This window comes from Thermoanaerobaculia bacterium (assembly GCA_018057705.1).
Taxonomy (GTDB): domain Bacteria; phylum Acidobacteriota; class Thermoanaerobaculia; order Multivoradales; family JAGPDF01; genus JAGPDF01.
The window spans coordinates 1-50,194 of sequence record JAGPDF010000005.1 but is presented as its reverse complement, the minus strand read 5'-3'; the positions used below and the strand labels follow the sequence as shown (position 1 = coordinate 50,194).

Below are 50,194 nucleotides of genomic sequence, written 5' to 3'. Positions count from 1 at the left end.
CGCTCCCGCGAAGCCGGCGCGCGGCGGCCTGCGCCGCTGGTGCAGCGCGGCGGCGATCTTGAGGTGGACCTAGAGCGGCACCGCCGCGAACCTCCCCGGCCGCTCCTCGACGATCCGCCCCAGCGGCCGGTCCGCGTCGTGCTCGAAGACGCACAGCCAGTTCTCCGCCGCCAGCCGCGGCAGCCAGAGGCGCTTCGATTCGAGCGTCTGCAGCGGATAGAGGTCGTAGCTCATGGTCCAGGGAATCGGCGCATGGGCCGAGGTCGGGACGAGGTCGGCGAGGAAGATGGCGCGCTGGTCGTCGTCCTGGACCGTGACGACGCACATGTCGGCGTTGTGCCCCGGCGCCTTTTCGGCGCGGATCCCCGGCACGACCTCACAGACGTCGTCGAAGAGCTCGACCACGCCGGCTTCGAGGAGCGGCTCCCAGTTCCACGGGAAGTAGCTCGCCCCGTCGCGCTCGTTCGGGCGGCGCGCATGCTCGACCTCGCCGCGATTCATGTAATAGCGCGCGTTGGGGAAGGTCGCGACCGGGTTGCCGGCGCCGTCGAGCCGGGTGTTCCAGCCGCAGTGATCGAAGTGCAGGTGGGTGAGGACGACATGGGTGACCTGTTCGAGCGTGAAGCCGGCGGCCCGGATCGACTCCGGCAGCCGCTGCGCTCCCGTCTCGTAGGCGAAAATACCCTGATACTTCTCGTCCTGCTTGTCTCCCAGTCCGGTATCGATCAGCACGAGGTCACTCCCGGCCTCGACCAGGAGGCAGTTCGTCCCCATGTCGATCCGGTTCTCGGCATCTGCCGACTTTTCCTTCTGCCACATCTTCCTGGGGATGACGCCGAACATCGCCCCACCGTCCAGCTTGAACCTGCCGTCCGAAACGACGTGCAGCCGGAAGCGCCCGAGATCGATCGCACTCATTTGCCGGAGCTTATCCAAACCGGGCCTTTGCTAAGGTCGGGCCGTGAGCCGGGACCTGGCACTCGTACTGACCGGCGGTGGCGCCCGTGCCGCCTATCAGGTCGGCGTGTTGCGGTTTCTGGCCGAACGCCGCCCCGACCTGCGCGTGCCGATTCTCACCGGCGTTTCGGCCGGCTCGATCAACGCCGCCTTCCTCGCCTCGCACCAGGGGAGCTTCGCCTCCGCCGCGCGGCGGCTCTCCGAGGTCTGGCTCGACATGGAGCTCGACCGGCTGTTGCGCACCGGCGCACTTGCGCTGGCCAGAAAGGTCGCACGCTGGGGCCTCCGCCTCTCTTCCGGCGGGGCGCGCTTCGCGCCCAGGGAGGAGGGCCTCGTCGATACGGAGCCCTTGCGCCGCTTCCTCGAGCAGCATCTCGGCCGGGTCGATGGCGCTCTCGAAGGTCTGGAAGCCAACCTGCATTCCGGGCGCCTCACTTCGTTCGCGCTCACCGCCATCGACTGGAGCACCGGCGAGACCGTCGATTGGGTGGCCGGGCGCCACGCAACCGCCCTCAAGGCGCCCTTCCGGCGTACCGAGCGCGGCGCGATCACCGTCGAGCACGTCATGGCCTCGGCCTCCCTGCCGATCCTCTTCCCGGCGGTCCGCCTGCAAGGCTCCTGGTACGGCGACGGTGGCGTCCGCGAGTCCGACCCGCTCTGGCCGGCGCTGGCCCTGGGCGCGGGCAGGATCCTCGCGGTCTCGACGCGTCCGGCGCCCTCGGCCGCCGCGGCGCCCATCTTCGGCCGCAAGCGCTATCCGCCCCTGGCCCAGATCCTCGGCGTGCTGTCGAACGCCATCTTTCTCGATGTTCTCGACGACGACTTCGCCCGCCTCGAGCAGCGCCGACGCCTGCTCGACAAGATCGCCCCGGCGGAGCGCGAGGGGCTGCACCCGGTGCGCGGCATGCTCCTGCGCCCCTCGGCCGATCTGGGCGCGCTCGCCGCGCGCTATCAGCGCGAGCTGCCGCGCGCCTTCCGCTTCCTGGTCGGCGGGCTCGGCACCCGCGAGGGCGAAGGCGGCGATTTCCTGTCGCTGGTGATGTTCGTGCCGGAGTTTCTGGAGCGTCTGATCGAGCAGGGGGAAAAGGACGCCGCCGCGCGCGGCGACGAGTTGCTGGACTTCGTCGACGGCTGATCGTCGACGACTGCAACCGGTCCGCAGCGCGCCAGAGCGCTAGGGCGCGCCTGCGGCGAGCGAAACGATCGGAGAGGTGGTCCCGCAGGTGTGGAAAGCCTGCGAGTCGAGCACCGGAGGGAACGCTTCGCCGAGCGAAGTCTCCCGTTCCCAGGTTTCTCCGGTCCAGGTATCGACCACGGTGAGGGTCACCGCGACGTCGGTCAGCCCGGAAGCATAGACCCAGAAGTCCTGAAAATCCGGATGTGAGCAGGCGTCGATGACCTTGAGGATCAGTTCGACGTTGGCGGCGGTGAAGAACCAGAACGTCCCGCTTTCCGGCGTCAATGCCACCGCCTGGCCGACCCCGTCGCGCCCGAGATGATCGTGGTAGGTCGTCGTGACGCGAAATCGATTTCCGGCGAGGCAGAGCACTTCCATCGTCGGCGTGCACCCGGCCGGGAACGCTCCGAATCGGGCGCGAAGCCCGGGAGAAGCGCCGAACTCTCCGCTCTCCCCCCACACCACGATCCATCGGCCAGAGGGAGAGATCGCGGAAAGCGGCACCACCATCAGCGTCGTCGGCAGATCGTTCAAGGCGACGACTTCGGAGAGCGGTGTGCCGTTGGCGCCGAACGCCTGGATGCGACCTACGAGCGGTCCAAGGAGGACAGCGGCCTCTCCCCATGCGACCATCGCCCGTCCCTGGGCATCGACCGCGACACTGCCTCTGATGTCTCCGGTATCGACTTCTCGAATTGGAAATGGCGGCACGGCCAGCTGATCGCCCTCCGTGGTTAGCCCCTGCAGCTGGGTGACGAAGCCGGGAAAGTAAATTCCTCCCCCTCCCAAGGTGCCCACGGAGACCAGATGAAAGTACCGATCCCCAGCGAAGCCAGCAGGTTCATCGTCATAGAAGACCAAGCCATCCTGCCGATTCAGCGCGTAGACCTCGCGCGCCGGAGCCGCCGGAGAACCGTCGGGGAGCAGCCGCTGCGCGAACAACCGGCTCTGTTGCGGATCGAGTCTCTGGAATACCTGGATCGCGCTGTTCGGCGCAGAGGCCAGCGCTGCCGCGTGCGGGGGGTCAACCCATTCGAAAGGCTCGCCCACCGGGCCGGAGGCGGTGAGGATCCGCTGCGAGAACTCCCTCTGGACCTCCGAGCCGGGCAGACGAGCGCTCCAGTGAACGATCCAACCTCCGGCGGGCGAGGCGGTCATGTCCACGCCGAGGAACAACGCGGCGCCCGGCTGCACCGCATTCCCCAGGTCGATCGTCGGCCAGAGACGAGACCCACTGCTGGAGAAGGCCGTGACGTACATCGCGGAAGTGACACCTGCGTACTCGTTGCCGAACCTCGTCCACAGAGCGAGAGCCTCGTTGTTGGCGTCGCATCCGAGTCGAGTCTCCGTGCCCGGTGTGGTGATGTCGCCGAACGGCACGGCGGGCGAGAGTGCAACGCCCTCGGCATCGAAGTGCTGGAATCTGGGCTCGTGGAAACCGAGTTCGTAGTTGACCCAGCTCACGAGGAACGAGCCGTCCGGGCACAGTGCGAGGTCGACGCTGCCCTCGAGTGCCGTGCCGCTGACCAGATGCACATCGGTGGCCGCGAGCGGCGCCGAAACCACCGCGATCGCCAGAACGAAAAGCGCGCAGGAACGCCTTGAACCTGGGCGCCGGTTCGTCGGAGAGAATGAGCCGTCGGGCATGGAGATCCCTTCTCTACCGGGGGCCTGACCGCGAACCGAAAGGCCCGGTTCCTTCCGGCGTCGCGAGACGCGAATTCACTATCTCATACGGATCCGCGGACTCGGGCGCGGACGTCGGGTGCGCCGCGGGCGGCAGGAGAGCTTTTGCACCCGGCGGCGAAGAGGTCGGGCTGGGAGTCGTTTCAGGCGACGGCTTCGCCCGCGGCCCGGCGCACGATGAAGACAGAGGCCGGCGGCAGGTTGATCCAGGTCATGCTCTCGCGGCGGGATTCGAGGCCCATCTCCGCCAGCAGGCCGCGCGCCGCCGGAAAGAACAATGAGTAAGTGAACTGCACGATGTGGCCCCCAGGCCTGAGCAGCGCGAGCATCGCCTCGAGCAAGAGCTGCTGCTCCTCGCGCGGCCGGGTGAGCATGCCCAGGCCCGAGACCACGACGTCGGCGGTGCCAGGTGGAACGCGAGAGCCGGCGAGGAGAGCGGCCGCGTGCGTGGCGTCGCCCTCGATCACCTCGACGCCGGAAAAACGCCGGCGCAAGAGCTCGCAGAAGGCCGGTACCGCTTCGACCACCACCAGCCTGGGAATACCCCGCGCGACGAGAGCGTGCGTGAGCGCGCCCGTCCCGCCGCCGAGCTCCACGACCGACTGCCCGTCTCCGACTGCCGTCGCCACGGCCTCCGCCAGCCGCTTGCTGCTCGGGCTGACCGCGGCGACCGACATGGGCTTCCGCAGCCACTCGCGGTAGAAGTGCGCCGTCGCCTCCCGCTCCTCCTGATCCCGCTGTTTCTGCGGATGCGGACGCGGCGCGATGGGAGAAGCCATAGGTGGATTGTACGAGATATGTCCGCCCATTGATTTTTCGAGCGATGAGAGTACGCTTCGCCCCACATCGAGTCACCCTTTGGAGGTTGAGATGCGCACCCGCTCGTGGCTGTCCGTCCTTGCAGGATTGCAGTTGCTTCTCGTATCCCAGGCGGCCACTGCCGTGGACGGGCGAATCGAGATCAACCAGGCGAAGGCTCTGGCGGGAGGCGTCACTGCCGGCGACCTGGCCGGTTTCCCGGTGTCGATCAACACGCCCGGCAGCTTCGTCCTGACCAGCGATCTCGATGTCACGTTCCTGGGACTGCCGCAGTCCGCGAACACGACGGCCATCGAAATCACCCTCGGAGTCTCGGGCACGAGCATCGATCTCAACGGCTTTGCGATTCGCGGACCTGACAGTGCGGGCACCGGAGCCGGTGTCTCCGGCGAAGCCGACGTGCGCAACGGCTCCGTCCTCGGCATGGGATCCGACGGCATCCAGGGCAGCGGCTCGGTCGACTCCGTTCGTGCCACCGGCAACAAAGGATGGGGAATCAAAGTCAGCTTCGGGCACGTCACTCGCTGCGTGGCCGCAGTCAACACCGTGGGAGGGATCTCGGTAAGCAATGGCGCGATAGCGGACTCGCTGGCCATCCAGAACCTCGGCCCTGGAATTCAGCTCAACGGCGGCACCGCCGAGAACGTCACGACGCAGAACAACGTCGGTGTCGAGGTCAACCTGCTCGGAGCGCGTCTCGGCCACTCGACCATCGCCGTGAATGCAGCCGCGGATTTCACATGTTCCGTTTGCGCCCTCGAGGGCAACAAGTTCAACGGCTGCGCGGGAGCAGGCTGCTTCGGGGCGGGCACGATTCTCCAGGTGCCGCCTGCGTCCAACATGTGCGGCAACGTCGTCTGCCCGTGAGGAGCGCGCTCATGCGAGTTCGGATCCGCGAAAACCGCAGCCCCCGCGCCTCGGGAATACTGCTCCTCGTCCTGGCCCAGTCGAGCCACGCCCAGGTTCTCTCCGTCGATGCCTCGAACGACATCACCTGGACGGCGGGAGCGGCGACGATCGACGACGAGGCGGCGCGGCGCGTCACACTTCCGTCCACGGTTTCGACGCTCGACCTCGGCGTCCTGCCGGCGAACGCCGACGTCACCGCCTACCAGTTGCTCGACGACGGCAAGAGGCTCTTTGCACTCGATACTTTCGTCGATCTCGGCGGCGGAGTGACGGCCGGGCCCGAAGATCTCCTCGCCTGGAACGGCGCGGCCTACACACTCTTCCTCGACGGCTCGGCCGCCGGAATTCCGGCCGGCACAGCGATCGACGCCTTCGGTCGCGTCCGCAGCGCCGGAGTGACCCAGACCCTGCTCTCCTTTGACGTGCCGACCGCGCTGCCGGGCGGGCTCACGGTGGACGACGAGGACCTCGCCGGCTGGAACGGTTCGGCCTGGTCGCTCTTTCTCGACGGTTCGGCGCTCGGCATCCCGGAGGGCCTCGACGTCGACGGCTTCGACCGCGATCCGGTGAACGGCACGCGCTACTTCTCCTTCGACACCAGCGGCAGGATCGCGACCGTCGACTTCGACGACGAGGATGTGGTCGCCTTCGACGGCTCGACCTGGAGCCTCGCCTACGACGCCTCGGCGAGCCTCTCCGCCGCCTTCGCCGCCGGCGACCTCGACGCCCTGGGCGTCCGCACGATCAACATCTTCCGGGACGGTTTCGAGGTCGCTTCCACCATCGAATGGTCGGCAGCGGTCCCCTGAACCCGCTTCGGCCGGCTCAGCCGCAGGTCGGGCAGGGCGAGCAGCCGGCGTCGAAGAGGATCTTCCATGAGCCGTCGGCCTGGCGCTGCCAGACGGAGTTGTAGAGGCCTTTGACCTCGACCTCCTTGCCGTCCTTGTCCCTGGTGCGGATCACCCACGGCCCTCGGGAGAGTCCGAGGTTGCCGTCGGCCGAGAGCTCGACGACTTCCGGGTGCCACTCGAAGTAGGGGCGCGCCGGGCCGAAGAAATCCTTCCAGCCGGCGACCACCGCCGCCTTGCCGCGAGTGACGTTCTTGCCGCTGACGAAGACCGTCCCCTCGTCGAGGAGCGCGGCGAACGCCTCCGGCTTGTCGTCCATGACGGTCTTGGCGAAGGCGATCTCCACCGCGCGCACCTGCTCGATGCGCGCCGCGCGCTCGGCGGCAGCTTCCACCGCCACTCCTGCCGAACTACCCGCCACCGTCGCCAGCAGCCCCAATACCGAAGCCAGATTCCGTCGTCGCATCCTTCCTCCCCTCAACTGCCAGTTACGACGCCGCTTTCGCGTCTTTACCCGTATACAAACGAGCCCTGCCAGGAGTTTGTTCATGACTATGACTCGTAACCATAGTGATACCCTGATGACTATGAAGACCATCGCCGCGGGCCTGTTCAAGGCCAAGTGCCTGCAGATCATGGATGAGGTTCAGTCGAGAAAGGAACCTGTCTTGATTACCAAGCGCGGTCGCCCGGTGGCCAAGCTCGTGCCCGTGGACTCCCAGGCCACGAGCTTGGTCGGCTACATGCAGGGCAAGATGGAGATCGTCGGAGACCTTTCCGAGTCGCCGTGGGATGGGGTCGGAGGAGCAGACTCTGTACTCGAGAAGTGGGATCGAGTGAAGAAGTGATCCTGCTGGACACCCAGGCTTGGCTGTACCTCGGCCGAGCGCCCGAGCTACTTTCGCGACGCGCGACTTCGGCAATCCGCCGCCACGAGAAAAGCGGCGGCCTGAGAATCGCAGCCATCTCCGTCTGGGAAGCCGTCTGGCTCTATCGCAAAGGAAAAGTCCGATCAGCCGGACCGATTCGCGCCTGGTTGGCGGACTTGGTGGAGCCGCCGGCGCTCCAGGTCGAGCCGCTCTCGCCCGAGATCTGTCTCACCGCCGCCGAGCTGCCGTTGACTTTTCCTTCCGATCCCGCCGACCGCCTGATCGCCGCAACGGCGATCGTGCTGCGCTGTCCACTGGTGACCGCCGACGAGCGCATCCGCGCCGCCAACGTCGTCGAGACGATCTGGTAGCGGGCGCCGCCGCACTCAGGCGACGGTGACTTCCGGGCAGAGGTAGACGTCCTGGATGGCGTGCAGGAGGGCGACGCCCTCGGCGCGCGGGCGCTGGAAGGCCTTGCGGCCGGAGATCAGACCCATGCCACCGCCGCGCTTGTTGACGACCGCCGTGCGCACCGCTTCGGCGAGATCGCTCTCCCCCGCCGAGGCGCCGCCCGAGTTGATCAGGCCGATCTTTCCCATGTAGCAGTTCGCCACCTGCCAGCGCACGTAGTCGACCGGATGATCGCTCACCAGCTCGCCGTAGACCTTCTTGTGCGTCTTGCCGAACTTGGGCAGGAAGTTGTAGCCGCCGTTCAGGGTCGGCAGTTTCTGTTTGATGATGTCGGCCCCGAGGGTCACTCCCAGGTGATTCGCCTGCGCCGTGAGGTCGGCGGAGGTGTGGTGGTCGATGCCGTCCTTGGCGAAGGCGGAGTTTCGCAGGTAGCACCAGAGGATCGTCGCCATGCCCATTTCATGCGCCGCGGCGAACGCCTCGCCGACCTCCTCGATCTCTCGGTCGGCGTCGTCGGAGCCGAAGTAGATCGTCGCCCCCACCGCCGCACAGCCCATGTCCCAGGCCTGCTCCACGCGGGCGAACATCGTCTGCCGAGCGCCGTTCGGGTAGGTCAGCAGCTGGTTGTGGTTGATTTTCAGAATGAAAGGGATCTTGTGCGCGTACTTCCGCGCCACCAGGCCGAGCCCGCCGAGCGTGCAGGCGACCGCGTTGCAGCCCCCTTCGATCGCCAGCTCGACGATCTTCTGCGGGTCGAAGTAGTCCGGATTCGGCGCGAACGAGGCCGCGCCGGAGTGCTCGATCCCCTGATCCACCGGCAAGATCGAGAGGTAGCCCGTCTTCGCCAGCCGGCCGGTCGCGTGAATGCGCTCGAGGTTCACCATCACCTGGGCGTTGCGATCCGAATCGCCGAAGCTCGCCGCCACATGGTCGGAAGCGGGAATCCGGATGCGCTCCTTCGGAACGCCCTTGCAGACGAAAGACAGAAGACTCCCGGCGTCGGCGCCGAGCTGCGACTGGATGCGATCGATCGTGCTCATCTCGTTTCCCTCTTCGTATCTGGAGCCTGCGAAGTATTCCACATCTGCGGCGCGCGTCGGTCCGCGTCGGTCCTCGGTCCAATACTAGCGGCGCCGCTTCTCGCGCCGCCGCGCGGCGATCGCGGCGCGAGCGGCCTTATCGACCGCGGCGAGGTCGGTGCGCAGATGCGCGAGAGCTTCGTCCGCTAGCCTCTCGCCGGCGAAGCTCTCGCGGAGGTAGCTCGCGACCAGGCGGCCGGTCGCCGGCGCCGCCTCCGGCAGGCGGCGCCGCGCGAAGTCGGCGAGGGCGAGCGGGCCCAGCCAGGGCGCAAGCCCCAGGCCGGAGCCGGCGAGCGTGGCACGCAGGGCGAGGTAGGCCCGCGTGGCGTTCCACTCCTCCCGCCGCCGAAGGAGGAAGATGGCCCCGGCGATCGCAACCAACAGGGCTCCGGCGACCCATCCGACGCGCGGATCGCGCCAGAACGGCGGCGCCACGCGCGCGCCGGCCGAGGGCCCGGCAGCCGGGCTTTCGGGCGGAGCGGGAGCGGCTGCGGTCGCGCGCGGCCCGCGCGTCGACCGGAAGAGCTCCCTCGTGAACTGATCCCAGAGTGAGCGCAGCCGGAAGAAGATCCCGACCTGGTCGTAGAAGTCGAAGGAGATGACGTAGCGGTCCCATCGAAAGACCACGAACTCCCAGGCCTCGCGCATCGATCCGAGCAGGCTCGCGTCCTCGTTCATCGGTCGCCCGGCCGGTGGCGTCGGATCGAACATCTGCCAGCCGGTCTCCGGGATGTAGCCTTCGACCCAGGCGTGGGCGTTGGACTGGCGGACCACCCAGGCGCGCTCCCAGGGCGCGAACTCCGCACCGAGGAATCCGGTGACCAGGCGTGCCGGAATCCCCTGCGAGCGCAGCAGCAGCACCATCGCGGAGGCGAAGTACTCGCAGTGCCCACGCCGCGCCTCGAGCAGGAAGTACTCGATCGGCCGCTCGCCGCCCCTGCCGATGAACTCCAGCGTGTAGGCGTAGTCGAAAAGCAGGTGACGCTCGATCCGACGGGCGCGCTCCATCGGCGTGCCGGACCCCGCCCACTCGGCGGCGAGTGCGGCGATCGGCGGCGTCACTCCGGACAGGTCGAGCGCCGGATCAGCTGGTCCCGGGGGACCCGAGGCACCGGTCTCGGCGGCAGAGCCGACAACAGCGGCATCGGCGGGTTCGGCGGCAGGGGCGAGCGCGGCCACTCGGTCCTTCACCAGCGCCGCCAGCGAGCGCTCCGACACCCCCAGATCGACCTTGTAATCGAACACCTCTCCCGGCATCCCTTTGAGGAAGATCGCGCCGCCGCGGTCGACGTCGAGCACCGCCAGATCGAGGTCGACCGCCAGCGCCCCCAGCGGAAGGATCAGGCTGGTCGAGCGCAGTGGCTCGAGAGCGATCTGCACCGACGCGGTGCGGTTGCCTTCGGCGAGCCGGAAGATCCCCTCGCGGGGGTTGCGCCGGAGCGTGCGGTCGCGGGCGCTGCGGCGCCAGGTGCGGCCCTCCCAGACGTCGTAGGTGGCCGCCTTGAAGCGCATCGCTCCCGGCGGCGCCGGCTGACCGGAAAACGTCAGCCGCATGGCAATCTGCCGGTTGTCGCGGATCCTGCCGATGAGGTCGAGGCTCATGGCATCGGAGAACCCCGCCCGCGACTCCAGCTGTCCGCCCCCCCCGCCCGGAGCCATGATGTACGGCGACCGCACCCGCGGCAGGAGAGCGAAGAGCGGCACGGCAAGCAGCAGCGTCGCGGCTACGGCGCCCACCAGGAAGGACCGCACCGGAAACTGCGGCGGCGCGAGATCGCGATGACCGAAGCTCGTGAGCACGTGCAGATAGACGAAACGCACCATCAGCACGACCGTGAGGCCCAGGAAGACCATGAGGTAGAGGACGACCGTCGGATGGACGCTGGTCGCCATGGAGGCGAGGAAGAGGAAGAAGATCCCCATCCAGGTCTGCCATTTCTGCTTCTCCTCGCGCAGCGACCAGAGCTTGGCGAGCACCGCGAACATCGCGAGGTGCAGCACCGGGCGGAGGATCTGGATGCGGCCGGTGGTGCCGATGTCGAGCACCAGGACCGGCAGGTAGGCGAGTCCCAGGAGGTTCAGCGCCCGGTTCGAGAGCCATCTCCCCGGCAGGTCAGGGCCTTCGATCCCGCGCGCCGCGCGCACCAGGAAGGCGACGACGAGAACTTCGAACAGCACGAGCGCCGACCACTCGAGCATCTGGCTGAACGGCAGCGGCAGCGGCGCGAGGAGCGCGGCGATGCCCAGCAGCAGTCGCTTCTCGCGCGCGTAGGTCATGCCTGCGGTGCTCCCGCGCCGCGCATCACGCGCGGTGTCCGGCATCGCGCGCACTCGTCACACGCGCTCCGCGGCGCCGAAGGTGAGGCGCAGCGAGCGCGCGGCGGGATCGGAGGACTGCAGCTCGGCGCGTTGGCGCGGCCGCGGCTCGACGAGCGCCAGGCTCTCGAGAATCGCCTGGCGCTGACGCGTCCCGGTGCCGAACGGCAGCATGCCTTCTCGCGACACGAGCTCGACCTCGTAGCCACGCGCCAGATGATCGACCGCCGCGGTCGCGGCTTCGCTCACCAGGTGCTCGAAGCGACTTGCGGCCGCTGCGTCCGCGAGCCGCCCGGTGGCGTTGTCGAAGACGATCGAGAGCCGCCGGGTCTCCTCGCTCTCGCGCTCCATGAAGACCAGCGCGCCGGTCTGCGCCGACTTCTTCCAGTGGATGCCGCGCGGGTCGTCCCCGGCGCGGTATCCGCGCAGCGCGTGCAATTCGTGCCCCCAGCCCTGGCGCGGAGCCGACTCGTCGCCGGCGGCTCCGGACGGTTGCACCTCGAGCCCACCGGCGGCGAAGAGCTCGGGAAAGACGAGCAGGTCGAGTCCGAGAGGAACCCGCATCCCCTTGCGGAAGAGGCCGAGGGGAAACAGTGACGAGAAGTGCGCGAACTCGAGACGGTGCCGGCCACGCCGCGGCTGAAGCAGCTCGAGGGTGCCGCGGGCGCTCTTGCCGGCGGGCAAGTGCGGGACCAGCCGCGAAGGCCCCTTCACCGCCACCGAGAAGACCAGCAGCCAGCGCGGCCAGCGCCGCCCCTGATTGCTGATCGTGAAGGGCAGCTGAAAGGGCCGGCGGGCGAACAGATCGCCGGGCGGCTCGACCGTCACCGCGAGCCGTTGCAGGTTCATCCGCGACACGACTCCGGAGACCACGAGCATGGCCAGCATGCAGGCCAGCACGAGGTAGAGGGCGTTGTTGCCGGTGTTGGTGGCTGCCGCCGCGACGACGACGGTCAGCAGCACGAACCAGAGACCGACCTTGGTGATGCGAATTCCTTCGGGAATGCCGCGCCGGGCGCGGGCCGCCCGCAGCCGCTTCCACCCGCTCCGCAGCGCTCCGCTCGCGGAACGCCCGGAAGCCGTGCTCCCCCCCGATCCCGAAGCCGCGCGGGCGCCGGCGGCAGCAGCGGCGGCTTTGGCGGCCAGGGTCACGCAGGTGCTCAGATCGGCAGCGGCGTGCCGTGAACCAGGACTTCGACGGCGCGGCGGGCGGCTTCGAGTCCGGTGGAGCCCCGCCGTAGAACGACCCGATGCGCCAGGATCGCCGGCGCCAGCCGCTGGACGTCGTCCGGCACCGCGAAGTCGCGGCCCTCGAAGAGCGCCAGCGCCTGCGCTGCGCGGTACAGGCCGAGCGCGCCGCGCGTCGAGACGCCGAGCTGGAACTCCTCGTTCCGGCGCGTCGCCTCCGCGAGGCCGAGGATGTAGTCGGCGAGCTTGTCGGCGACCTTGACCCGCTGCACCCGCTGCTGGAGGTCGCGCACCTCGTCGGCGGAAACCACGGCTTCGAGCTCTTCGAGCTCACGCTCGACGCCGCCGGAGAGGAGCAGCTCGCGCTCCGCGGCGCGCGCCGGATAGCCCAGGCGCAGCGACATCTCGAACCGGTCGAGCTGAGACTCCGGGAGAGGAAAGGTCCCCAGGTACTCGTGCGGATTCTGGGTCGCGAGGACCAGGAACGGATCGGGCAACGGCAAACGCTGGCGCTCGATCGAGACCTTGCGCTCGCTCATCGCCTCGAGAAGTGCCGATTGGGTCTTGGGCGTCGCCCGATTGATCTCGTCGGCGAGAACGATGTTGGCAAAGAGCGGCCCGGGCACGAACTCGAAGCGCTCCTGGCGCTGCTGGAACACGGACACACCGAGGATGTCCGAGGGCAGCAGGTCGCTGGTGAACTGAATGCGCTGGAACTCGAGTCCGAGAGAGCGCGCGAGGGCCTGGGCAAGAGTGGTCTTGCCGACCCCGGGCACGTCCTCGATCAGCATGTGGCCGCGCGCCAGGAGGCAGACGATCGCCAGCCGCACCGCTTCGGTGTTGCCCTTGTAGACCCGGCCGATATTCGCTTCGAGACGCGCCAACGGACCCAGACCGGCGCCGGGTCCGCCGGCCGCGTCCTGGCCGGCGTGAATGCGCGAGTCGGAGCCCAGGAGCGTCACGGCAGAAGATTGTATCGGACGATCGCCCACAGCGCCGCGAAGCCGTCCTTCCAGCCGATCTTCTTGCCCTCGGCGTAGGTGCGTCCGTGGTAGGAGATCGGCACCTCATAGATCCGCACCGGCATGCGCGCGAAGCGCGCCGTCAGCTCGGGCTCGATGCCGAAGCGGTTCGACTTCAGTTCGACACCGTCCAGGAGGTTCCGCCGAAAGAGTTTGTAGCAGGTCTCCATGTCGGAGAGATTGAGGTCCGAGAACATGTTCGAGACCGTGGTGAGCAGACGATTGCCGAGCGAGTGCCAGTAGAAGAGGACGCGGTGGGGACCGCCCGAAAAACGGGACCCGAAAACCACGTCGGCCCCGTCGTCGAGCACCGGCTGCAGGAGCTTCGCGTAGTCCCGCGGGTCGTATTCGAGATCGGCGTCCTGCACCACGATCCACTCACCACGCGCCTCGGCAAACCCGCGCCGCAGAGCCGCCCCTTTCCCCTGATTCCTCGGCTGCTCGAAGAATCGCAGTGGCGGTTCCTCAGATTCCCGTTGTGCCACGAGCTCGCACAGCAGGTCGCGGGTGCCGTCGGTCGAACCGTCGTCGACCACCACGATCTCGAGACCGACCCCCGCCGGAAGCGGCGCCGCCGCCACCCGCCGCAGGAGCTCCGCGATCGTCCGGCGCTCGTTGAAGGCCGGGATCACCACCGAAAGAACGCGCGTCATGGGGCGAAGACTATCGCGGCTGGCCGTCGAATCTCATTGACAAGAATCCGCGCAGGGCTTACTTTGTCGGCCCGGTCTTGATCTTGCAGGTCCTGACCTTGCAGGTGGAGCCACCGCACATGCCCTTCCGAAATCGAATGTTCCTGCCGGGTCTCGTATTCCTGGCTCTCGCCCTGGGCACACTCGCCCCTGCGAGTGCCACCAGCGTCAAGCTGGTCAACGACATCCGGCTGATCGAACAGGCCCGGCTGATCGTCGTCGCCCGGGTCGTCGGCACGCTCCCCGCCGCCGAGATCGACCGGCCGGTGACCGACTACCTGATGAACGTCGAGCGCGTGCTCAAGGGCTCGGTACGCGAGAGCAGCCTCCTCGTTCGGGTTCCCGGCGGACGCGCCGCGAACGGCATGGAGCTCAAGATCTGGGGGGCGCCGACGTTCGCCGAAGGTGAGCGCGCCCTGCTCTTTCTCGGTCGTCACGCAGACGGCACCTACCGCATCCTCCACCTGATGCTCGGCGCCTTCCGCGAAGCGCTTCTCGCCGGCCACGCGGTCGCCTACCGCGACCTCTCCGAAGTGGATGTCCTCGACGACGCGGCGACGAGAGAGAACGAGAACCGAAGGCTGCGCGACTTCGATCGCTTCGCCGACTGGATCGCCGACCAGGCGACCTCGCGCCCGCAGTTCCCGGACTACTATCTGGTCCTTCCTGCAGCCAGTCAGAACTCCCTGCTGCCGATGTTCACCCTGCTGGGGGAGAACGGGCGCAATTCACGCTGGTTCGAGTTCGACAACGGCGGCCAGGTCAGCTGGCGGATCGATCCCGATCCGTTCCCCGGATTCAGCGGCAACCCCTCGGACATCTTCCGCAACGCCATGGCGGGCTGGAATTCCCAGCCCAACACACCGATCCGTCTCACGCTCGCCGGCACCTCCGGCCTGACCGCCGGGTTCTCCAACTTCGACAGCCAGAACGTACTGCTGTTCGACGACCCCAACGGCGACGTCGAGGGCGACTTCAACTGCTCGACCGGCGGCACTCTGGCGATCGGCGGGCCCTGGTTCGACCCCGATACCACCGGCCGCTTCAATGGCGAGACCTTCATCCGCATCCAGGGCGCCGACATCGTGCTCAATGACGGCATCGCCTGCGTCTTCGAGCGCTCCAGCAACCCGCAGAAGACCGCCGAGGAGCTCATCGGACACGAGCTCGGACACACCCTCGGGATCGGCCATTCGAGCGAGAACGCCGGCGAGACCAACCAGACGCTGCGCGACGCCCTGATGTATTTCCGCATCCACAACGACGGCCGCGGCGCCCGCCTGGCGAGCGACGACGTCGCCGCGCTGCGCACCCTGTACGACCGGACCTTCACCGGCGGAGGTGGCGGCGGCGGTGGCGGCACCGGCGGCTGCCCGGCAGGAACCCTCTGCCTCGTAGGCGGCAGATTCCAGGTCTCGGCCACCTGGAGCAACCAGTTCGACGGCGCGAGCGGCGCGGCCGGTGCGATCCCGAACACCGACGTCGCGGGCTTCCTCTACTTCACCGATCCCACTAACATCGAGCTCATCGTCAAGGTGCTCGACTTCGGCGACCGGGTGCTCTTCTTCTACGGCCAGCTGACGAACCTCCGTTTCACGATCAGCGTGCGCGACACCCGCACCGGCGTGACCAAGACCTACCAGAACACCGCTGGCGACTGCGGCGGCCTCGACAACAACCTCGCGACGTCCAGCCTCGTCTTCGAGACGGACACCGCGGGCGGCGAGCCCGATCTCCTGCAACTGGCCTCGTGCCAGAGCAGCGCCAACGCCGTCTGTCTGGTGAACAACAGATTCCGGCTCGAGCTCGACTGGCGGAACCAGTTCGACGCCACGAGCGGCCGCGGCACCGGCAAGAAGCTCTCCGACCTGACCGCTGCCTTCTCGTTCACCGACCCGGCGAACCTCGAGGTGCTGGTGAAAACGCTGGACTTCGGGGACCGCGTCCTGGTGCTCTACGGCACGCTCTCGAACCTCGCCTACACCTTGCGCATCACCGAGACCACGACCGGACGGGTGAAGACCTACACCAACGCGGCGGGGAACTACTGCGGCGGGCTCGACAACAACGCCTTCTGAAACCCCTTCAGTCGAGGAGGTCCGGGTAGGCCTCGCGAATGCGCTCGCCGAAGAGGCGGGCGCCGTCGAGCGTCCAGTGCGAAGGGTCGAACAGCATCAGCTTCCCACTTTCGGAAAGCACGGTGCAGGTCGACTCCGAACAAACGACATCCCCTTTGCTCACGAAACGGGCGCCGGCAGCGGCGGCGGTGGTAGCCAGCGCCGCGTCGACTTCGCGCCCCTCCTTGGCGCGCCAGGCGTTGGCGCGGAGATTGATCTTCTCGACGGCAGATCCTTTGCCTATCAGCCTGAGCACCTTCGCAGGGAGGTTGAGGAACAGCGGCGCCGGCCCCATCAGCACGACACGCAGATCGTTTTCCCGCGGCCCATCCAGTCCCTTCATGGCCAGACGGGACTCACGCGAGAGTTGCCGCGTCAGCTCGATCACATCGCGCGCTCCCTCCGCCGTCTTCTGGGTCCAGCTGACGGAGAAGACGACGACATCGGCGCTCGCCACCTTGAGGGAAGCGCGGTAGGACGCCACTTCATCCTTGCAGCGGGCGGTGTAGAAGGCGTTCACTTCCATGTCCGGTGGAGCTTCACCGGTCGCGATGAACAGAAAGCAGACATCGTCGAAGGTCTGTAGCTTCACCTCGTAGGCCGCGGGATCGAGCGTCATGACGAGAGCGTTCGAGATATCGCCCGCATGGCTGTCGCCGACGACCAGCACCTTCCTGCGCTGGGAGTCGAAGCTCAGGCCGCCGACGTTCTCGGTCGTGAAGCGAAGCGAGCTCATGCGCAGCAGATCGAGGTCGTAATCCGCCGCGAGGGCGGCGCCGAATCGCCACGGCCAGCCGCCCTTCGCCCAGGCGTTGGCGGCAGGCAGGGAGAGGATCAAGGCAAGCATGGCGCAAACGAATCCAAACGCGGCTGGCGTGACGCTGCGGAGTCCGCGCCGGAACGGCTGCTCGACGAACCGGTACATTCCTGCCGCCGCGACGAGCGAGGCGCCGACGATGGCGAAACGCTCGAAGTCGGTCAGCTCGGACTTGTAGTAGCCGTAGAAGACGATGATGGGCCAGTGAATCAGATAGAGGGAGTAACTGATCAGCCCGATGCCGACAGCTACCGGATTGCGCAGGAGGCGGCCGCTGTAGCGGGCGGAACCGGCCTGGATGACGAGCGCCGCGCCGAGGCAGGGCGCAAGCGCGGCGAGCGTCGGGTACGACGTCTCGGGAGTGAACGTCACGACCCCGTAGGCAATGAGCCCCAGACCGCCGACGACCAGGGCCTCCTGCACTACGGGGTGCTTCGGCTTGTGGGCGACCAGCCAGACGAGGATCGCCCCGAAGGCGAACTCGACGACACGGAAGGGCGCGAAATAGAAGGCACCGGACGGATCCGCCAGGAGCCAGCGCGAACCGAAGAACAGGCTGAGAGCCCCCGCCGCCGCGATGAGCGCCGGCGGGAGCCAGCGCGGGCTCCTCTTGAGCAGCAGCACGAGCGTCAGCGGCCAGACGAGATAGAACTGCTCCTCGACGGAGAGCGACCAGGTGTGCAGAAGGGGTTTCAATCGCGCCGCCGTGTCGAAGTAGCCGCTCTCGGTCCAGAAGTAGACGTTCGAGACCGACAGGATGACGTGGAGCAGCGATCCTCCGAACTGCTCGAGATGCGCCGGCGACAACAGCATGCCAGCGGCGGCGAACGAGACGACCAGCGTCAGAAAGAGCGCCGGAAACAGCCGGCGGGCGCGGCGGGCATAGAACCCGGAAAAGCTGAACGTCCCGTCGGCAACCTGGTCGCGGATCAACCGCGTGATGAGAAAGCCGCTGACGACGAAGAAGATGTCGACCCCGACGTATCCACCGGTGAAACCCGCAAATCCGAGATGGAAGAAGAGGACCGCCAGAACCGCGATGGCGCGCAGGCCGTCGATGTCGGGCAGGTAGCGGGGCTCCGACCGTGCTCCGGAGAGCTCGCTCCCAAGGCGCGCAGGCGCTACCGACGCCTCTCGATCGGACACTCTTGGGCCGGCGGCCCTCTTGTCGCTCAAGTCATTTCTCCCCGCGAGCTCAGGTTCGCCTCATACGCTTCAACCGGCGCCGGATCGCGTACGCCGCGCCTCCGCCGTTCCTGCCGCTGCCTTCGACGATGACGCGCGTATCGCCAGCCCGATCGCGAGCGCCAGCGCCAGCGTTGCGAGCAGGAAGGAGCCGCGCGTCCACTCGAGCAGGGCGTGCGAGCCGTAGTGCTCGAAAGCGAAGTCGGGGAATCGCGGCCCCTCCCGGGGCCGCCCGGCCTCCCCGAGCACACCGCTCCCCAGGAGTTTTGCAGTCGTCGTCGCGGCGGCCCGCGGCACCAACTCGAGGGCCTGCAGCAGGGGTGAGTCCTGGAGCCGCCAGCCGGCCCGCGCGAAGTGGGTCCTCGACCACGTGAGCGGCGCCTCGAGGTCACTGAACGGCACCAGCAAGGGAGCCATCGAGACGACGAGGCTGGCGGCAACCAGCAGGACGATGGTGGCACTCCAGCCTCTGCCGCGCCGCCAACGGTTGAGAGTCTCAGCTGCGGGCAGGATCCAGAGCGGCAGGAGAGGCACCAGGAAGCGCGGCCCCCAGCTGCCGCCGCCGAACCACTGGTAGTAGCGCGAGATCAGCACCAGCCAGAGCGCGCTCGCCGCGAGAATCGCCAGCGCGCAGGCGCGGTCCCGCCGCCAGAACGCCCGCGCGCCGAGAAGCGAAAGAAAGAGCACCGGGCAGTACCAGATGACCCCCTTCGCCGGTGACGCCAGCAGCCCGGCGAGCCCCAGGGCGAGGGGCGTCGTGAAGTTGCCCGCCTCCCTGCCGTAGCCGGTTTCGAAGACGCTGCCGAAGCGGCTCCAGTTGTACGCGGCGATCGCGCCCAGCCAGGTGCAAAAGAAAAGGCTCCAGTAAAGGGTATGGACGACGAGTCCGCGGTGGCGGGAGCGGCGCCAGCCGAGGACGGCCACCCAACAAAAGAAGGGCAGCACGACGACGATGTGCGCCACCTTCGTCGCCACCATCAGGCCGGCTGCAAAGCCGGAGGCCGCCAGCCACCAGCGCCCGGCAGCTACCTCCTTCACCGATCCTTTGCCTTTGCCTTTCGCCTTGAGGAGTCCGAGCAGCACGACCGCCAGGCACAGGGCCGACAGCGGTTCGGACAGGAACGTGCTGGCGTAGTGCGCCAGCAACGTCGTCGCGCCCAGGCAGATGGCTGTGGCCAGAGCGACGAGGAGCGGAAAGCCGAGCTCGACCGCGAGCAGGAAGGTGACGGCGACGGTGGCGCCGCCGGTGACGGCGTTCGCGAGGCCGGTGCCGAAGATCGTCGGACCCGTGCGCAGATTGCCGAAGGTGTCCGCCGTTTCGGGAAGCTCCAGGCGATCGAAGAGGCGGTGGCTCGCGCCATAGAACGGCAGCGCGACGAGCGAGGGAGCGAGCCCGTACTTCGCGAAACGCCGGCTCCCGACACCCCGGGAGGCGTGGGCGACATCCTTCCTCGGTGCCACGGAAGCGACCGCGACCTCTCCCCTCTCCCAGATCGCCGCCGTCACCTGGTACATCAGGATGTCGTCGCCGAAGACGAAGACGCCGCGGCTCGTTCCCGCATAGAACGCCGCAAACGAAAGCCCGAGCAGCAGCGCAATCCTGGCGACGGGACCGGAACGGGGAGAGTTCATGGATGCGCGCAGGAGGTCGTCGCTTTCGTGCCGCCGGAGGAAGAGCCAAATCCTTTCACAGGCGGGCCGGCCGGATATCATCCCGCCGGCCATGGGACTCTTCCCCGCTTCGCCTGACAGGAGCCCGGCAGAGGGTGCGGGCGAAGCCTACCGGCCCGAGGTGGACGGCCTGCGCGCTGTCGCCGTCCTGGTCGTCCTCCTCTTTCACGCCGGCGTCCCCGGCTTCCGCGGCGGCTTCGTCGGCGTCGACATTTTCTTCGTCATCAGCGGCTACCTCATCACCCGGCTGATTCTCGGCGAGCTCGACGCCGGCCGCTTCACCTTCGCTCGCTTCTACGGCCGGCGCGCGCGCCGGCTCTTTCCGGCGATGTTCGCGACGCTGGCCGCGACCTTCGTCGCCGGCGTTTTCGTGCTCTCGCCGCTGCACCTCGAAGAGCTCAGTCTGTCGCTGGTGCATACGCTTTTCTCGATCTCGAACGTGCTGTTCTGGCAGCTCTCCGGCTACTTCGATATCGGTTCGGAGATGAAGCCGCTGCTCCACACCTGGTCGCTCGGCGTCGAGGAGCAGTTCTACCTCGTGTGGCCGGTCTCGGTCTTTCTCGCCTTTCGCTTTCGCCGCCGCCGCGGGGTCCTCGCCCTCGTCGTTGCCGTCGGTCTCGCCAGCCTGGTCGCCGCGGAGATCGCCGCCGGCAGGGCTCCCGACGCCGCCTTCTTCTTGACGCCCTTTCGCATGTGCGAGCTGGCGCTCGGCGGGCTCTGCCTGTGGCTCGAGAGCACGACCACGATCCGGTCCTGGCGCCGCGAGCTGCTCACGCTGCTCGGCCTCGCCCTGATCGCCTACGCGACGCACGCCTACGGCGCAGGGCACCGTTTCCCCGGCCTCGCGGCCATGGTGCCGTGCGGCGGAGCCGCCCTGGTCATCGTCGGCGGCCGCGGGCGGGTCGCCGGAGCGCTGTTGGCCAATCGCCTGGCGGTCGGTATCGGCCTGATTTCCTATTCGCTCTATCTCGTGCACTGGCCGCTCTTCGTGCTGGTGCGATACGGCCGCGCCAGCGACTCGACGTCGCTCGAGAAGGCGACCCTCATCGCCGCCGCCATCGGGCTCGCGACGGCGATGTACTTCCTGGTCGAGCAGCCCTTCCGCCGCCGCCGATCGGGACGACGGCGGCTCTCCGATCCGGCCTTTGGCCTGGCTTGCGCCGGCCTCGCCTGCGCCCTCATCCTGCCTTCGGTCTCGGCCATCGCGGACCGCGGCTGGCCGGGCCGAGTACCGTCTGACCTGCGCGCCGCAGCCGCCGGCCTCGCGGGAATGAAGGACCACCACTTCGACGCCGCCAACGCCCAGGACCGCGTACCCTTCCCGGCTCTGGGACAGCGCAACGCGGTCATCGTCGGCGACAGCCACGGCGCCGACCTGCTGACAGCGTTGCTGGGTGCCAGGTCGCAGGTGAACTTCCGCTTCCTCCACATTTTCTGGGACTGCCAGCCGATCCTCGGCCCGCGCCCTTACGGCGAGGGCACGCCGATCCGCTCCCGCGAATACGCCGAGGAGTGCGCGCGTCAGTCCGAAGTGCTGCGGGACAATCCCTTGCTGGAAGCTGCCGATCTCATCGTCATCGCAAGCTCCTGGATCGACTATGGAATGGCCGGGCTGCCGGCGACCATCGACTACCTGAAGTCGCGCTACCGCGCCCGGATCGTGATCGTCGGCGGGCGCTTCGCCTTCACCGAGCTCTCCGCCCTGCTCACCCAGGCCGCGACCTTGGAGGAGGCCAACGAACGCTTCGACGCCGCCAAGGACAAGTTCGGGATGAAGCAGGAGATCGCCCGGCTCTCCGAGATCGCCGAGCACCAGAGGGTGGACTTCATCGACCTGCGTCCGCTCACCTGCGAGCCCCTGCGGAAGGGCTGGTACTGCCCGCTCTTCCTCGAAGGCGGCGAGCTCCTCTACTGGGACTCCAATCACTGGACAGAAGCCGGCGCCCGGCGCGTCGGCGAGAGCCTGCGCGCCGCCGGCGAGTACGACTACCTGTTTTGAACGGGTGCAGATCAGTTCACAGCTCGCTCTCACGTCCGCTGCTACGTTCCTGCTCCATGGTCAGGATCCATCACGCGCGGCGCAATCGAGACCGTTTTCCCTTTACCGGTCTTGTCTCGTTCGGCCTCCTCTTAGCCGCCCCGCTCGCGGCGCAGCAGACCGTCGGCGGCTGCCAGGTCCTGCCGGTCTCGAACATCTGGAATACGCCGGTCGCGAGCCTGCCGGTGGCGGCGAACTCGAGCGCGATCGTGAATCACATCGGGGCGGCCGACACGATGCACCCCGACTTCGGCACGGTCTGGGAAGGGGCGCCGATCGGCATCCCCTACGTCGTGGTTCCGAACGGGCAGGCGCTGCTGCCGATCGACTTCGCCTCGCTCGACGGCTGGCCGGAGGAAAGCGACGCCGGGCCGTACCCGATCCCCCCGAACCCGCCGATCGAAGGCGGCGACGATCCGCTGAACCAGGGCGACCGCCACATCCTCGTCGTCCGCCAGGGGGCCTGTCTCCTCTACGAGCTCTACCACTCGTGGAAGGAGGGGGACTGGAATGGCGAATTCACCTGTTCGGTCCCGGGTGCGACGCCCGGCTGGTGCGGCCTGTCGGGCGCAGTCTTCGACCTCGCTTCGAACGCCCTGCGGCCGGACGGCTGGACCTCGGGCGACGCTGCCGGACTGCCGGTCTTCCCAGGCCTGGTGCGCTACGACGAGGTCGAAACCGGCGAGATCCGCCATGCCCTGCGCTTCACGGTCGACATTTCGCGAACGACCTACGTCTGGCCGGCCCGTCACCAGGCCGGAGCGACCGCCGACGTCAACGCCCCGCCGATGGGCTTGCGCCTGCGCCTGAAGGCGGGCTACGACCTCGCGGGCTTCACTCCGCGGGTGCGGACCATCCTCCAGGCGCTCAAGAAGTACGGCATGATGGTCGCCGACAACGGCACTGACTGGTATTTGAACGGCGTCCCCGATCCGCGCTGGGACGACGACGAGCTCAGCGTGATCAACGACATCCCGGGCAGCGCCTTCGAAGTCGTGGACGTCTCGGGCCTCGAGCTCTCGGCCGACTCGGGAGCCACGCCGCACCTGTGGAGCGACGGCTTCGACGGCGGCTCGACCGCGCACTGGTCGGTCGTCGATCCTTAGAGGCGCTCCTCAGGCGCGGAAACGCTCGCCGAGGTCGCCCAGGAGCACGATCTCCGGTTCCAGCCTGACTCCGGAACTCTCGCAGGCGCGGTCGCGCATCGTGCGCATCAGTCGGATCACGTCCTCGGCGGTCGCGCCGCCGGTGTTGACGATCACGTTGGCGTGCTTGGGGCTCACCAGGGCCCCGCCGACGTTCGTCCCCTTGAGCCCGGCGGCGTCGAGGAGGCGGCCGGCAGATTCGCCGGGAGGGTTCTTGAAGATCGAGCCGGCGTTGGGCTGCCCCGAGGGCAGCGCCGCCCAGCGCCGGGTGTTGAGCTCGTCGATCCGGGCCTGGAGCGCCGCGGGCTCGCCCGGCTGGAGCTCGAAGAGGGCCCGCGTCACGATGGCGCCGGTCGCCTCGAGGCAGGTGGAGCGATACCCGGCCTCGAGCTCGTCGACGCCGATCCGCCGGCGCCGGCCCGAGAGCTCCACCAGCCGGGCCGACCGCAGAACGTCCTTGATCTCGGTGCCGTAGCAGCCGGCGTTCATGAAGACCGCGCCACCCACTGTCGACGGGAAGCCGGAGAGCGCCTCGAGCCCGGCGAGCCCGGCGGCAGCCGCCTTGCGCGCCACCAGGGCCAGCGGAGCACCGGCGCCGGCACTCACCCGAAAGCCGCGGATCCGGACCCGCTTCAGGTCGCCGCCCAGTCGGGCGACGATCCCCGGCAGGCCGGCGTCGGGGGCGAGGACGTTCGACCCGAGGCCGAGGAGCTGAAAAGGCAGCCGCAGGCGGGCCGCACCGGTCAGGAGGCCCACCAGGGCGCGCTCCGAGGTCACTTCGACGAAGCGCTCGGCCGGGCCGCCGATCCGCAGGGTGGCGAGGCGCGCCAGCGCCTGCCCCGGTTTGACCACGAGGCCCGGGATTCCCGCCAGAAAGTGGTCCATTTCTTCCGTTCTGCCAGTCAGAGCCACCCGATTCCGTCCTTTCTCTGACAGAAAGGCGGTCGATCCGTCGCTTTCTCGGCCGCCAGCCACCGGGTAGTATAGGAGCGTAAAGCGGGGGCGCAAACGCGGCGGCGAAACGGCGTCACGACAACCACAGCGACGAGCGAGGGAGTGTAACCCATGGCAGTAGACCCGAAGGTGGAAAAGGGCAAGGCCGTCGAAGGCGCCCTGATGCAGATTGAACGGCAGTTCGGCAAGGGCTCGATCATGCGTCTCGGGGCGCGCGAGATTCAGCCGATCGACTTCATTCCTACCGGCTCGCTCGCCATCGACGCGGCGATCGGCATTGGCGGCTTCCCGCGGGGCCGTGTGGTCGAAGTGTTCGGGCCGGAGTCCTCCGGCAAGACGACGCTCGCCCTGTCGGTGATCGGGCAGGCCCAGAAGCGTGGTGGCGTCGCCGCCTTCATCGACGCCGAGCACGCTCTCGATGCCGAATACGCCAAGAAGCTCGGCGTCGATATCGACAACCTCCTGGTTTCGCAGCCGGACAACGGCGAGCAGGCGCTCGAGATCGCCGAGATGCTGGTGCGCTCGAACGCCGTCGACATCGTCGTCGTCGACTCGGTGGCGGCGCTGGTGCCGCGCGCCGAGCTCGAAGGGGAGATGGGCGACAGCCACGTCGGTCTGCAGGCCCGGCTGATGTCCCAGGCGCTGCGCAAGCTCACTGCGATCGTCGCGAAGTCGAATACCTGCATGGTCTTCATCAACCAGATCCGCGAGAAGATCGGGGTCATGTTCGGCAGTCCGGAGACCACGACGGGTGGCCGGGCGCTCAAGTTCTACTCTTCGATCCGGGTCGACATCCGGCGCATCTCCGCGATCAAGGAGGGAGAGGTCGTCACCGGCAGCCGCGCCAAGGTGAAGATCGTCAAGAACAAGGTCGCGGCGCCGTTTCGGCAGGCCGAGTTCGACATCGACTACGGTGAGGGCATCTCCCGGCCCGGCGAGCTCGTCGACATGGGCGTCGAACAGAAGCTCGTGCAGAAGAGCGGCGCCTGGTTCAACTACGGCGATGTCCGGCTCGGCCAGGGGCGGGAGAACTCGAAGCAGTTCCTGCGCGACAATCCGGACCTCGCCAACGAGCTCGAGGCCAAGCTCCGAGCAGCGCTCTCGCTGCCGCCGATGAAGGTGGCCGAGGAGGCAGCCGTCGCCAAGTGACCGGCCGCCGCGCGCTCCGCACCCTGACTCTCGCCGGGCTGCTCCTGCCGGCGGCGGCTCGCGCCGTGCCGGCATCGGCCGTGTCGCCCGATGCCGGCGCGCTCGCCGTCCGGACCCCCGGCTGGGTTCTGCCATCGCGACCTCTGGAGGTCACCCTGGAGCAGCGCGGCGTCCTCTCGGGCCGGCGAATCATGGTCTTCCTCTTCATCGATGGCAACCAACTGGAGCGCGTGGCGACGACGGCAGACCGGACACGCACCCGCATGCCGGCAGCGGATCTGGCGCCGGGGCGGCACGTTCTGTCGGCGAGGTCCGGGCGCGAAGTCGCGCAATGCGAGTTTCGGGTGATCCCCTGGTCCTGGCTGGCGGGCGCCGGCGCCGGCCTGCTGCTCGTCCTCGCTGGCGGTGGACTGGCGTTCGCCAGGGCCCGCGGCGCGCGGCGCCGGCGGGCGCTGGCCGTTTCCAATTGACCCAGGTGCCCGCCTCCCGGACCTGACAGGTGGCACTGGCCCTGCGGCCTGCACTGCAGCAGGGGCCGGGACGGGTCGGCTCTCGGGCTCAGGCGCTATGCGGAAGCAGGCGGCGCCACCAGGGGTCTTCCCCGGCCACCGCAGCCGTCGCGGCGCTCGCGCCGCCCAACTCCACCACCGGCAACGGCAGCAGCGCCAGCGCGCCCTTGCGGAACTGCAGGATCAACCAGTCCATGCGCCGGGCGCGCTCCTCGGGGCGGATCTCGCCAAGCAGCGCACCGAGCGCCGTCCGGCCGTCGATGGCGCGATACAGCTCCAGCATCGGCTCGGCCAGGCGGGATTCTTCCTCGATCGAGGGCGCCTGCAGCCAGACCGGTACGTAGTGCTCGAGGGCATCGAACGGAATGGCCAGATGGTGCCGGAGAAAGACCGCCTGCTCCTCCGTCACCTGCTCGATCAGGAGATCGGCGAGACGCAGCTCGGCCGATCCGGAGTCGGAGTGATCACCGACCGACTCGATGTCGAGGGCCTCGACCACGACGAGCCGGTAGGCCGCCACGAGAAACCGGTAGTGCGATCCGCGAACCTCGTTGTAGAGCTCGGCCAGCGTCAGCTTCTCGTCGGTGGAACGGTAGATGCGCCGCTCGAGCGGCGTCAGCAGCCCCTGCGGCGCCTTGCGCCCACGCCGCAGCACGACATTGTCGTGCACGAAGATTCGGCGGACCTGCTGGGCCTCGTCGGCCCATCGGCTGCCCTCCAGGGCGAGCGCCACCGAGGAGAGCGGCGTCCGCAGCTCAAGCTCGCGGGCGAGCGATTCGGCGGCGAAGTAGAAGATCCCCGACCGCCAGAGAAAGATGTCGCAGACCTGGTTCTCGACATGCTCTCGCAACGCCTCCTGCACGCGGGCGGCAGGCAGGAGCCCCAGGGTCTGCAGGGCATCGCCGAGCTTCTGGCCGGACTTCTGGCAGTGGGTGAGCGCCTGCAGGAGCACGCTCTCGTCGAGGTAGCCGTTGACCAGCAGGTGCTGGCCGAAGAACTCCGCGGGATCGTCCGAGAAGCAGGCGACGACCTCCCCGTCGCGCAGGAAGATCCGCTTCTCCGAACCGCTGCGGCGGATCACCAGCGCCCCGGAGCGGTGGTCGTTCTGCGCCCACTGCAGAATGTCCCCGATGGGAAAGGAAGCTAGGCGTCCGGAGAATTCCATGGCGAAGGGCTGGTATGTTACCTGCACTCTCCCACCGCGCAACCTGACTGGAGAGGAAAGATCCACATGCGACGCAGATTGACCTGGAAACTGGCTCCTGCTGCACTCGCCTGGACCCTCGTGGCCGGCGGAAGTTCTGCAATCTTCGCTGCCGAGGCGCCCTGTCTCGTCTGCCCGGGTGTCACCGTCGACGACCCGTTCGCGGTCGCCGCCGCCCTCGAGGCCTCTCCCCGGCTCGAGAAGGGGGCCCGGCTCTTCGTCGCCTGGAACGCCGCGCTCGACGGCTCGGCCTCGCCGGCAGGCGCGCACCTGGTCGCAGCGGCAGGAGCGCAACCGTGGATCCGACTGCAGTTCTCCACCCCCGCGCCGCTCCTCGAGCACATCGAAGCGATGCAGCGTGAGCTCGATGCCGCAGTGGAGCTCGCCCGACTGGCGCCCCCGACGACCTCCTACGAGATCGTCTGGGCCGGGGGCGGCGAATCTCCGGTCGACGCCAAGCAGTATGCTTTCCTCGTCAAGCGCGCGGCGGTCGCCCTCACCGGCGTCCAGCCGGAGAGTCGGACCTTCGCTCAGCCCCTGCCGACCGCCTCCGATTGGATCGACCTCTGGTACGGCGAGGGCGTCGCGGCTTACATCGACGGTGTCGCGCTCCTGCCGTTCGGCAACGAGACGGCGACCGCCCTGGCGCAAATCGCCGGGCTCGACCCCGGAAAGCCGGTCGTTCTCCAGCTGTTCGTCCTGCCCGGAGATCCGCGCGCCGCCGTCGCCCGGCTCGCCGAGCAGGCGGCGGCCGGCTTCGCGATCACCTTCTTCCAGGCAACCGCGCCGGGCTCTCCCAACGCGCCGACTGCCGCCGATCTGGCACCGCTCAAAGTGCTGGCAAATGAATTTCGCGGCGAGCTCCAATCCGACAGCAGCACCGTGCCCCAAGGGGCGACCGCAGCCTGGAGCTTCGTGCGCGGAGAGGATCTGGGGCTTCGGGTGATCGTCGCGTCCGCGATGCAGCCGCCGGCAACGGAGTCGACGCCCGCCACGGGGGCGAAGACACTGGTCCTCGCCTTTCCCGACCCTCAGCTGAAGACACCGATGCGTATCGACCTCGAGACCGGCAGTGCGACTGCACTGGCCGAGCCGCGTCACACTACTGCGACGTCCGAGGTGCGCCTGACGAGGCCAGCGGCGGTCGAGCTCCTGCGCCTCGCGCGACCCTCCGCGGCCGAGCTCGACGGGGTCGCCGAAGTGGTCACGATCGCCTCCGAGCGCGACATTCCGGTCGAGGAGATCCTGCGCCGGCTGCAGGCTTTCGAAGACGGCCAGAACCGCCGCCTCCTGCGCTATCAGGCGGTCAACGCGACGACGCTGCGTTTCCAGGCGGCATCGGGCGTACAGGCGGTCGAGGCGACCTTCGAAGGCGAGTTCTTCGTCCGTCAGGGCCAGCCGTTCGACTGGGCCTGGCAGAGCTTCTACGTCAACGGGGTGCGGTGGCGCGGCAAGGAGATTCCGGAGCTCCCCCTCATTCAGCCGGAGAAGGCCGCCGCGATGCCGCTCGAGATCCTCTTCACCAAGGAGTACCGCTACGCGCTGCGCGGCCGGGAGACGGTGAACGGCCGCGACTGCTGGGTCGTCGAGTTCGAGCCCGCGGTCGCCGTCGCCGGCCGGAACCTGTATCGCGGCACGGTCTGGATCGACCGCGCTCTCTCGGCCCGGGTGCGCTCGCGCGCCGTGCAGCTCGGTCTCGAGGGCGAGGTGCTCTCGAACGAAGAGACCATGGACTACGAGCCGATCGACGAGAACGGCGCGCCCGCCGCATGGGCCGCCGCGAGCTACTTCCTGCCGCTCAAAGTCACCGCGCAGCAGGTCCTCTCGGTGCTCAACACCGCGACGGTGGTCGAAAAGGAGGTGCGCCTCACCGGGATCCGCATCAACGGGCCCGACTTCGACCAGCGCCGCGAAGAGGTGCTGGCCTCGGAGTCGACGATGGTGCGCGACACCGACAAGGGCTTTCGCTATCTCGTGAAGGACGAGGCGACCGGCGAGCGCCAGGTCAAGGAGGGCTTCGACAGCGATCGCCTCTTCGTCATCGGCGGCGTGCTCTACGACGATTCGCTCGACTACCCGCTGCCGCTCGCCGGAGTCAACTACTTCAACCTCGACATCGGCAAGAAGAAGCGCCAGCTGAACGCCTTCTTCGGCGGCGTTCTCGGGATCGTCAACTACGCCGATCCGCGCCTTTTCGACAGCAAGTTCGATTTCGGCGCCGATCTCTTCGTCCTCGCCATCGCCGGCTCCGACCAGCTCTACCGCGACGGCGTCGAATCGCCGGGCGAGGAGGTCGAACAGCGCCCGGCGCGGGTCAGCGTCAACGTCGGGCACCCGCTGGGCAACTTCGTCAAGTGGAGCGCGAGCTACCAGCTCGCCCACACGAGCTTCTCGGAGTCCGACGACACGGCGCCCGAGTTCGTGCTGCCGGTCGACCACTTCACCCACCGCCTGCAGACCAGCTTCGCCTTCGCCCGCTCCGGCTACCGCCTGAAGCTGGGTGGCGCCCTCCACCAGCGCTCGGAATGGGAGCTCTGGGGTCTTCCCGGGCAGGCGGCGCGCGAGTTCGACCCGGAGGCCAAGGACTACATGACCTGGGAGGTCGCGGCGAGCAAGAGCTGGTATCTCGCGAACTTCCGCAAGATCGGTCTCGAGGTCGAGTACCTGGGCGGCAGCGACCTCGACCGCTTCAGCAAGTACCAGTTCGGTTTCTTCGGTGACACCCGGGTGCACGGCTACCAGATCGGCAAGGTCCGCGCCGAGGAGGTCTACGCCGGGCACGCCACCTACGGCTTCGAGCTCGGCTCGCTGCTGCGCCTGGACGCGATCGTCGACGCCGCCTGGGTCACCGATCCGACGAGCGGCCTCGATCGCGAGCTGCTCGCCGGAGTGGGTGTCGCCGGCACCTTCATGGGACCCTGGGAGACGATCATCAACATGGACATCGGCACTCCGATTGCCGGTCCGGACGACGGGATCGTGGCCTATATCGTCTTCCTGAAGCTGTTCAACTAGCGTCGCCGCAGCAGGGCGCCGAGAGAGCCGAGGCCTGAAGACGAGCCGCCGACCGACTTCCCTCGCCCGCCGCACCTTCCGGCGTCTGTTGGTGCTGCGTCACCAGCCGCGTGTCGATCTCGTCATCGCCCCCGGCTACCGTTATGCGCTGCCTGGGGGGCTGCTCGACGCGGAACGGCCGACGCGGGTCTTCTCTTTCCTGCGCCGCGCGGGGCTCGTCCTGCGCGGCCGGCTGCACCGACCGCACCCGGCGAGCTTCGCCGAGCTGCGCGCCGCCCATGACGACGACTATCTGGAGCGTCTGCAACGGCCCGGGGCGCTGACCCATGTCGTCGGCTTCAACATCCCGGATCGCGCCGAGCAGGAACTCCTGGCGGTCGAGCGTGAGATGACCGGCGGCACGCTGCTCGCTGCACGCCTGGCGCTCGCCTCGCGAGGGATCGCGGTCAACGTCGGTGGCGGCTTTCACCATGCCCATCGCGACCGCGGTGGCGGCTTCTGTATCTTCAACGACGTCGCCGTCGCTATCCGCGCCCAGCGCGCGGCCGGATTCGGCGGCCGGATCCTGGTGGTCGATCTCGACCTCCACGACGGCGATGGGACGCGCTCGATCTTCGCCGATGACCCGACGGTCCACACCTACTCGGTCCACAACCAGAACTGGAACGACCGGCCCGCGATCGAGGCGACGGTGCTCCCACTCGGTCCGGGCGTCGACGACGCGCGCTACCTCGAGACGCTGGCAGCGACTCTGCCGCCCCTCTTCGAGCGCTTCCGCCCGGAGCTCGTCGTCTACCTCTGCGGCGCCGATCCCGCCGCCGATGACGCCCTCGGAGACTGGCAGGTGAGCGCCGCCGGCCTTCTCGAGCGCGATCGCATGGTTACCGGTCTCGCGCGGCGCCGCCACCTGCCGCTGGTCGTGACCCTCGCTGGCGGTTACGGCGACAACAGCTGGCGCTATTTCGCGCGCTTCCTCTCCTGGCTCCTCTACGGCCGCGTGCTCGAGCCGCCGACGACCGCAGACCTGATCGTGGATCGCTTCCGCGACCTCATGCACAGCTTCCCGGTCGGCGAGCTCCGGGGCACGGTCGAGGAGGAGCCGCTCCTCACCGAGGCCGACCTCGGCGGCGGCCAGGGGCTCGCCAGCCCGGAGACGCGACTGCTCGGCTTCTATTCGCTGTCGGGTCTCGAGCTGGCGCTCGAACGGCTCGGGCACATGGCCCGGCTGCGCGAGCTCGGCTTCGCGAGTCCGCAGGTCGAGTTCGATCTCGGGGCCTCGGGTCAGACCCTGCGCATCTTCGGCTCGCGCGGCCGGCGCGAGCTGCTGCTCGAGCTGCGGCTGCGGCGCGACCGCAGGTCGATTCCCGGCGAGGAGCTGCTGGCGGTCGACTGGCTGCTCCTGCAGAACCCTCGCGGCCGCTTCACGCCCACCCGGCCGGCCCTGCCCGGGCAGACCTATCCGGGGCTGGGGATGCTCCGCGAAACGATGGCAGCACTCCTGCTGATCTGCGACCGCCTGCAGCTCTCCGGACTCATCGTCACCCCGTCCCACTTCCACGCCGTGGCGCAGGCGCGCTCCCAGATGTCCTTTCTCGATCCGCGAGCCGAAGGTCTGTTTCGCAGCTTCCGCAAGGCGCTCCAGCCGCTGGCGCTCGGCGAGGCGACGCGCGCTGCGAGCGATGGCCGCCTGCGCAACGCCGAAACCGGAGTACCTGTGCGCTGGATCCCCACCCCGATGATCCTGCCCGTGACCGCGGCGCTGCGGCAGCGCCTCGACTCCTCTGAATACGAGCGCGCCGCCGCGGACTCGGAGCTCGAGCTGCGCCTCGAAGAGCTCAGTGCGGCGGGGCCTCCGGCGTCAGGTCGAGCTGCCGCGCCTGCGGAGGAGGAAGGGGTTCCATGAGGCGCAGGACCGGGAAGAGGCCGATCTGCTCGTCCCACCACGGTGTGCGCGCGAACCACCAGCGATAGCGCGCTGAGCGATCCGCGGCGAAGGCAGGATCGGAGAGCGCCTGCGCCCAGTCCGCGGCCACTTTCCGGTCGGCGAGTGCGGAGCGGGCGAACCGGTCGAGAGCGCCACCGTCGATGTACTCCTTGCCCTCGAAGAGCCCCGAGACCAGACCCCAGGAGAGAACCGAGTCCGGCGCCTCCGGCTCGAGCAGCTGGACGGCCACGGCGAAGTCGGGTTGGTCTGCCGGCACCCAGAGCGCGCCGGCGGGAACCAGGCGGCGCTCGCTCGCCCGCACCACCGTCGCCGAGAGAGGCGTCAATCCCTGGTAGCTCGTGGCCGCCGGCCTGGGTTGCGAAAGCCGGGCAGTCTCCACCGTGAGCTCGAGCTCCTGCGGCAGACGCGCGAAGCGCAGGGCGTGGTCGGCGAGGCGGCGCTCGATCTCCGGCCATCCCGGCAGGACGAGATAGCCGCGCGGCCGTGGCAGGCTCGTCGCCGCCACGAGGCGATGAAACCAGGGCACCTCGACCTCCCGGACGACGCCGCGCCGGTAGTGGATCTGGGAGCCGCCAGTGACCACCGAGGGCGCACTCGACCAGTCGTAGAACGGCACCCGGTAGGGCTCGGCCTCGCCCCGCGCATAGGTCACGATGATCGAGCTCGGCGGCGCGGTCGGGAGCCCCTGCTGGACGACCGTGACCGCCGCCTCGGCGATCGCCGACTTGAGCGCGAGACCGGCGCGACCGGTCTGGACGACCAGCGCCGCGAGGAAGTCGCGGGTGGCGAGCACCCGTTCGCGATAGGGCTTGTGCGAATGCGACTCGAGGAGAATCGACGGCCGGTTGCGCAACGGGAAGTAGCCGCTCGAGTAGCGCGGCTCGTAGACCAGCGTCTCGAAGCCCTGGAGCGGATCGAGCCCGTCGACGAGGCTGACATAAGGGCCCTGGCGGTGGCCCGCGGCTTCGACGGCGGCCAGAACCGGCGGAAAGTTCTGTCGCAGCCAGCGGTCGAGCGGGAGGGCGAGGAGCGGCGGCTCCGGCACGGCCCAGGTGATCACCCAGTCGAGATCGACGCCATCGGTGACGTGGGTGTCGACGAACAGATGCGGCTGCCAGGCGTTCACCAAGCGCACGAGATTGCGCGCCTCGGGCGTCGCGAGCTTGAGGAAGTCGCGGTTCAGGTCGTGCCCGTCGGCGGTGGTGCGGAAACCCATTCCGAGAACCGGACCGTCCTGGTTCGGGCGGTTCCACGGCGAGACGCGCTCGTGGCCATCGACGTTGTAGATCGGCACGATGAGGAGCGTCGCCGCGGCGAGCAGCTCGCCCCGCCGGCCGAGTGCGAGGTCGCGCAGCAGCATCAGCGAAGCGTCCTTGCCATCGATTTCGCCGGCATGAATCCCGTTCTGGATCATCACCACCGGCTTCGCGAGCTCCTGCGCCGCCGCCGGCGTGAACGCCCGCTCGGCGGAGAGGATCACCACCGGCATCGGCCTTCCCGAGGCCGAGTCGCCATAGAACTCGAGCTTCATCTCGGGGAGAGCCCTCTCGAGCTTGCGCAGGAAGGCAAGAGTCTCGTCGTACGAGGGCGTCGCCTGGAAGTCGGATTTCTCCGCCGGCGTCAGCCAGCTCTCGGGAACCGGATCCGGCGCGTCCGCGCCAGCGGACTGCGCAAAGATCTTCACCGAAATGCAAAGAAAGAAAAGGACCAGTAGAGGGAGTGCGCTCCGGAACCGTCGTGGCCGTTCCCGGGCGAAACTGGGGCCAACGGCGGTCGCGAACGCGGGCGCGGACCCGGATCCGGCGGCGCCAGAAGGGCCGCGCCTCATTCGCGTTCGACCACCATGGCGAAGCCGTGGCCGCCGGCGGCGCAGACGGTGATGAGGCCGAACTGCTGGCTCCGACGGCGCAACTCGTGGAGGAGTTGCATCGTCACCCGGACCCCCGTCGCGCCGAACGGGTGTCCGAGAGCGAGCGAGCCGCCGTTGACGTTGAGTCGGTCGAGGTCCACGACGCCGATCGGTTCGCTGCGTCCGAGCTCGTCGCGCGCGAAGCGCGGGCTCGCGAACGCCTTGAGGTTCGACAGCACCTGGGCTGCGAACGCCTCGTGCATCTCGACGAGGTCGATCTCGGCGAGGCGCAGGCCCGCGCGCTCGAGCGCCATCGGCGCCGCATAGGCGGGCCCCTGCAGGAGCTGCTGGCCGGGGTCGGTCGCGGCGTAGGCCCACGAGCGCAGATAGCCGAGCGGCGCGCGGCCGAGGGCCCGCGCCCGGCGCTCGCTCATCAGCAAGAGCGCGCCGCCGCCGTCGGTGATCGGCGAAGAGTTGCCGGCGGTGAGGGTGCCGTGGCGGCGGTCGAACGCCGGCCGGAGCGCTGCCAGCGCCGCCATCGAGCTCTCGGCGCGCACGCCGTTGTCGGTCGCAATGGCGGGCTCGTAGCGCGGCGGCGGGAAGATCGTCACCACCTGCTCAGCGAAGTGCCCGGCCGCCTGCGCCGCGGCCGCGCGCTGGTGCGAGAGCAGGGCGATCTCGTCCTGGGCGCGGCGGGAGATGTCGTTCTCCTTCGCCATCTTCTCGCACGCCTCGCCCATCGTCATGCCGGTCGAATGCTCCGCGATCGCCGGTGGGACGGGCACGAAGTCGCGCGGCCGGAACCGGCTGATCCACTTCAGCCGCTCGCCGAGGCTGCGCGCCTTGGCGAGCGCCATGAACTTCTCCGCGGCCCGCTTCGCAAAGGCGAGCGGCACGTTCGACAGCGACTCCGCGCCGCCGGCGAGCACGATCTCGGCCTCGCCGCGCAGGATCGCCTCGGCACCGCTGGTGAGCGCCCGGTTGGCGGAGGCGCAGGCGAGATTCACGGTCGTCCCGGGTATCGACGCCGGCAGCGCTGCGCGGAAGAGAATCTCGCGACCGAGGTTGGGCGCGTGCAGCGCCGCCACGACGACGCCGAAGATGGCGAAATCGATCTCGGCCGGGTCGATCCCGGCCCGCGCCACGACCTCGGCGGCCGGTATGCCCGCGAGGTCGATGACGTCCAGCTCACGCAGGTCGCTGCCGGCGCGCGCGAACGGCGTGCGGCAGGCTTCGACGATCGCCACCCGTCCAGCGGGTCCGCGCAGCTGCTGGCGCGAGATGCGCAACACCCCCGGAGCCGCGCCCGGCGAAGCCACCCGCCGCGTCCAGACCGTGTCGGCGCGCAGCGCCACCTCCGCCGCCGCCGAGGCGTCGGAAGGCGCCGGCAGCGGCGCCGGCGGCAGGCCCAGGTCCGGAGTTGTCTCCGCCATCGCTCTCTCCTTCGTCCGAGAAACCGGCGACAGTCTACCGATTTCCCCGGGAGCAGCCCCCGGTTTGTCGGGATGGGATCAGGGAAAGGTCATCAGATTCTCGAGCCGGAACGCGACCGATGCGGTTCGCGATGCTCACCGCATCCTACGTTCCTAGGCTCGGGGAGGCGTGACTCTGGAAGCAGGCAGGTAGGATGTGGTGAGCGCAGCGAACCGCATCGGTCGCGATAGAGCCCTCACCTGGCCACGCGGACGAGAGGCTCGATGCCCGCTGTGCAGTCCGGAAGCAGAGACCTCCAGCGCTCGCCCACCTGCCCCAACGCCTCCGGCGCGGGCGACCCTTCGACGAGCACCAGCCGCAGCCGCTCGCCGCGTTGGCGAAGCCAACGCCGGCGCAGGAACCTCGGGGCGAGAGACTCCACCTCGCCGGCGAGGAGGCCGAGCTCCTCGACGGTACCGGAGACGAGGGTCGGCCGCGCCCAGACGAAGAGCTCAGGATGCAGCGCCGGGCCGGGTTCGACCAGGATCGCCGCCCCCGTCAGGATCGCCCAGCGGGCAAGGGCCCGTTCGTCGGGAGCGGTCAGCGCCCGCCAGGAGATCCAGATGTCCCGCGGAGCCCCCGGCTCGGTACCCGCAAGCTCCGCGACGCCCGGAGGATGGGAGTCCTCCCCCATCGCCAGACGAAGGAACTCGCCCAGCAACTCCACCGCCTCCCGCTCGACCACGACCCCCTTTGCCGAGAGCCTCTCTTCCCCGAGGCCGGCACGATCGAGAAAGGCGGAGGCGGTCGCGTACGACCACCAGCGGAAATGCCCCCGCGAATTGCGGTAGAAGAGAAAAGGGGCTTCGGGTTGCGCCTTTGCCAGACCGGCGAGCGCCCCGCCGACGCCTCCGGGCGAGATCGCGGAGGAATTCAAAGAGGAGAAGCCGTTCCGGCCGGTCAGGCGGCTGCGGTGCGCATGGCGGTGCCGATCTTCTGCTCGATCATGCCGCGCATCATGCTCGCCGGCGGTCCGAGGCTGGCCCGTCCGACGAGCTTGCCGTCCTCGAAAGTGATCGTGCCCTTGGCCCCCGGGCCGGACAGTTCGAGCGTCTCGCCGGCCCAGTTCCGGCGCAGCATGCCCCCCGGGAACTCCTTGGCCAGGGCGGCGTCGAGCACCGCTCGGATCTCTTCCATGCCGGTCTTCGTGGTCGGAATTTCGAGTGTGAGGTCGCTCATGCGGCGGGAAGCTACCACAACGACGGCACGCATCCTGCTACAGTCGAACGGCATGCGGTCGCTTCGGCACTCCACGGCACGCCTGCTCCTCCTCGTCCTGGCGTTCTCCTCGATCCCGGCAGCCTGGGGCGCGGAGCCTCTCCCTGAGCCTTCCCGAACCCAGACCCCCGACGCGGAGCTCTTCGGCAAGAGCCTGGAGGCCGCCACGCAGGCCACCCGCGTCTACGGCGCCTGGGACAATCCGGAGGCCCTCGCCCGGGTGTCCGAAATCGGCTACAGGGTCGCCAAAGAGGCGAACTACGACGACTATCCGATCTCGTTCTTCCTGGCGGACATGGCGGAGCCGAACGCCTTCGCCCTGCCCGGCGGGCACATCTTCGTCACCCGCGGCATGCTCGAGCTGGGGCTCTCCGACGACGCCCTGGCGGCGCTCCTCGGCCACGAGATCGGCCACGTGGTGCGCAAGCACGGCATGCGCCTCGAGCGCAAGGCGATGCTGCTCAACATTCTGTCGCAGGCGGTGCTGGTGGGGGTCGCCGTGGCGGCGGACAAGAACCGCGACCCCGTTCTGAACATCCCCGACCCCTACGGTTACTACAACACCCGCGACCGGCCGGAGGGCAACCTCGTCTACGGCAGCTACGCGGCGAGCGTCATCCTCTCGGAGCTGCTGCTGCGCAGCTACAGCCGGGACTACGAGGACGAGTCCGACATGGAGGGTCAGCGCTGGGCCTCGGCTGCGGGCTTCGCGACCGACGGCACGGTCCAACTCATGGCGCTCCTCGGCTCCCGCCTGCCCGACAGCTCGCGCGAGTACGGCTATTGGCGGACCCACCCCTTCTTTGATCAACGGGTCCTCGCGGCGAAAGCCCGGCAGCCGGAGCTCACCGCGGGCGCGCCGCGTCCGGCGGACGAATTCAGGGTCCGCACGCAGGCCGCGATCCTCGCCTTCGAGAGCTCGATCCAACCCGAGAAACGCCCGGAGAAGCCCGGCCCCGGGGAGCGCCGACCGGAGCGGGGTCCGGGGTCGGACGAGGGCAAGCCGAAGGAGCCCCCGGTCACGGCGCGCGAGCTCCTCCATCTGGCGGCGCTCACCGCCTGGCCGGTCGGACCGGCAGCCGATCGCCTGCGAAGCGAGCGGCTGCATTCCGTCCGCGATCGCGCGATCGCCGGGCCGGCATCGGGATCGCGGGACTACGGACGCGCCCTCGCCGCCTACGACGAGGAGATCGGGACGCTGCAGGCGCTCGCCCCGGAGAGCCCGGTGCTCGCGACGTTTCGCACCGAGCGCGAGGCGGTGGCGAAGGAGCGCGACAGTCTCCGGCCGGCGGCGATCGAGGTCTGGAAGAGCGGCGTCTACGGCACCCCGTTCCTCGAGGTCTTCCTGAGCAACTATCCCGACGCCGCGGAGGCGCCGGCGGTCCACCTGACGTTGGGCGAGGCCTATGCGCGGACCTCGCGCCAGGCCGACGCAGTGGATCAGTTCCTCGCGGCGTGGAAGGACGATCCCGAGGGACCCTCGGGAGAGGCCGCGCGGCGCGGCCTGCGCAATCTCGCTCCCGCCCTCGATCAGCTGAGCGCGCTCGCCGAGCTGGCCGAGCAGCAACAGGACGGCGACCTGCGGCGCCTGGCGGAAGAGCGCCTCGCGACGAAGGCGGGGACCTACTCGGACATCGCCGACGGCGCCGCCTATCTCGCCCAGTATCCGACCGGGCCCTACGCGGAGGCGGTCACCCTGCGCCTGAACGCGCTCGCCGAGGGTCTCTTCGGCGAGCTTCTGCTCTACCAGTCGGTCGGCGACCAGATGAAGGCGATGGACCGCATCCAGCGCATCCTCACCCACGCACCGCTCTCGCCCGCAGCCTCGCGGCTGATGGCAAAGGTCGCGCTGCCCGCCTGACCGGTTGGAGTCACCGGTGCGAACAGCGACCGAAGCAAGGTGGGAAAAGAAAAATGGTGCCCAGGACCGGATTCGAACCAGTGACACCGGCATTTTCAGTGCCGTGCTCTACCAACTGAGCTACCTGGGCGGCAAGAGGCGCGCGAACTTCCGCGGTGCGAGGCGTTTTTTAGCAGCTTCGAGACCGTCTCGTCAACTAGAATAGGAACAATGCAGCTCTCAAGCCGCTTTGCGCCGGTGCTCCTCGCCCTGCTGCTCGCTCCGGCGGCGCTGCACGCCTGGAAGCCCGCGACACAGCAGGCGATCGCGCTCGACGCCGCGCAACTCGCGCCACCCGACCTCGCGCGGCTGATCGCGAAGCACCGCAAGGAGTACCTGCGCGGCGCCGTCGAGCCGCTCAGCGACGGCAACGCCTTTCGGCACATGAAGAACTCCGACGGCAGCGGCGAGCTCGATCGGGTCATCGCGGCCGAGCTCGCAGCCGCGATCGACCTCATTCGCCGACATCGGCCGTTCGCCGAGGTCGTGGCGCGCCTGGGACGGCTCTCCCACTACGTCGCCGATGCCAACCTGCCTCTGAACACCGCCAACACCGACCCCGGGGAGGGGCGGTACTTCCGCGACTTCCTCGACTACGCCGACTCGGCCCGTCCCCGTTTCGCCGTCGTCTTCTACGGCCTCGGTCCGGCGTGGCGGAGTCCGCGGGACGTCCAGGCCTGGACCGCGACGACCCTCGCCCGGGGCCGTGGGCTCTATCCCGCGATCTCCGAGGAGTACCGTCGGATCGGCGGCGCCGCAGGCACGAGCGCCTTCGATGACCGCTCGACCGCTTTCGCCGTCGCTGCGGTCTCCTACAGCCATGCCGTTTCGGACGTCGCGCGCGCCCTGCGATACGTCTGGCTGTCGGCTGGCGGGGCCGACCCGCGCGAGCAGCTCGCCCTGCTGCGGAGCGACCTGATCCTGCTCGACGCCGGCGCCGGCCGCTGAATCGCCGTTGAATCGCCGTTCCGATCCCGTGCCTTTCGAGCCGAGGAGTTGAAGATGCCGACCACCGCCCGCGCCCTGCTCTCCGTTTCCGACAAGTCCGGTCTGGTCGAATTCGCCCGCGGACTCGCCGCCCTCGGCTTCGAGCTCGTCTCGACCGGTGGCACCCGGCGGCACCTCGCCGCGGCCGGGCTCGCCGTCACCGGCGTCTCCGAAGTCACCGGCTTCCCCGAGATCCTCGACGGCCGCGTCAAGACGCTCCACCCGCGGATTCACGGCGGCATCCTCGCCGACCGGTCGCAGCCGGCGCACACCGCGGCGCTGGCGGAACACGGCATCGCACGCTTCGATCTCGTGGCGGTCAATCTCTACCCGTTCGAAAGCACCATCGCGCGCCCTGGAATCGCCGAGCCGGAGGCGATCGAGATGATCGACATCGGCGGCCCGGCGATGATCCGGGCGGCGGCCAAGAACTTCGGCAGCCTGGCCGTACTGGTCGATCCACGCGACTACGACGGCTTCCTCGCCGAGCTCGCGAGCGGCGCCGGAGCCGCCTCCCTCGGCCTGCGGCGCCGGCTCGCGCAGAAAGCCTTCGCCCACACCGCCGGCTACGACGCGGTGATCGCCAGCTGGCTGGCGGCCACGGCGGCGACGCCGGCGACCCCCGCGACGGCGGACCCGGCCGCGGCGGCCGAGCTCCTGCCGGAGCGCCTGACGCTCTGCCTGGCGCGCGAGTTCGAGACCCGCTACGGCGAGAACCCGCATCAGCCCGCCGCGGTCTATCGCCTGGCGGGCGGACCCGGCCTGCTCGGCGGCCTGCGCCAGGTACAGGGCAAGGAGCTCTCCTGGAACAACCTCCTCGACGCCGACGCCGCCCGCAAGCTCGTGGCGCTCTTCGACGAACCGGCGGTGGTGATCGTGAAGCACAACAACCCATGCGGGGTCGGCCGGGGCCCGGACCTCGTGGCCGCCTACATGCGCGCCCTCGAGTGCGACCCGGTCTCGGCCTTCGGCTCGATCGTGGCAGTGAACCGCCCGCTCACGGCCGAGCTGGTGGCCACCTTCGGCGACCTCTTCATCGAGGTCCTCATCGCTCCGGAGTCCGACGCGGCGGCTCTCTCCGGTCTCGCACCGAAGAAGAACCTGCGCTTCCTCCTCTGCCCGCCCTATGCACCCCAGCAGCGCGAGATCGAGCTGCGCGGCCTCGACGGCGGATTCCTCGCCCAGTCGCCCGACGGCTTCGCCGAGGATCCCGGCAGCTGGAGCTCGCCCACCCGCCGCCAGCCCTCGGCCGAAGAGCGGCGGGCGCTCGAGTTCGCCTGGGCGGTGACGCGCTACACCAAGTCGAACGCGATCGTCCTCACGGACGGCGACCGCACCCTGGGAGTCGGCGCCGGTCAGATGAGCCGGGTCGACTCCTGCCGGATCGCCATCTCGAAGGCCCGGTCGGCGCTCGCCGGGTCGGTCGCCGGCTCCGACGCCTTCTTTCCGTTCCGGGACGGCCTCGACGTGCTGGCAGAGGCCGGCGTCACGGCGGTCATCCAGCCCGGCGGGAGCCGCCGCGATGACGAGATCATCGCCGCCGCCGACGAGCACCGGATGGCGATGATCTTTACCGGCCGGCGGCACTTCCGTCATTGAGCGCCCGACGCATGGCCCGACTTGCGAGCCTGGCCACGGTGCTGCGCGCGGCTCTGGGCGCCATGCTGGTGACCGTCCCGCCGGGGCCTCTGGCCGCGGCCCCCGCAACTCCACAGCAGGCGATCGACCCCTGGCAGGCCCTGACCGAGCTCCGGCTGCATCTTGCGGCTTCGGGGGCTCTCGCGGCCGGCTTCCGCCAGACCTACGTTCCGGCCGGCTTCGCGACCGGGGACGAAGAGAGCGGGCGGGTCGCCCTGGCGCTGCCGGACTGCCTGCGCTGGGACTACGCCGAGCCCTACCCGAAGTCGTATCTCCTCTGTGGCTCGCGGCTCCACACCTGGGCGGCCGGCGAGCCGCAGGGCGAGCGGCTCCATGTCGAGGCCCGCAACGAGGCCGGGCTCGACCTGCTGCTCCTGCCGGTCGAGCAGTTGAAGTCCCGCTATTCGGCGGTCGCGCGCCCGGCCGCCGGCGGTGCCATCGCCGTCGAGCTCGTGCCGACCGCACCCGACTCGCGGATCGCGCAGGCGGAGCTGGTCTTCGACCTCGCCGCGCAGCGCCCGACCGAGCTCTCCTACCGCGACCGCGAGGGCAATCTCTCGACCTTCCGCTTCGGCGCCTTCGAGCTGCTCGACGACGACTCCCAGTTCACGCCGCCCACCAACCTGATCTGGAAAGAGCCGTAGCCTTCCCACCGCCGCAGGTCGGACTAGTCGACTTCGACCACCGGGCCTTCGATCCAGAGTCTCTCGGCGGCAGGCACGGCCAGCCCGACCGCACCACCGTCGACCGCTTCGAGCGCCAGAAACGCGCTGCCACCGGGCTCGTCCGGATTCGCGCGCCAGATGAGGCGCACGGTCGCCGTGCTTTCGGCGAGCGCCAGCCATGGTGTCGCCTGCCCGGACGCCCGCAGCGTATCCGCGACGAGGCGCACCGCGAGCCCTGCCGCATCCCGCAGCAGCTCGAGCCGCGCATACTCGTGTCCCGTCTCGTCCCGGAGCCGAGCCAGCGTCGCAGGGGCGGCTTCCGGCCTCGGGTCCCGACCCTCCGATTCGACCGCGACCTCGACGCGGAGCCGTGTCGGTGCGGGTTCGCCGACGCCGGCCGTGACGCTCCAACTGCCGGTATTGCCGCTCGCGAAGCCATCGCTGAAAATCGTGCTCGAGCCCGCCTGGAGCACCTGGTACTGGAACCGGATTCCACCGCCGTCGTTCTGCGGCGTCCACGCCTTGACCCAGGTCGCGATCGCTGTCTTGACGATGAACGTCTCGCCGAACTCCTGCGGCGCGTGACAGACGTCGCTGGTCGAGAGCGTCGCCGCCTGAGCCATGGCGAGATTCACCGCGTCGTAGGGCGCGGTGACCACACCCCAGCGTGCCGCGTTGAGCATGTGGATCTTGTTCGGTGTCGCACCGCAGGCGCCGGTCGCCTGCACCTGGATGTCGTTCGAGGCATTGGGGTCGAAGTCCAGGAATCCGTTCACCGGCACCTGCGTCGAAGGAACCTGGCTCACGGTGACGCCGTGGCAAGTGGGGGCGCTCGTGCCCCCGGTGCCGGTCGCCGTGAGACAGGCGTTCCATGTGTTCGAGGTCGCATAGGCGTGGGTCGGACTCTGCTGGCTGCTGTTGCCACCATCCCCGAAGGCCCAGGCGTAGGTCGTCGCGTTGGTCGAGGTGTTGGTGAACTGGGTGATCAGGTCGTGCGAGACCCAGGTGAAGCTCGCAGCTGGTGGAGTGCAGGGCGTCGAACCGAGCGAAACGTACTCGATCGAGATGCCTGTGCCATTGTTGGTGCTGCCGTTGGGATGCCGGAACTTGAAGAAGGTACCCGATCCGGTCCGCACGATGTAGAGCTCGTCGTCTCCGGGAACGAAGTCGCCGGTCTGCGCCGAGCCGCCGGCGTCGCAGACGCCGATCGTGTTCCAGTTGGAGTTGTTCGATGACCAGCGCTGCGAGCCATTGAGGTGGCGCACACTCGTCGCTGCGGGACAATTGCACAGCAGACCCTGGAGATCGTTGGGACCGGCCGCGTCGAGGTTCACGTTCGCGCCCTGACCGAGAAGCAGGACGGTCGCGCCTGCGGGGGCTGAGAAGAGTGCTGCGGCGCACGCCGCGAACCGCAGCAGACGACGAGCGAAAGGCGCAATCCAGGGCATCTCGAACCTCCAGACCGGCAGGGATGGGCGGCCGAGGGCAAGAATAGGCCCGGGAACCGGGCGCGTCAACGCGGCGGATTCGGGCGCGAGTCCGCCCGGGCGCGGCGACCGCGGCCCGGCGGAGCCCGCCCGCCTCAGTGAAGGTGCAGTCGAAACGCCGTGGAACCTCCGAGGCATAGTAGAATTCTCCTTTCGTCCCCGACCCCGCCCATGGCCGATAACCCATCCTTCGACATCGTCTCGGAAGTCGACTTTCAGGAGATGCGCAACGCCGCCATCCAGGCCGAGAAGGAGATCGCGACCCGTTACGACCTGAAACGGGTCGGCGCGAAGCTCTTGATCGAGTCCGAGTCCCTGGTGCTCGAAACCGCGGACGAGTTCACCCTGGAGCAGGCGCGCGAGGTGCTCGAGACCAAACTCGTCCGGCGGGGCGTGCACCTCAAGTCGATGCGCCGCGGCGATGTCGAGCCGGCGTCCGGCGGGCGCGTGCGCCAGAAGCTCACCTTTCAGCAGGGTATTCCGCAGGAGACCGCGAAGAAGCTGGTCGCAGAGATCAAGCGGCTGAAGCTCAAGGTGCAGGCCGCCATCCAGGGAGACACCGTGCGCGTATCGGGTAAGAGCAGGGACGATCTTCAGACTGCGATCGCGGCCCTGAAGAGTCTGGACGTGGACGTTCCGCTCTCCTTCACCAACTACCGCTGACCGCGACGACTCTCGGACGCCTGCGCTTGCCCCACAAACTGCTCGACGCCGCGACGCCTTCCGACTCCAGGGAAGCCCAGCAGTTTCTCGCCCTGGTGGCGGACAAGCTGGTCGCGACCGACCGGCTGTTCCGGGAATGCCTGGCCTCCGACGTGCCGTTCATCCAGAAGTCGGGTGAGTACATCTTCGACGGTGGCGGCAAGCGCATGCGCCCGGCGCTGCTGCTGCTCTGCGCCCGGATGCTCGAACGCGACGGCGAAGAAGAGGTGACCTACGCCGCGGTGGTCGAGTTGATCCATACCGCGACGCTGATCCACGACGACATCATCGACCACTCCTCTCTGCGCCGCGGACGCCAGACCATCAACGAGCTGTGGGGCAACAACCTCACGGTCCTGCTGGGCGACTGGCTCTACACGACGGCGATGAAGATGGCCCTCCGGCACGGTTCGGTGGCGATTCTCGACCGGCTCTGCGATGCCACCCTGCGCATGACCGAGGGCGAGCTTCTGACGCAGAAGCGGCTCGGCGCGATCGATCTCCAGGTGGCGGAGTATTACGAGATCATCGACCGGAAGACCGCGCAGCTCTTCGCCGCCGCCTGCTCCCTGCCGGCGCGGATCGAGCCGGTGCGGCCCGAGGCGATCGAACCGCTCGAGCGCTTCGGTCGCGCACTGGGCATCTGTTTCCAGCTCGCCGACGACCTGCTCGACTTCACCTCCGAGGCGGCGACGCTCGGCAAGCCCGTGCTCTCCGACCTCAAGGAGGGCAAGCTCACCCTGCCGCTGCTCCTGTTGATCCCCCGCATCTCTCCCCAGGAGCGCTCACGGATCGAACGCGTCCTCGCCGAACGGGCCTTCTCGTCGGTCGCGGCGGAAGAGATCCTGGAGATGGTGGCGCGCGAGGGCACGCTCGAGGAGGTCGCGGTCGAGGCGCGCCGGCAGGCTGCGACCGCGCGCGAAGCGCTAGCGGTCTTTCCCGACAGCGCGGCCCGACGCGCGCTTGAGTTCGCGCCAGACTTCGTGCTCCACCGGCGCGCTTGACGGCGGTGGCCGGACACCGAGAATGCCCCGCGCGGACTCAGGCGGCGGCGCGAGCGCCGGGAAGGAAGCCTCGGTCGTCGCCAGGACTTCGCCGCTGAAGACCCCGGGCAACCCGGCGACCGCGACATAGCGGAACTTGCGCACGGTCGAATCCTGGTAGAGCCCGTCGCCCGGGATCGGGTGGAAGAGGGTCGTTGCGCTCCAGGGCGGCTCGCCGATCGGTTCGTCCCCGAACGCCAGCAGGACCGCCGCCGACGGGTCCGCCGCGCGACGGCCCGACCCCTCCCGAAAGGCGAGTTGCAGGTAGCCGGTGCGTTGGATACCGAAGTCGAACTCCACGAGCGCCCCCATGCTCGGTGGTCGGCGGGAGCGATGAGCCGTGCGCTGCCAGGAGCCGTCCCCCGGCCAGACCCGGTAGTGCTCGGCTGCGATCGGTTCCGCGGCCGCCAGCGCACTCTCGAAAGCCGGACGTTCGGGGCCCGGAGCGGGCCGGCCCCAGCGGCCGAGGGGACTTCGGCCGAGCTGCATCGGACGCTCGCCCGGCGGCATCGGACGATCGCCGGTGAGGCCGCGCCAGTGCGTCTCGTAGATCGTCCACGAGGCGTCCGAACGCACCAGCTGATGCCCGGCAGCCGAGAGCTCGAAGGAGAGCCCGCCGGCCCCGGAAGGGCTGCGGAGCTCGACGACCAGGCGATTGCGGCCCGGCACCAGAAAGCGCTCGACCCGGTAGCGGTCGATGGGCGCCGCAGACGTATAGCGGTTCGAGCCGATGCGCGCACCGTTCACCAGCAGCAGGTACTCGCCATCGCCGAGAATCCGGGCTTCGGCCTGCAAGGGGACCTCGACGAGGTCGAACTCCTTGACGGCGTAGAAGCCTGCCGCCTGGACATGGCGCAGGTCGTGATTGCGCCAAATCCAGATCGGAGCGTCGGCGGCCGCGCCGAAGAGAGGGGTGCGGTGCCGCAGCTCGACGCCGGCGAGAGCGAAAACGACAGCGGCGGCGGCGACCCAGGCAGACCGGCTCCAGGCAAAGCGGTTTGGAGTCTTCGAATTCCCGCGCGACACAGCGCGCGACGGTAGCACAACGACGCCGGGGAGAAGGCGGCGGAGGCCGCGAGAGTGGCCGCGTTGGCCGGCGGTGGTGGCGTGATTGACTCGCCCCGCGCGGCGAAGTAAATTGAGACGTGCACCCCTACTCTGGCGTCGATCGTCCCAGCGGCCCCCCGGCAGCATCTCCGGGCTCCGCCATCGTGGGGGCCATTCCCGCCCGTTACGGCTCGCAGAGGCTCCCCGGCAAGGCCCTGTATCCGCTCGCCGGCAAGCCGATGGTGGAACATGTCTACCGCCGTGCGGCCCGCGCCAGGGGGCTCGACCGGCTCGTCGTCCTGACCGACGATGAGCGCATCGCACGCGCCGTCGAGTTTTTCGGCGGCGAGGTCGAGATGACCCCCGCCGAATGCGCCAGTGGCACGGACCGGATCGCCTGGGCGGCCAAGGACTGGGACTGCGCCGCGGTGATCAACATCCAGGGCGACGAGCCGCTGATCGATCCCGACGGCATCAGCCGGGTCGCGAGCCATCTCCGCGCCTATCCCGGCGATCCGATCGTCACCCTGGCGGCCGACGCTCTCCCCGGCGATCTCGACAGCCCGAGCGCCGTCAAGGTGGTTCTCGATCGCGAGGGCTACGCGCTCTATTTCAGCCGTGCGCCGATTCCGTTTCCACGTCTGCCGGGGGGCGCCGCACCCCTGCGCCATCTGGGTATCTACGGCTACCAGAAGGAGGCGCTGCTGAAGCTCGCCGCCCTCCCCCAGACACCGCTCGAACGAAGCGAATCCCTGGAGCAGCTGCGCGCTCTGGAGAACCGCATGACGATCCGGGTCCTGACCGGCGCCCGGCCGTCGCTGGGGGTCGACACCCCCGAGGATGCCGCCGAGGTGGACGCGCGGCTCCGGATCGAACTGGGCCAGGATCCTGGCTCAACCGCCCAATGAGGAGCGCAGCAATGACGACCAAGTACATTTTCGTGACCGGCGGCGTGGTTTCGTCCCTCGGCAAGGGAGTCGCCTCCGCCTCGATCGGAGCCCTCCTCGAGTCGCGCGGCTTCCGCGTCACACTGATGAAGTTCGACCCCTACGTCAACGTCGATCCGGGGACCATGTCGCCCTATCAACATGGCGAGGTCTTCGTGACCGACGACGGTACCGAGACCGACCTCGACCTCGGGCACTACGAGCGCTTCACCCACACCATCACCTCGAAGCTCAACAACTACACCACCGGGCGGATCTACGAAACGGTGATCAACAGGGAGCGCCGCGGCGACTACCTCGGCAAGACCGTTCAGGTCGTGCCGCACATCACCGACGAGATCAAGGAGGCGATGATCCGCGTCGGCAAGGGAGTCGACGTGGTGATCGTCGAGATCGGCGGCACGGTCGGCGACATCGAGTCGCTGCCGTTCCTCGAGGCGATCCGCCAGTTCCGCCTGGAGCTCGGGCGGAACAACGCGGTCAACGTCCATCTCACCCTGGTGCCCTATATCGCCGCCGCCGAAGAGCTGAAGTCGAAGCCGACCCAGCACTCGGTGCGCGACCTGCGGGCGCTCGGCATCCAGGCCGACGTCCTGCTCTGTCGCGCCGACCGGGCGATTCCCGACGAGGTACGGCGGAAGATCGCGCTGTTCTGCAACGTCGCGCCCGAGCAGGTGATCGCGGCGCGCGACGTCTCGACGATCTACGAAGTACCGCTGATGTTCGCGCGCGAGGGTCTCGACGAGACGCTCCTCGATCAGCTGAACCTGCCACGCTACGAGCGCGACCTCGCGCCCTGGGAGGCCCTCGTTTCGCGGGTCAAGAACCCCAAGCACAAAGTGCGTATCGGCATCGTCGGCAAGTACATCGAGCTTCCGGACGCCTACAAGAGCCTCAACGAGGCGCTCGCCCACGGCGGCGTCGCCAACGAGACCAAGGTCGAGCTGGTCTACATCAACGCCGAGGAGATCGAGGCCGGAAGCTGGCCGCGCGCCCTGTTCGAGGTCGACGGGCTGCTGGTGCCGATCGGCTTCGGCAAGCGCGGCACCGAAGGCAAGATCAAGGCGATCCGCTACGCCCGCGAGCACAAGGTGCCGTTCTTCGGCATCTGCCTCGGCATGCAGTGCATGACCATCGAGTTCGCGCGCAACGTCTGCGGCATCAAGGAGGCGACGTCCACCGAGTTCGACAACGACGCCGCGCAGCCGGTCATCTTCAAGCTCAGGGACCTGCTGGGCGTCGAGGAGATGGGCGGCACGATGCGCCTGGGCGCCTATCCGTGCAGCCTCAAGGAGGGCACGCTCGCGCGCTCGATCTACGGCGTCGAGACGATCTCCGAGCGTCACCGGCATCGCTACGAGGTCAACCACAAGTACCTGGCCCTCGTCCAGGAGCATGGCCTGGTGATCTCCGGCCGCAGCCCGGACGGCAAGTTCATCGAGATGGTCGAGCTCCCCGGACACCCCTGGTACCTGGGCTGCCAGTTCCATCCCGAGTACAAGTCGAAGCCGACCGAGCCGCACCCGCTCTTCGTCTCCTACATCGCCGCGGCGCTCGCCGAGAACAGGAAGCGCGCCGGCGAGGCGCGGCCCGAAGCGATCGAGGCGCGCGAAAGACAGCTGGCGTGACGACGCCCTCTGTCGAGCTCGCACCCGGCATCCCGATCGGCAGCCGGGACCTTCCCGTCATCTCCGGTCCCTGTGTCATCGAGAGCATGGAGACGACGCTTCGCGCCGCCGGGCTCCTCGCCGGGATCGCGCAGCGTCTCGGCCTGAAGCTGATCTTCAAGGCCTCGTTCGACAAGGCGAACCGCAGCTCCGGGAAGTCCTTTCGCGGACCCGGCCTCGCCCTCGGCCTCGAGGTCCTCGCCGAGGTCCGCCGGCAGTTCTCGCTGCCGCTGCTCACCGACGTCCACGAGCCGGCGCAATGCGCGCCCGCGGCGGAGGTCGTGGACGTCCTCCAGATCCCCGCCTTCCTCTGCCGCCAGACCGACCTCCTGCTGGCGGCCGCCGCGACCGGCCGGGCGGTGAACGTCAAGAAGGGGCAGTTCATGGCCCCGGACGACATGCGGCGGGTGGTGGACAAGATCCGCGCCGCGGGTAACGACAAAGTTACCGTCACCGAGCGCGGCGCGTCCTTCGGGTATCACAACCTTGTGGTCGACATGCGCAGCTTCGCCTGGATGCAGCAGGACGGCATCCCGGTGATCTACGACGTCACCCACTCGCTGCAGCTCCCGGGAGCGGGCGCGGACGGCACCGCCGGCGCCCGCGAGTTCGCCGAGCCGCTCGCCCGCGCTGCGGTCGCCGCCGGCGCCGACGGCCTCTTCCTCGAAGTCCACCCCGACCCCGACCAGGCGCTTTCGGACAAAGACACCCAGCTCCCTCCCGAGCGTGCCGAAGCGCTCCTCGCCTCTCTGCTGCGGATCCGCGCGGCAGTTTGCGGCTGAGCCCAGCGGTCTGCGCCTCTTCCGCCTGACACCTCTCTCTCTGCCAGCCGCCCGCCCATCCTGGAGCCCGGCAGGCACCGTAGACGTATGCTAGCGTACGTCACATGAAGCGTACGACGATCTTCATCGACGAGGCGGCCGAGCGCGAGCTCGAGTTCCTGGCGCAGCGGCGTGGCGAGCCCAAGGCGCTCCTGGTGCGCGAAGCGATCGGCGAGTACCTCGTGCGTCGCCGGGAGGCGCCGGACACGGCGCTCGCCTTCGTCGGCATCGGCCGCAGCGGGCGCTCCGACATCGCCGAGCGCCATGAAGATCTCCTCTTCGCGGAGACCTCCGCGAAGCGCGCTCCGGGAGATGCCGACGAGGCGCCGGCTCCTCCCGCCGAGCCGTCGAAACGACGGCGCGCGGGCCCACGCTGACTCCGTGGCGCTGATCCTCGACACCGGCATCCTCTTCGCGGCGGCCGACGCCGACGATGCCTGGCACGCCCGCGCCGCCCGGCTGCTCACGTCGGAGCGTGGGCTTCGCATCGTGCCGGTCACGGTCCTGCCCGAGGTCTGCTACCTGCTCCACGACCGGCTGGGTTCCGCCGCCGAGCGCGCCTTCCTCGGCGCTCTGGGCCGCGAGCTCGCCGTCGAACCGTTGCACGACGCCGACCTCGACCTCGTCCGCGAGCTCCTCGACCGCAAGCCCGAGATCGGCTTCGTCGATGCCTCGGTCGTCGCCGTCGCGGCACGCTTGCGGGTCGCCCGCATCGCGACCACCGACCGGCGGCACTTCACTTCGATCCGACTGTCCTCCGGATTCGCCCTCGAGCTCGTGCCGTGAGTGGTGCAGGTCCCGGCCTGAATCGCGCCATATAATCCCGGGAAGATGCCGATATCCCCGCGTCCCCCGAGAGAAGTCGCCCGTCAGGTTCTGGAGATCGAGGCGGCCGCGGTCGCCGGGCTGGTGGCGCAGTTGGACGAGACCTTCGACCGCGCCGTCGAGCGGCTGCGCGCGGCACCCGGCCGGGTGGTCTGCACCGGCATGGGCAAGAGCGGCATCGTGATGCAGAAGATCGCCGCGAC

General features: G+C 68.9%; 42 protein-coding genes, 1 tRNA gene and 1 pseudogene. 24 read left to right on the top strand and 20 right to left on the bottom strand.

Features of this window, described 5'->3' with window-relative positions:
• Positions 1-69: 69 nt before the first annotated feature.
• Positions 70-918, bottom strand: a complete 849-nt coding sequence (locus tag KBI44_02720) for an MBL fold metallo-hydrolase (GenBank protein ID MBP9143369.1) — start codon at positions 916-918, stop codon at positions 70-72.
• A 43-nt stretch (positions 919-961) separates the two neighbouring features.
• Between KBI44_02720 and KBI44_02715 the strand changes: the two genes are divergently transcribed.
• Complete coding sequence (locus tag KBI44_02715; GenBank protein ID MBP9143368.1) at positions 962-2,092, top strand: patatin-like phospholipase family protein; 1,131 nt, start codon at positions 962-964, stop codon at positions 2,090-2,092.
• A gap of 39 nt (positions 2,093-2,131) precedes the next feature.
• On the opposite strand, the gene KBI44_02710 is transcribed toward KBI44_02715, so the two are convergent.
• Positions 2,132-3,781 carry a hypothetical protein gene (locus KBI44_02710; protein ID MBP9143367.1) on the bottom strand — a complete coding sequence of 550 codons (1,650 nt, stop codon included), beginning with the start codon at positions 3,779-3,781 and terminating at the stop codon, positions 2,132-2,134.
• Positions 3,782-3,963: 182 nt separating this feature from the next.
• Positions 3,964-4,599 (bottom strand): methyltransferase domain-containing protein, encoded by a 636-nt coding sequence (locus KBI44_02705; GenBank protein ID MBP9143366.1) that lies wholly within the window; start codon positions 4,597-4,599, stop codon positions 3,964-3,966.
• Positions 4,600-4,606: 7 nt separating this feature from the next.
• On the opposite strand from KBI44_02705, the gene KBI44_02700 reads away from it, so the two are divergent.
• Both KBI44_02700 and KBI44_02695 read left to right on the top strand, forming a co-directional pair.
• On the top strand, positions 4,607-5,506 hold the full coding sequence (locus tag KBI44_02700) for a hypothetical protein (GenBank protein ID MBP9143365.1): 900 nt from the start codon (positions 4,607-4,609) through the stop codon (positions 5,504-5,506).
• 11 nt (positions 5,507-5,517) lie between these two features.
• Positions 5,518-6,357 (top strand): hypothetical protein, encoded by an 840-nt coding sequence (locus KBI44_02695; GenBank protein MBP9143364.1) that lies wholly within the window; start codon positions 5,518-5,520, stop codon positions 6,355-6,357.
• A gap of 16 nt (positions 6,358-6,373) precedes the next feature.
• On the opposite strand, the gene KBI44_02690 is transcribed toward KBI44_02695, so the two are convergent.
• Positions 6,374-6,862 carry a nuclear transport factor 2 family protein gene (locus KBI44_02690; protein MBP9143363.1) on the bottom strand — a complete coding sequence of 163 codons (489 nt, stop codon included), beginning with the start codon at positions 6,860-6,862 and terminating at the stop codon, positions 6,374-6,376.
• A gap of 121 nt (positions 6,863-6,983) precedes the next feature.
• Between KBI44_02690 and KBI44_02685 the strand changes: the two genes are divergently transcribed.
• Positions 6,984-7,244, top strand: a complete 261-nt coding sequence (locus KBI44_02685) for a type II toxin-antitoxin system Phd/YefM family antitoxin (protein MBP9143362.1) — start codon at positions 6,984-6,986, stop codon at positions 7,242-7,244.
• Complete coding sequence (locus KBI44_02680) at positions 7,241-7,636, top strand: type II toxin-antitoxin system VapC family toxin (protein MBP9143361.1); 396 nt, start codon at positions 7,241-7,243, stop codon at positions 7,634-7,636. Before KBI44_02685 ends, KBI44_02680 begins: the two co-directional genes overlap by 4 nt.
• A gap of 15 nt (positions 7,637-7,651) precedes the next feature.
• Here the strand turns inward: KBI44_02680 and KBI44_02675 are convergent, their stop codons facing one another.
• From KBI44_02675 to KBI44_02655, 5 genes are all read right to left on the bottom strand, one after another.
• Positions 7,652-8,716 carry a class I fructose-bisphosphate aldolase gene (locus KBI44_02675; protein MBP9143360.1) on the bottom strand — a complete coding sequence of 355 codons (1,065 nt, stop codon included), beginning with the start codon at positions 8,714-8,716 and terminating at the stop codon, positions 7,652-7,654.
• 84 nt (positions 8,717-8,800) lie between these two features.
• Positions 8,801-11,032, bottom strand: a complete 2,232-nt coding sequence (locus KBI44_02670; GenBank protein MBP9143359.1) for a DUF3488 domain-containing protein — start codon at positions 11,030-11,032, stop codon at positions 8,801-8,803.
• Between the two features lie 57 nt (positions 11,033-11,089).
• A complete protein-coding gene (locus KBI44_02665) occupies positions 11,090-12,223 on the bottom strand; it encodes a DUF58 domain-containing protein (GenBank protein MBP9143358.1) in 1,134 nt (377 codons plus the stop codon).
• Between the two features lie 8 nt (positions 12,224-12,231).
• The gene (locus KBI44_02660; protein MBP9143357.1) at positions 12,232-13,251 is read right to left on the bottom strand and encodes a MoxR family ATPase; all 1,020 of its coding nucleotides are present in this window, start codon (positions 13,249-13,251) and stop codon (positions 12,232-12,234) included.
• A complete protein-coding gene (locus KBI44_02655; GenBank protein MBP9143356.1) occupies positions 13,218-13,934 on the bottom strand; it encodes a glycosyltransferase family 2 protein in 717 nt (238 codons plus the stop codon). The genes KBI44_02660 and KBI44_02655 overlap by 34 nt, the downstream gene beginning before the upstream one ends.
• A 119-nt stretch (positions 13,935-14,053) precedes the next feature.
• Here KBI44_02655 and KBI44_02650 point away from each other — a divergent pair, with 119 nt between their 5' ends.
• Positions 14,054-16,051: a matrixin family metalloprotease gene (locus tag KBI44_02650; GenBank protein MBP9143355.1), complete on the top strand. Its 1,998-nt coding sequence runs from the start codon at positions 14,054-14,056 to the stop codon at positions 16,049-16,051.
• A 7-nt stretch (positions 16,052-16,058) separates the two neighbouring features.
• On the opposite strand, the gene KBI44_02645 is transcribed toward KBI44_02650, so the two are convergent.
• Both KBI44_02645 and KBI44_02640 read right to left on the bottom strand, forming a co-directional pair.
• Positions 16,059-18,083: an acyltransferase gene (locus tag KBI44_02645; protein ID MBP9143354.1), complete on the bottom strand. Its 2,025-nt coding sequence runs from the start codon at positions 18,081-18,083 to the stop codon at positions 16,059-16,061.
• A gap of 39 nt (positions 18,084-18,122) precedes the next feature.
• On the bottom strand, positions 18,123-19,724 hold the full coding sequence (locus KBI44_02640; GenBank protein ID MBP9143353.1) for a phospholipid carrier-dependent glycosyltransferase: 1,602 nt from the start codon (positions 19,722-19,724) through the stop codon (positions 18,123-18,125).
• A 91-nt stretch (positions 19,725-19,815) separates the two neighbouring features.
• On the opposite strand from KBI44_02640, the gene KBI44_02635 reads away from it, so the two are divergent.
• Positions 19,816-21,762, top strand: a complete 1,947-nt coding sequence (locus KBI44_02635; GenBank protein ID MBP9143352.1) for an acyltransferase — start codon at positions 19,816-19,818, stop codon at positions 21,760-21,762.
• A 140-nt stretch (positions 21,763-21,902) separates the two neighbouring features.
• A pseudogene (locus KBI44_02630) lies at positions 21,903-22,841 on the top strand (hypothetical protein).
• A 75-nt stretch (positions 22,842-22,916) separates the two neighbouring features.
• Here the strand turns inward: KBI44_02630 and murB are convergent.
• Positions 22,917-23,831, bottom strand: coding sequence for a UDP-N-acetylmuramate dehydrogenase (murB, locus tag KBI44_02625; GenBank protein ID MBP9143351.1), 915 nt, complete (start codon positions 23,829-23,831; stop codon positions 22,917-22,919).
• Positions 23,832-24,011: 180 nt separating this feature from the next.
• Here murB and recA point away from each other — a divergent pair, with 180 nt between their 5' ends.
• Both recA and KBI44_02615 read left to right on the top strand, forming a co-directional pair.
• A complete protein-coding gene (gene recA, locus KBI44_02620; GenBank protein MBP9143350.1) occupies positions 24,012-25,049 on the top strand; it encodes a recombinase RecA in 1,038 nt (345 codons plus the stop codon).
• Entirely contained in the window at positions 25,046-25,519 is a 474-nt protein-coding gene (locus KBI44_02615) for a hypothetical protein (protein MBP9143349.1), read from the top strand. The genes recA and KBI44_02615 overlap by 4 nt, the downstream gene beginning before the upstream one ends.
• Before the next feature lie 88 nt (positions 25,520-25,607).
• Here KBI44_02615 and KBI44_02610 read toward each other — a convergent pair whose 3' ends face one another.
• Positions 25,608-26,723, bottom strand: a complete 1,116-nt coding sequence (locus tag KBI44_02610) for a DUF4388 domain-containing protein (GenBank protein ID MBP9143348.1) — start codon at positions 26,721-26,723, stop codon at positions 25,608-25,610.
• A 66-nt stretch (positions 26,724-26,789) separates the two neighbouring features.
• Between KBI44_02610 and KBI44_02605 the strand changes: the two genes are divergently transcribed.
• Both KBI44_02605 and KBI44_02600 read left to right on the top strand, forming a co-directional pair.
• The gene (locus tag KBI44_02605) at positions 26,790-29,777 is read left to right on the top strand and encodes a hypothetical protein (GenBank protein MBP9143347.1); all 2,988 of its coding nucleotides are present in this window, start codon (positions 26,790-26,792) and stop codon (positions 29,775-29,777) included.
• Positions 29,778-29,868: 91 nt separating this feature from the next.
• Positions 29,869-31,680, top strand: coding sequence for a histone deacetylase (locus KBI44_02600; protein ID MBP9143346.1), 1,812 nt, complete (start codon positions 29,869-29,871; stop codon positions 31,678-31,680).
• Here KBI44_02600 and KBI44_02595 read toward each other — a convergent pair.
• The 4 genes from KBI44_02595 to KBI44_02580 form a co-directional block, all read right to left on the bottom strand.
• Entirely contained in the window at positions 31,613-33,406 is a 1,794-nt protein-coding gene (locus KBI44_02595) for a M14 family metallopeptidase (GenBank protein MBP9143345.1), read from the bottom strand. The genes KBI44_02600 and KBI44_02595 overlap by 68 nt on opposite strands.
• A 140-nt stretch (positions 33,407-33,546) precedes the next feature.
• The gene (locus KBI44_02590; protein MBP9143344.1) at positions 33,547-35,004 is read right to left on the bottom strand and encodes an acetyl-CoA C-acyltransferase; all 1,458 of its coding nucleotides are present in this window, start codon (positions 35,002-35,004) and stop codon (positions 33,547-33,549) included.
• Positions 35,005-35,240: 236 nt separating this feature from the next.
• Positions 35,241-35,921: a hypothetical protein gene (locus KBI44_02585; protein MBP9143343.1), complete on the bottom strand. Its 681-nt coding sequence runs from the start codon at positions 35,919-35,921 to the stop codon at positions 35,241-35,243.
• 23 nt (positions 35,922-35,944) lie between these two features.
• Positions 35,945-36,223, bottom strand: a complete 279-nt coding sequence (locus KBI44_02580) for a polyhydroxyalkanoic acid system family protein (GenBank protein MBP9143342.1) — start codon at positions 36,221-36,223, stop codon at positions 35,945-35,947.
• A gap of 52 nt (positions 36,224-36,275) precedes the next feature.
• Between KBI44_02580 and KBI44_02575 the strand changes: the two genes are divergently transcribed.
• Positions 36,276-38,123: a M48 family metalloprotease gene (locus KBI44_02575; GenBank protein ID MBP9143341.1), complete on the top strand. Its 1,848-nt coding sequence runs from the start codon at positions 36,276-36,278 to the stop codon at positions 38,121-38,123.
• A 54-nt stretch (positions 38,124-38,177) separates the two neighbouring features.
• On the opposite strand, the gene KBI44_02570 is transcribed toward KBI44_02575, so the two are convergent.
• Positions 38,178-38,253, bottom strand: a tRNA-Phe gene (locus KBI44_02570).
• Between the two features lie 80 nt (positions 38,254-38,333).
• Here KBI44_02570 and KBI44_02565 point away from each other — a divergent pair.
• The 3 genes from KBI44_02565 to KBI44_02555 are packed head-to-tail and all read left to right on the top strand — an operon-like array spanning position 38,334 to position 41,431.
• On the top strand, positions 38,334-39,110 hold the full coding sequence (locus KBI44_02565; GenBank protein ID MBP9143340.1) for a hypothetical protein: 777 nt from the start codon (positions 38,334-38,336) through the stop codon (positions 39,108-39,110).
• A gap of 54 nt (positions 39,111-39,164) precedes the next feature.
• The gene (gene purH, locus KBI44_02560) at positions 39,165-40,748 is read left to right on the top strand and encodes a bifunctional phosphoribosylaminoimidazolecarboxamide formyltransferase/IMP cyclohydrolase (GenBank protein ID MBP9143339.1); all 1,584 of its coding nucleotides are present in this window, start codon (positions 39,165-39,167) and stop codon (positions 40,746-40,748) included.
• An 11-nt stretch (positions 40,749-40,759) separates the two neighbouring features.
• On the top strand, positions 40,760-41,431 hold the full coding sequence (locus tag KBI44_02555; protein MBP9143338.1) for an outer membrane lipoprotein carrier protein LolA: 672 nt from the start codon (positions 40,760-40,762) through the stop codon (positions 41,429-41,431).
• A gap of 23 nt (positions 41,432-41,454) precedes the next feature.
• Here KBI44_02555 and KBI44_02550 read toward each other — a convergent pair whose 3' ends face one another.
• Positions 41,455-42,900, bottom strand: coding sequence for a hypothetical protein (locus KBI44_02550; protein ID MBP9143337.1), 1,446 nt, complete (start codon positions 42,898-42,900; stop codon positions 41,455-41,457).
• Between the two features lie 210 nt (positions 42,901-43,110).
• Here KBI44_02550 and KBI44_02545 point away from each other — a divergent pair, with 210 nt between their 5' ends.
• Positions 43,111-43,602: a YajQ family cyclic di-GMP-binding protein gene (locus KBI44_02545; protein MBP9143336.1), complete on the top strand. Its 492-nt coding sequence runs from the start codon at positions 43,111-43,113 to the stop codon at positions 43,600-43,602.
• A gap of 26 nt (positions 43,603-43,628) precedes the next feature.
• A complete protein-coding gene (locus KBI44_02540; GenBank protein ID MBP9143335.1) occupies positions 43,629-44,645 on the top strand; it encodes a polyprenyl synthetase family protein in 1,017 nt (338 codons plus the stop codon).
• Here the strand turns inward: KBI44_02540 and KBI44_02535 are convergent.
• Positions 44,568-45,710 (bottom strand): hypothetical protein, encoded by a 1,143-nt coding sequence (locus KBI44_02535; GenBank protein MBP9143334.1) that lies wholly within the window; start codon positions 45,708-45,710, stop codon positions 44,568-44,570. The genes KBI44_02540 and KBI44_02535 overlap by 78 nt on opposite strands.
• A 182-nt stretch (positions 45,711-45,892) precedes the next feature.
• Between KBI44_02535 and kdsB the strand changes: the two genes are divergently transcribed.
• The 6 genes from kdsB to KBI44_02505 all read left to right on the top strand — a co-directional run.
• Positions 45,893-46,639, top strand: a complete 747-nt coding sequence (kdsB, locus tag KBI44_02530; GenBank protein ID MBP9143333.1) for a 3-deoxy-manno-octulosonate cytidylyltransferase — start codon at positions 45,893-45,895, stop codon at positions 46,637-46,639.
• A gap of 11 nt (positions 46,640-46,650) precedes the next feature.
• Positions 46,651-48,306 carry a CTP synthase gene (locus KBI44_02525; protein MBP9143332.1) on the top strand — a complete coding sequence of 552 codons (1,656 nt, stop codon included), beginning with the start codon at positions 46,651-46,653 and terminating at the stop codon, positions 48,304-48,306.
• Positions 48,303-49,127 (top strand): 3-deoxy-8-phosphooctulonate synthase, encoded by an 825-nt coding sequence (kdsA, locus tag KBI44_02520; GenBank protein ID MBP9143331.1) that lies wholly within the window; start codon positions 48,303-48,305, stop codon positions 49,125-49,127. The genes KBI44_02525 and kdsA overlap by 4 nt, the downstream gene beginning before the upstream one ends.
• Positions 49,128-49,231: 104 nt before the next feature.
• Positions 49,232-49,543: a hypothetical protein gene (locus tag KBI44_02515; protein MBP9143330.1), complete on the top strand. Its 312-nt coding sequence runs from the start codon at positions 49,232-49,234 to the stop codon at positions 49,541-49,543.
• A 4-nt stretch (positions 49,544-49,547) separates the two neighbouring features.
• Positions 49,548-49,952, top strand: coding sequence for a PIN domain-containing protein (locus KBI44_02510; GenBank protein ID MBP9143329.1), 405 nt, complete (start codon positions 49,548-49,550; stop codon positions 49,950-49,952).
• Positions 49,953-49,997: 45 nt separating this feature from the next.
• On the top strand, positions 49,998-50,194 hold a 197-nt coding region (locus KBI44_02505), incomplete at its 3' end, for a KpsF/GutQ family sugar-phosphate isomerase (protein MBP9143328.1).

Bases quoted from the DNA above. Each gene is read 5' to 3' on its own strand.
- KBI44_02690 (MBP9143363.1), bottom strand. From the start codon at position 6,862: ATGCGACGACGGAATCTGGCTTCGGTATTGGGGCTGCTGGCGACGGTG.
- KBI44_02590 (MBP9143344.1), bottom strand. From the start codon at position 35,004: ATGGCGGAGACAACTCCGGACCTGGGCCTGCCGCCGGCGCCGCTGCCG.
- KBI44_02695 (MBP9143364.1), top strand. From the start codon at position 5,518: ATGCGAGTTCGGATCCGCGAAAACCGCAGCCCCCGCGCCTCGGGAATA.
- KBI44_02575 (MBP9143341.1), top strand. From the start codon at position 36,276: ATGCGGTCGCTTCGGCACTCCACGGCACGCCTGCTCCTCCTCGTCCTG.
- KBI44_02605 (MBP9143347.1), top strand. From the start codon at position 26,790: ATGCGACGCAGATTGACCTGGAAACTGGCTCCTGCTGCACTCGCCTGG.
- KBI44_02525 (MBP9143332.1), top strand. From the start codon at position 46,651: ATGACGACCAAGTACATTTTCGTGACCGGCGGCGTGGTTTCGTCCCTC.
- KBI44_02685 (MBP9143362.1), top strand. From the start codon at position 6,984: ATGAAGACCATCGCCGCGGGCCTGTTCAAGGCCAAGTGCCTGCAGATC.
- KBI44_02550 (MBP9143337.1), bottom strand. From the start codon at position 42,900: ATGCCCTGGATTGCGCCTTTCGCTCGTCGTCTGCTGCGGTTCGCGGCG.
- KBI44_02705 (MBP9143366.1), bottom strand. From the start codon at position 4,599: ATGGCTTCTCCCATCGCGCCGCGTCCGCATCCGCAGAAACAGCGGGAT.
- murB (MBP9143351.1), bottom strand. From the start codon at position 23,831: ATGGACCACTTTCTGGCGGGAATCCCGGGCCTCGTGGTCAAACCGGGG.
- purH (MBP9143339.1), top strand. From the start codon at position 39,165: ATGCCGACCACCGCCCGCGCCCTGCTCTCCGTTTCCGACAAGTCCGGT.
- KBI44_02710 (MBP9143367.1), bottom strand. From the start codon at position 3,781: ATGCCCGACGGCTCATTCTCTCCGACGAACCGGCGCCCAGGTTCAAGG.
- KBI44_02655 (MBP9143356.1), bottom strand. From the start codon at position 13,934: ATGACGCGCGTTCTTTCGGTGGTGATCCCGGCCTTCAACGAGCGCCGG.
- KBI44_02675 (MBP9143360.1), bottom strand. From the start codon at position 8,716: ATGAGCACGATCGATCGCATCCAGTCGCAGCTCGGCGCCGACGCCGGG.
- KBI44_02555 (MBP9143338.1), top strand. From the start codon at position 40,760: ATGGCCCGACTTGCGAGCCTGGCCACGGTGCTGCGCGCGGCTCTGGGC.
- KBI44_02640 (MBP9143353.1), bottom strand. From the start codon at position 19,724: ATGAACTCTCCCCGTTCCGGTCCCGTCGCCAGGATTGCGCTGCTGCTC.
- KBI44_02515 (MBP9143330.1), top strand. From the start codon at position 49,232: ATGAAGCGTACGACGATCTTCATCGACGAGGCGGCCGAGCGCGAGCTC.
- recA (MBP9143350.1), top strand. From the start codon at position 24,012: ATGGCAGTAGACCCGAAGGTGGAAAAGGGCAAGGCCGTCGAAGGCGCC.
- KBI44_02580 (MBP9143342.1), bottom strand. From the start codon at position 36,223: ATGAGCGACCTCACACTCGAAATTCCGACCACGAAGACCGGCATGGAA.
- KBI44_02610 (MBP9143348.1), bottom strand. From the start codon at position 26,723: ATGGAATTCTCCGGACGCCTAGCTTCCTTTCCCATCGGGGACATTCTG.
- KBI44_02545 (MBP9143336.1), top strand. From the start codon at position 43,111: ATGGCCGATAACCCATCCTTCGACATCGTCTCGGAAGTCGACTTTCAG.
- KBI44_02635 (MBP9143352.1), top strand. From the start codon at position 19,816: ATGGGACTCTTCCCCGCTTCGCCTGACAGGAGCCCGGCAGAGGGTGCG.
- KBI44_02670 (MBP9143359.1), bottom strand. From the start codon at position 11,032: ATGACCTACGCGCGCGAGAAGCGACTGCTGCTGGGCATCGCCGCGCTC.
- KBI44_02650 (MBP9143355.1), top strand. From the start codon at position 14,054: ATGCCCTTCCGAAATCGAATGTTCCTGCCGGGTCTCGTATTCCTGGCT.
- KBI44_02565 (MBP9143340.1), top strand. From the start codon at position 38,334: ATGCAGCTCTCAAGCCGCTTTGCGCCGGTGCTCCTCGCCCTGCTGCTC.
- KBI44_02720 (MBP9143369.1), bottom strand. From the start codon at position 918: ATGAGTGCGATCGATCTCGGGCGCTTCCGGCTGCACGTCGTTTCGGAC.